Raw genomic sequence first — 51,417 nt, 5'->3', positions numbered from 1 at the left:
GGGGGTGGAGGCGTGGGGGGGACTATGGCGTCGAGGGCCTCGCCCCATGGTTCTGGCTTCATGACCATGCCCGGGCCGCCGCCGTACGGGGTGTCGTCGACGGTGCGGTGCCGGTCGTGGGTCCAGTCGCGCAGGTCGTGGACGTGGACGTCCAGGAGTCCGGTTCGCCGGGCCTTGCCGAGGAGGGAGATGTCGAGGGCGGCGAAGTACTCGGGGAAGATCGTGACGATGTCGATTTTCATGATTCGTCGAGCAGGCCCGGGGGTGGGTCGATGACGAGCCGCCCCCCTGGAACGTCCACCTCGGGGACGAGTGCGGTCACGAACGGGACCAGCGTCTCCCCGCCGGGGCCGTCCACGACGAGAAGGTCCTGGCCGTGGTGCAGGACGTCGGCGACCCGTCCGACGTCGGCGCCGTCCGCGGTGACGACGGCGAGCCCGATCAGTTCCCGGTCGTGGAAGTCGTCCGGGTCCGCGGACGGGGGGATCTCGCCGGGGTCGACGACGAGCCAGGTGCCGCGGAGTCCTTCCGCGGCATCGCGGTCGCCGATCCCGGCGAAACGCACGAGCAGGCGCCCGGAATGCCAGTGAGCGCGCTCGACGACGAGCGGGCCGACGGCCGCGGGGTCGGTGACGATCTCGGTGCCCGCGGCGAACCGGGTGTCCGGTTCGTCCGTGCGGACGTCGATGGTGACCTCACCGCGGACCCCGTGCGGCCGTCCGATCCGTCCCACCACGAGCGGTTCGCTCATCAGGACGCCACTCAGCGGACCTCGTTGACGTCGAGGAGGTCAACGCGCACGTAGCGGCCGCCGGAGAGGGCGCTGATCACCGTGCGGAGGGCCTTGGCGGTGCGTCCACTGCGGCCGATGACCTTCCCGAGGTCCTCGGGGTGCACCCGCACCTCGAGGACCCGGCCGCCCCTGATCCGGCGGGCGCGGACCCGGACGTCGTCCGGATTCTCCACGATCCCGCGGACCAGGTGCTCGAGCGCTTCTTCGAGCACGTCAGCCCTCGCTCTTAGCTTCGGTCGTCTCGGTGGCCTTCGCCTCGGACTTCGCCTCGGACTTCTTCGGCTCGGCCTTCTTCGGCTCGGCCTTCTTCTTGCCCCGGGTCGGCGCGGCACCGGCGGAGGCGGTGTCGTCGCCCAGCGACTCCTTGACGGCCGCCTCGAACGCGGCCTTCTTGTCGGGCTTCGGCTCGGCGACCTTGAGGGTGCCCTCGGCGCCCGGCTCGCCCTTGAACTTCTGCCAGTCACCGGTGATCTTCAGCAGGTTGAGCACGGGCTCGGTCGGCTGCGCGCCCTTGCTGAGCCAGTACTGCGCCCGCTCCGAGTCGATCTTGATGAGCGAAGGCTCCTGCTTGGGCTGGTAGAGCCCGATCTCCTCGATGGCGCGCCCGTCACGCTTGGTGCGGGCGTCGGCAACGACGACCCGGTACTGCGGGTTCCGGATCTTCCCCAGACGCTTGAGCTTGATCTTGACTGCCACGGGTGTGGTGTACTCCAGACTTCATTACAGGGTGGACGGGCCCGCGCCAGGTGGGGAACACCGGCTCACTGGCCGCCCGAGGACTCCGGTCGCGCAGGACGAGAGAGGGCGCCTGGCGACTCCGGGGTTTCCAGCCTGTCATTCTGCCAGACGATCCCCGGAAACGCGCAATCGCGCAATGCCGTGTTGTCGGCCGCGAGTGCTACGGGCAAGCGGGGGCGCACGGGCGCACGTCCCGGCGCGAATCGGTCACGCAGCGAGCCGCGGCGACGCGGCGGGTGCCCTGTGCGGGCGCCGTGCTGCGGCCTGCTGGGCGGGGGCAAGAGCAGCGGTTCCAGGAGCGCGACGTGTCGGGCTACTTCTTCTTGCGGCCCTGGAGCTTGTTCAGGTCGGGCATCTGGAAGCCGGGCGGGAGCTGGCCGCCGAGGCCGGGCGGGAGGCCGGGGGCGGTGCCGGGACCGCCGCCGAGGCCGGGGGGAAGGCTCTGGGGCGCGCCGTCGGCCGCGGGCTGCTGGTCCTGGCGTCCTTTGCCCCCGCCCGCGCGCTTGCGCGGGTCGCCGCTGCGCTGCTTGCCCTTCCTGTTCTTGGACGCCTTCGCGGCCTTGGCCTTCTTGCGTCCGCCGGGCATGCCGGGTAGGCCCATCCCGCCGGCCATCTGGCGCATCATCTTCTGCGCGTCGAAGAACCGGGTGACGAGGCTGTTGACCTCGCCGACGCTGACGCCCGAACCGCCCGCGATGCGCGCCCGCCGCGATCCATTGATGATCTTGGGTTGGGCGCGTTCCTGCGGGGTCATCGAACGGATGATCGCGGCGATCCGGTCCAGGTCCTTGTCGTCGATCTGGTTGACCTGGTCCCTGACCTGGCCCATGCCCGGCATCATGCCGAGCAGGTTGCCGATCGGCCCGAGCTTGCGGATCATCATCATCTGCTCGAGGAAGTCCTCGAGGGTGAAGTCCTCGCCCGAGGCGAACTTGCTGGACATCTTCTCGGCCTGCTCGGCGTCGAACGCCTGCTCGGCCTGCTCGATCAGGGTGAGGACGTCGCCCATGTCGAGGATCCGGCCCGCCATGCGGTCCGGGTGGAAGACGCTGAAGTCCTCGAGCTTCTCGCCCGTCGAGGCGAACATGATCGGACATCCGGTGACGTGCCGGACGGACAGCGCCGCGCCGCCCCGCGCGTCGCCGTCGAGCTTCGTCAGGACGACGCCGTCGAAGCCGACGCCGTCCATGAACGCCTGCGCGGTGTTGACCGCGTCCTGGCCGACCATCGCGTCGACGACGAACAGCACGTCGTCGGGCTTCACGGCGTCGCGGATGTCGATGGCCTGCTGCATCATCTCGGCGTCGACGCCGAGACGTCCCGCGGTGTCGATGACGACGACGTCGTGCTGGGCGTGCTTGGCCTGCTCGATGGACCGGCGCGACACGTCCACCGGGTCGCCGACGCCGCTGCCCGGCTCGGGCGCGAACACCGGCACCCCGGCCCGCTCGCCGACGACCTGGAGCTGCTGGACGGCGTTCGGCCGCTGCAGGTCGGCGGCCACGAGCATCGGCGCGTGGCCCTCCTGCTTCAGCCACCGGGCCAGCTTGCCCGCGAGCGTCGTCTTACCGGCGCCCTGCAGGCCCGCGAGCATGATCACGGTGGGCGGGGTCTTGGCCAGCCTGATCCGGCGCGTCTCGCCGCCGAGGATGTTGATGAGCTCCTCGTTGACGATCTTGACGACCTGCTGCGCCGGGTTCAGCGCCTGCGAGACCTCCGAGCCCCGCGCCCGCTCCTTGACCTGCGCGATGAAGTCCTTGACCACGGGCAGCGCGACGTCGGCCTCGAGCAGCGCGATCCGGATCTCGCGGGCCGTGGCGTTGATGTCGGCCTCGGAGAGCCGGCCCTTGCTGCGCAGCGACGAGAAGACCGTCGTCAACCGGTCGGAGAGCGTCTCGAACACGTGTCTGGACCGTCCTTAAAGCTTCTGGGATCGCCTATCAGCGTATCGGGTCACCGGCCGAGCCTTGCCCCTCCCGCCAGACCGTTCTCGGCGGCCGCTCGTCCGTCCGGTCCCGGGCCGCGTCCCGGCACCCGATCAGACGGTGCCGCACCCCCGCGCCACACCGCATTGAGGCCATGGCGGAGGACGAGGACATGGGCAGTGTCAGCGAAGGGCAGCCAAGACTCGGGAGCGGACGGCCGCGAGAGTCGCGGGATCGTCCAGGGGTCGGCCCTCGGCGTCCACTACGTAGAAGACGTCCACGGCCTCAGCGCCCAGCGTGTCGACCTGGGCGGCGCGAACCTGCAGGCCACATGCGCCCAGCGCCTGTCCGATCCGCCAGAGCAGCCCTGGCCGGTCATGGGCGCGCACCTCGACGACGGTGGCGGTGCGGGACGCGTCCTCCACGATCATCACCCGCGGCGGGGCCACCGCCACACCGGGCCGTACGCGCATGGACCGGGCCCGCCGTTCCAGGCGATCGGCCACATCGAGCCGGTCGGCGAGCATCCGCCGAAGATCGGCCTCCAGACTGGCCGGATCCGGCGGCGTCCCGTACTCGGGCACGGCCGTGAAGTCCAGCACGGCCGTCCCCTGCGACTCCCCCGCCGAACTCACAGAGCGCCCCCGGTCGCCGGACACGTCGTCGCTGGTGGCGGGCGAAGAGCTTGAGGTGGACGAGGAGGTGGTGCGGGCGGTCTTCACGGCCAGGCGGTGCAGGGCGAGCACGCCTGCGGCACGCCAGAGGAGGCCCGGACGGTCCGGAGCGGCGATCGTGATGCGGGAGCCGGTGATGCGGACGGCGGCGCCGTCGTGGCGGGCAAGGGCCACCTGTTCGGGCGGCAGGGCGGGGACGGGGCGCGAGCCGCCGGACAGCGCGGCGGCGGCGCGGCGGGTGAGGTCCGCGACGAGGGCGGCCTTCCAGGCGCCCCACGCGGCGGGGCCGGTCGCGTTGCCGTCGGCGACGGCGAGGGCGGCGAGGAGGTCGAGGAGCTCGCGTTCGCGGCCGGGCACGTCCGAGACGGCGGCGATGACGGTCTGGACGGTCACCGGGTCGTCGATGTCACGGCGGGTGGCGGTCTCGGGGAGCAGCAGATGGTGGCGGACGAGCGCCTCCAGCACGCGGACGTCGTCCTCGGGGAAGCCCAGGCGCGTGCCGATGTCGCGGGCGACGACGGCGCCAGTGACCGAGTGGTCACCGGGCAGGCCCTTGCCGATGTCGTGCAGGAGGGCGCCGACGAGGAGAAGATCGGGCCTGGCGACCTCGCGGGTGAGGGCGGCGGCGCCGGCGGCGGTCTCCACGAGGTGGCGGTCCACGGTGAAGCGGTGGACGGGGTTACGCTGCGGACGGTTCCGGACACGTTCCCAGACGGGCAGCAGCCGGACGATCAGCCCGGCCTGGTCGAGCGCCTCCCAGACGCCGATGGCCGCGGGACCGGCGCCGAGCAGCGACACGAGGGCGTCGCGGGCGGCGGCGGGCCAGGGCGTCCGCGGCAGGGCGGCGTGTTCGGCGAGGCGGGCGACGGTGGCGGGAGCCGGCGGCAGGCCCGCCTGGGCCGCGGCCGCGGCGACACGGAGGACGAGCGCCGGATCGTTCAGGTCGGCGTTCCGCGCGAGGACGACCTCGCCGTCGTGCTCGACGGCGCCGTCCCCGGCGGGGCTCCGCTCGACGCCCCGCCGTGACCTGCCCCGGGACTTGGTGAAGCGGTCGACACGGCGCCATGTGTGCGAGGCCGCGTAGGTGATCGTGCGGGCGGCCTCCGAGATCGAGCGTTGCAGGACGTCCGCGTCGTCCAGGCCGAGGGCGCGGGCGACCGGGTCCTGCTCCTGCAGGACGAGACGGTCGGCGGATCGGCCCGTGACCTCGTGCAACGCGTGCCGGACGTCGAGCAGCAGGTCATGGGCCGCCCGGACCCGTCCGTCGGGGCCGGACGCCACCCAGGACGCGGCGACGGCGTCCATGACGTGGACGTCGCGGAGCCCGCCGCGCGCCTCCTTGAGGTCGGGCTCCAGAAGGAAGGCCAGCTCGCCCTGGGTCTCCCACCGTTCGCGGCACATGTCCGACAACTCGGGCAGTCGGGCAGGGGCGTCGGCGCGCCAGTCGGCGAGGACGGCGGCGCGCAGTTCGTCCGCGAGCGCGCGGTCACCCGCGATGTGGCGAGCCGACAGCAGCCCGAGGGCGGCCTTCAGGTCGCCGCGCGCCACCGTCCGGGCCTCGTGGACGGTGCGGACGGAGTGGTCGAGCCGCAGTCCGGAGTCCCAGACCGGGTACCAGACGCGGTCGGCGACCTCGGCGACGCCTGCACGGCCACGATGCACGAGGACCAGGTCGAGGTCACCGCCGGGCGTCAGCTCGCGCCGGGCGTGGCTGCCGACCGCGATGAGGGCGACGTCCTCCGGAACAGGACTGGCCGCCAGGAGGGATCGCAGCCACCGATCCAGCTCAACGGCCCGCCCCGCCCGCGCCACCACAAGCCCCGCACGCCCCGCGCAAGCCCCGCCCGCGATATGAGCCGCCCCCGCCAAATAAGCCGCGCCCGCGGTGTGAGTCGCGCAGGCCGTGTCGGCCATTTCGGCTTCGCCTACCGCGCTAGCCGCGCCAGCTTCGGCCGCACCAGCCATGTCGCCTGCGTCCGCCGCACGAGCCACGCCAACCGCGCCAACCGTGCTGGCCGTACCAACCGCGTGGGCCGCGCCAACCGTGTCGGCCATGCCGCCCGCGCTGGCCGCCCCGGTCATGCCAGCCTCACCGGCCGTGCTGGCCGCGCCAGGCGTGCTGGCCGTGCTGGCCGCGCCAGGCGTGCTGGCCGTGCTGGCCGTGCTGGCCGTGCTGGCCGTGCTGGCCGTATCGGACATGCTGGCCGCCCCGGCTACGCCGGCCACATCGGCCATGTTGACTGTGTTGGGTTGGGTGGGAGGGGTGAGATCGTTGGTGTGGCTGGGGTTCTTGTGCCGTCCCGAGCTCATAGTCCTCCTTGGCCAATGATCGTCGGGGCTCATTGGGCCTTCTGAGTCCGTCGGCGCAAAGCGGACTGTCTGGGCCCCGTTGCGCCATTGCAGGCCGGGGCCCGTTCCGCAGCTGACAGGGGCATTCAGGTGTTGGGGTCAGAGGGCTTCGGGGCCGGTTTCTCCTGTGCGGACGCGGACGACGGTGTCGACCGGGACGGCCCAGACCTTGCCGTCGCCGATCTTGTCGGTGCGGGCCGCCTGGACGATCACGTCGATGATGTCGTCGGCGTCCGCCGCGTCGACGAGGACTTCGATCCGCAGTTTGGGCACCAGGTCGACCTGGTACTCGGCGCCTCGGTAGACCTCGGTGTGGCCCTTCTGGCGGCCGTAACCGCTGGCCTCGCTGACCGTCAGGCCGCGGACTCCGAAGGCCTCCAGGGCCTTCTTGACGTCGTCCAGCTTGAACGGCTTGATGACCGCCGTGACGAGCTTCATCACTTCGCCTCCACCTTCGTGTGGCCGGAGACCGGGGCCGGCGGGACGGGCGCCGCCGCGGTCGCGCCGGAACCGATACCCGCCCGGATGGTGCCGAAGTCGTACGCCGTCTCGGCGTGCGCCGTGCTGTCGATGCCGGCGGCCTCGTCGTCCTCGCTGATCCGGAAGCCCATGACCAGGTCGATGACCTTGGCGATCGCGTAGGTGACGACGAAGGAGTAGGCGAGCGTTGCCAGGATCGCGACGGCCTGCTTGCCGAGCAGCGCGAAACCGCCGCCGGCGAGCAGCCCGTCGGCGCCGGCGTCGTTGACCGCCGTGGTGGCCAGGACGCCGATGAGGAGGGCGCCGACGATGCCGCCGACCATGTGGACGCCGACGACGTCCAGCGAGTCGTCGTAGCCGAGCCTGTACTTCAGGCTGACCGCGAACGCGCAGACCGCGCCGGCGACGAGGCCGAGGGCGATGGCGCCGAGCGGGGTGACGAACGCGCAGGCCGGGGTGACGGCGACCAGCCCGGCGACGATGCCGGACGCGATCCCGAGCGTGGTGGACGACCCGTCCCGCAGCTTCTCGACGACGATCCACGCGAACGCGGCGGCGCAGGCCGCGGCGAGCGTGTTGACGAACGCGACGGCCGCGGTGGCCCCGGCGCCGAGCGCGGACCCGGCGTTGAACCCGAACCAGCCGAACCACAGCAGTCCGGCGCCGAGCAGGACGAACGGCAGGTTGTGCGGGCGCATCGGTTCCTTCGGCCAGCCCCTGCGCCCGCCGAGCACGAGGACGAGCGCGAGCGCCGCGACGCCCGCGTTGATGTGGACGACCGTCCCGCCCGCGAAGTCGAGGGCGCCGAGGTCGAAGAGCCATCCGGCCTTGCCGCCGTCCTCGCCGTCCGACCACCAGACCCAGTGGGCGATCGGGAAATACACGAGCGTCACCCACACGAGGGTGAACACGACCCAGGCGCCGAACTTGGCGCGATCCGCGACGGCGCCGCTGATCAGCGCGACGGTGATGATGGCGAACGTCGCCTGGAAGGCCACGAACACCAGTTGCGGGATGCCGGTGCCGTCGCCCGCCGTGGCGGCGTTCTCCAGGCCGACGAGGCCCCAGTCGCCGAATCCGCCGATGAACGAGCTGAGCCCGCCGCCGTCGCCGAACGTGAGGGAGTAGCCGTAGACGACCCACGCCATGCCCACGACGGCGATGCTGACGAAGCTCATCATCATCATGTTGAGCACGCTTTTGGCCCGGCTCATGCCGCCGTAGAAGAAGGCAAGTCCGGGCGTCATCAGCAGGACGAGCGCGGTGCTCGTCAGCATCCAGGCGGTACTACCGCTGTCGATCTTCATCTCTGAGAGAGTCCCTCCTCGCCAGGGGAACGTGACTGCTCAGAGACTCGGGCGCGGCGGTTTCGCCTGAGGGGTTCCTACGTTTCGGCGGTGTGAAACCCGGTCCCGGCGTGTTTCACCGCTGTTTCCAAATCCTCACAAACCGCATTTCTGCAATATTGGCCTGTTTTTTCAGTCTCCCAGGATGGCGTCGACGAAGGCCTCGGGCTCGAAGGGGGCGAGATCGTCCGGGCCCTCGCCGAGGCCGACGAGCTTGACCGGGACGCCCAGCTCGCGCTGTACCTGGACGACGATGCCGCCCTTAGCGGTGCCGTCCAGCTTCGTCAGCACGACGCCGGTGATGTTGACGACCTCGGCGAACACGCGGGCCTGCTGCATGCCGTTCTGCCCGGTCGTGGCGTCGAGGACGAGCAGCACCTCGTCGACCGTGGCCTGCTTCTCCACGACCCGCTTGATCTTGCCGAGCTCGTCCATCAGCCCGGTCTTGGTGTGCAGCCGCCCCGCGGTGTCGATGATCACCACGTCGACCTTGGTGTCGATGCCCTGCTTGACGGCGTCGAACGCGACGCTGGCGGGGTCGGCGCCCTCGTCCTTCCGGACGACCTGCGCCCCGACCCGCGTCGCCCACGTCTCCAGCTGGTCGGCGGCGGCGGCGCGGAAGGTGTCGGCGGCGCCGACGATCACGGTCTTCCCGTCGCCGACGAGGACGCGTCCGAGCTTCCCGCACGTCGTGGTCTTGCCGGTGCCGTTGACGCCGACGACCATCATCACGCCGGGCCGTTCGCCGGGCGGCTCGGTGTGCAGCGAGCGGTCCAGGTCCGGGCCGATCTGCTTGACCAGCTCCCCCTTGAGCAGCTCGCGGACGTCCGCCGGGCTGCGCGTGCCGAGGACCTGTACCCGGGTCCGCAGGTCGTCGGTGACCTGGCGGGCCACGGCGGCGCCCATGTCGGCGGTGATCAGGGTCTCCTCGATCTCCTCCCAGGCGTCCTCGTCCAGCGTGTCGCGCGACAGGAGCCCGAGGAGGGTCTTGCCGAAGGTGTTCTGCGAGCGGGCGAGCCGGGCCCGCAGCCTGACCAGGCGTCCCGCGCCCGGCGGCGGCGTCTCGATCTCGACCGTGGGCCGCGGCGGCCGAACCTCCGTCGGCGGCGCCCGCTCCACGGTGGGCGCACCGCCCTCCGCCTCGTCGACGGCGGTCGCGCCCCCCGCCCGCCCGGCAGGACGCTCCGCGGGACGCTCGGCAGGCGGCCGCGCCCGTCCCCGGCCCGGCCGCAACAACAGGACACCGCCGACGATCAGCGCAACGACCACCAGCGCGGCAATGACGATCAGATATTCCATAGCGCCCCCAGTTTTCCAGAACCTGCCTACCCAAGGAGACGCCCCCAAGGAACCCCGGTCTCCAACCCCATACCGCACTACACCGGAAGCACGTCTCGTCTACGGGCACGCGCCACTCGTCCGGCGGCCTCCCAACACGACACCGACCCGCGCTCCGCCAGGCCGCCCCTCCACCAGTTCGGCCCGACCGACCTCACAAGCCATACGGGCGTCAGAAGTGACTAGGCCGAGGCCACAACCACCTTCGAGCTGTCGTCCCACACGTCGGCCGTAGCCGCCTCAAGGCCCCAACGCACCGCAACCGCCCGGACGCACCTACCTCAGCCACCGCCGCAACCACGCGACGACCGAAATCGTCGCGATCGCGACCGAAGGCAGGTTTCGAGCGAAGCAAGAAACCTGATCGCGCAGCGAGCCCCTGGGCGAGCCGGAGCGATGCAGCGATCGCACGCGTTGCACGACGATGGAGGCCCCCCAGGGCCGAAGGAGGAGTGCAACGCAATCAGCGCGGCAGGGAGGCTCGTTCGGAGGTTTCCCATTCGTTGACGTTGCGGAGGAGTGCTTCCAGGTAGGAGCGCAGGTGGGTGCGGTAGACGTCGCTGTAGGTGCGCAGGTAGGCGATCTCGCGTTCCATCGCGCGGCGTTCGTCGTCCGGTAGGCCGTGGGGGCGCGTGGGCGGGCGCGCGTGTTGTTCGGCGGTTCGGACGGCGGCGTCGGCGACGGCGGCGGCCTTGCGGTGGGCGTGTTCCAGCAGTTGTTCCGCGCGTCCTTTGGCGTCCGACAGGATGGCCTCGCGGTGCAGGCGGGCCTCGTGGGCGAGTTCGCGGGTGTAGCGTTCGGCGTCCGCGACGTACAGGTCGGCGGTCTGCTGGGCCTGGGACAGGATCCGGACGGCCTGGAAGTGGGCGTCCTCGGGGGCCATCACGCCGTTGCCGCCCCGGGCGGCCTGGGCGCGGAGCCGGTTGACCTCCTCGCCGAGCGCGGCCTTGTCGTTGAAGATCTGGACGAGTTCGTGCTCGACGTAGGACAGGAAGTTGCGGACCTCCTCCTCGTCGTATCCGCGGCGGCCGAGCGCCGCCCGGGCGAATTCCACGGACCGGAGCTCGCCCGGGGTGAGCCGCGTGCCTTCGGAAACGACGGGAAGGTTCGGGGAGTTCAACGCGCTCACCTCTGTGCGTCTGCGAAGGTTTCCAACCGGATTCGGTCGCGCGGCACGCCGAGCATCGCGAGCTGCTCGACGGTGTGCCCGACCATAGCTGACGGCCCGCACACGTAGGCGTCGTGATCGTTCCAAGGGCCGCGTCTGGCCACGACGTCGGACAGGACGCCGTGCTCGACGTCGGCGTCGCCCGGCGAGTGGCCCGCCTCGAACCACGACGACGGCGCGCCCGACTGGAGGACGGGCGAGAAGCCGTGTCCGCCGGGTTCGTCCGACACGGCGGGGACGACGGTGAGCCAGGGGAACTCGCCGGCGAGCTTCGTCAGGTCTTCCAGGTCGTACAGGCCGTCGCGGGTCCGGGCGCCGAAGAACAGGTGGACGCGCGGCGGGGCGGGACGGCCGATGATCTGCTCCAGGATGGCCTTGAGGGGGGCGAGTCCGGTGCTGCCCGCGATGAGCAGGACGTCCCGTCCGGACGCCTCGTCCAGTGTGAGGGTGCCGATGGGGGCGCCCATCCGGAGCCGGTCGCCGGTCTCGGTGGCGCGCACGAGGACGGGGCTGACCGGGCCCCCGTCGACGAGCCGGACGTGGAAGTCGACCGTGTGGTCGGGGCGCGGCGCGTTCGCCATCGAGTAGTACCGCCAGTGCCGCAGCCGGGACGGCACCTCGACCGCGACGGACTGACCGGGCCGGTACGGGAGCGGCCGGTCGGGCTGGACGCGCAGGACGCCGATGTCGAACCGGCGCCGTTCGACGGCGACGACGTGGCCGTTCCACCAGGCGGGGCTGGTCAGGGAGTCCTCGTCGGCGGCTTCCAGCATGACCTTGGCGACGAGGCCGTAGGCGGCGGTCCAGTCGCTTTCGATCTCGTCGGTCCAGGCGGGGCCGGAGAAGTGCCGGAGGGTGGCGATGAGGCTGGCCCCGACGTGCGGGTAGTGCTCGGCGACGATGCCGAACCTGCGGTGGTCGCGGCCGAGCTGCTGGATGAACGGCACGAGGGTGGCCAGGTCGTCGACCTGGGCGACGATGTGGCCGAGGGCGCGCAGCAGCTTGTCGCGCTGGTGGCTCATCCCGATCGGGAACATGTCGCGCAGGTGCGGGTTGCGTACGAACAGGTCGGAGTAGAAGAAGAGCGCGACGGCGTCGCCCTGCTCGGCGACGTGCGCGAAGTTGTCCTTCAGGCGCTGGGCGTCCACGTGGATCAGGAGACGAGCTCCGCGGCGGCCCCGGTCATGACCTTGGTGACGAGTCCGTAGGCGGCGGCCCAGTCGTGTTCGAGGTCGTCGGTCCAGTCGGGCCCGCTGAAGTAGGCGAGGGTCGCGAGGAGGCTGGCGCCGACGGGCGCGTAGTGGTCGGCGAGGACGCCGAAGCCGTGGTGCTGGCGGCCGAGGTCCCGCAGGAACGGGACGAGCCTGTCGTGGTCGTCGACGGTCGCCACGATCCGGCCGAGGGCGCCGAGGAGCAGGTCGTACTGCCGGCTCATCCCGGCCGGGAACATCGACCTGAGCTGCGGTTCCCGCGCGAAAAGGTCGGCATAGAAATATTCGGCGACGTCCACGCCGTTCGCGGCCACCAGCGCAAAATTGTCTTTGAGTTTCTGCGGGTCCACGGGCATCACCTTTCCAGCGGTTCTCCGCACCGGGCGGGGGTGCCCGGCAAGGGGAGCCGGAGAACCACCGGTGCTTATGCGTAGTGGATGGGTCCGGGGCGCACAAGTCCGTCAGCGTCGCCGCGCCGTCACGGTCGGTGCACGCCGATCCCGCAAATCAACCGGTCACCGGCGCAAATGCACCGACGCCAAACCGTTATAGGACGGCAAAAATCTCCGGGACCAGATCGCGGGGCGCGTCCGAAATACGCAACTGTGAACGATGTCACGTTCCAGGAAAGGTGCCGATATTACAACCATGTGAAATACGTGCAGCTCAGCCGTGACCTGCCGTCCGCCGGCCATGCCCAGCGTCCGATGAAGGCGTTAGTCTTGGGCGGCCGCTTGATCACCGGGCAGGCGGCGCTCGACGGTGTGGACACCTCCGACCCAAACGGGGCCCGCTATGGCTCGTCGGCTCCTCGCCTCCGGCGGCGCCGCCCTCATCGGGACGTCGCTCGCCATCGGCTTCCTCACGGCCTGCGGCGACGAGAGTCCCGGCGAGGCGTCGCCCCCCTCGGCCTCGCTGAGCCCGGCCTCGCCGGCGTCGTCGGCGCCCGCGACGCGGGCTCCCGATCCCGGCGCGCAGCCCGGCATCCAGGGCGCTCGGGCGGCTCTCCAGCAGTTCCTGCGCGGCCAGGCGGCGGGAGATCAGGCGGTCTGCCGCTACGTCGCCGCCGGCGGCGCGTTCGTCCGGGGGCCGGCGCTCAAGGGCGACTGCCCGCGGGGCGTGCGCCTCACGCCCCACCTTCTCCGGCCGCGCGAGCGGAGGGCCATGCGAACCGTGACCGTGACGGGCGGCGATCTGCGGGACGGAATGGCGGTCATCCCGTTCTCCGCGCTGAACTGGACGCGCGGGGCCATGTCGGTGGAGACCCTGCAAAGCGAATTCGCATTGCGTCACAACGGGAAGATCTGGCAGATCGTGGCCTGACCTCGCGGCGGCGCGTCCCGGTCACCGCGGTTGCCGGCCGGACGCGCCGCCCGCTGATACTGGGGTCCCCCGAACGAGCTGTTGGGGCCCTAGGGCCCTAACCGGGGCCGTGCCGCCTCATTAGTTTTCCTCACAAGAGCTGGACGGCGACGGAAAAGCCGTCCGTCAGGAGGAAACAGAATGCGTTCACGAAGGGCGATGCTCACCATCGCCGCGGCCGCGACCGGAATCGCGTTGCCGCTGGCCGTCACCGCTCCCGCCCATGCCGACGCCTCCGGCGTTTCGACCTGGGGCGCCGTGGTCGTCGGCCCGCTGGAGATTCCCGGCGGGGTGCTGGGCCACGACATCAGCGGATCCGGGCTGAAGGTCAACTACGAGACCGCCAAATTCCGTTCGATCGGCTGCCTGAGCGAATGGCGCATTGACTTCTACTACACCAGCGGCGGCAAGCAGTACAAGCGCACCAACGGCGCCACGCACAACTCCTGCGTGCGGACCGGCGTGCGGACGATCGGCAAGGCGACCCTCAAGCGCGGCCTCGCCTGCGCGGTGATGTACTCGCACGGCCGCAAGCTCACCGAGCAGTGCCACCAGATCACCCCGTGACCACCGGCTTCGACAGGGGACCGACATGAGGAATCTGGCGAGATCGATGGTCGTCGGCGCCACGGGGGCCGCCGCGGTGCTGACCTTCGCCACCGCGGCGCACGCCGGCCGGCCCGCCACCTCGGAGATGACCGGCTCACGGGTCTCCTTCAATCCCGACGGCGACAAGTTCACCGTCTGCGACACGTCCTGGGACGGGTGGGACCCGTACGTCAAGTACGAGTACATCCGGGTGAACGGGACGCTCCAGAAGGGCGAGCACTACGTGCACACCGGCGACGGCACCTGCGGCACGTTCGGCCACGGTTTCACGGCCGGACGCCAAGTCCATTTCATCGCCTGCGTGGACATCTGGAGCAACAACGACATCTGCGCCAGCCGGTGGTCCACCGGCGTGGCCTAGCGACCCGGGGACTCGTCCATGAAGACGCACATCAGGACCTTGACCGTCGGCGCCCTGGCCGTCGCGACGGTGCTGGGCTCCGCCACCGCCGCCCACGCCGGGCGGAACGAGAAGTCCACGATCGAGGGCTCCTACACCGAGTTCATCAGCAAGGGAGACAAGTTCTACAACTGCGACACCGACTACGACTTCTTCCAGTCCTACGTGGACTACGCGTACATACGGAAGGACGGGTCGCTCCAGACGGGCAAGCACTACAACCCCGGTGACCGTGGCGACTGCGCGACCTGGTCCCACAACTTCGGCGAAGGGCGTCCCGTGCAGTTCCGCTCCTGCGTGGACGTCCTGATAGGGGAAGACCCGTGCGACCGCTGGCGGGAAGGCATCGCCTGAGCGCTCCCGCCCACGGCCCACCGCGGTGGGGCCCACGCACGGCTCACCGCGGTGGGGCCGCCCGCCGCGGGTGTGCGGCTCAGTCGCCCGGCGGCATCCCGAGCCAGGTGACGATGGCCGTCGCCCGGTTCGGCGCGCCGAGCTTGGCGTAGATGCGGTTGATGTAGTTCTTGACGGTCTTCTCGGTGAGGACCAGCTTGGCCGCGATGTCGTGGTTCGAGTGGCCGCGCACGATCAGTTCCATCACCTGGGCCTCACGGGCGGAGAGGCCGAACCGGGCGCGATCGGCCGGACCGGCGGGGGCCGCGGTCCGGCCGGTCCGCGCGGCGTCGATGAGGGCGGCGCTGGCCGCCTGCGAGAGAGGATGGGCGCGGTGCCGCACGGTGTCCCTGATCGCCTCGGCCAGCTCCCCCACGGTGAACGTGTTGTGGACCAGGTACCCGACGGCGCCGTTCCGCACGGCCGCCAGGACCACGTCCGGCTCCTCCACCTGGGTGAGCATGATGACCCGGCTGACCCGGCTCAGCGCGGCCGCGGCGCGGACCCCGTCGGTGCGCGGCATCCGCACGTCCAGCAGGACGACGTCGGGCGCCAGCCGCCGGGCCAGTTCCTCCGCCTCCCGACCGTCCCCCGCCTCGCCCACCACGTCGATGTCCCCGGCGGCCTCCAGCGCGGAGGCGAGCCCGGCACGGATGAAGGCGTTGTCGTCCACGACCAGGACGCGGTAGCGACATTCCGGGTCCGGGTCCGGTTCGGTGTGCATCATCGGGTCCCTGAGGTCGCCGGACGCGCGGGCTCGGCGGCCGGGGGCGCGGCCGGGATCCGTGCCGTGATCTCGGTGCCGCCCCCTGGAACGGAGGCCACGGCCAGCCGGCCGCCCGCGCGCCGGGCCCGCTCGTGCATCCCGACGAGGCCGTAGTGGCCGCCGCGGGCGAGCGCGTCCAGCCAGCCCGGCTCGCCTGGGCAACCGCGCGGGAGGCCCTCGCCGTCGTCGCGCACGCACACCTCCACCTGGTCCCCGGCGGCCACCGTGATGTCGACGCGGGACGCGTGCGCGTGCCGCCGCACGTTCTCCAGCGCCTCCCGCACGATCGTCACCAGCTCGCGCCGCGCGGCCGGCGGAAGGTCGGCGCCCTGGTCGCCATCCATTCGCACCGGCACGCCGGTGCGGTCCTCCCACTCGGCCGCTAGCTCCCGCAGGGCCTCGTGCAGCGACAGCCGGACGGCGTCGTCCCGTAACTCGGCGATGAGCGACCTGGCCTCCCGGGCGGCGACCCGCGCGGCCGCGGCGATCCGCCGCGCCTCCGCCTCGGCGCGGTCCGGCGACCGCCGCACCCAGGTGGGCAGGCCGTTCGCCGACAGCGCGATCCCGGAGAGCGTCCCGGTCAGCGAGTCGTGCATGTCCCTGGCGAGCCGGGCCCGCTCCTCCGCCGCCATCGCCCGCGCCTCCGTCCGCCAGCGCAGCTCCTCCGCGACGGCGTGCTCGTCGAACAGCCGCCGCACCACCGCGCCGACCAGCGCGCCGACCGCGTAGAAGACGGGGAGGACGAGGAGCAGCGGCATGGTGGCGCCGCCGTCCTCGTCTGGCGCGTTCCGATAGAGCGCCGCGTAGTACAGGACGGTCTGCTGAACGCACAGCAGCACGGTCGCCGGCCACCGGTACAGCAGCCCGGCCAGACCGGCGGTGACCGCCGTCACCAGGAAGTACGGGCCGAAGATCCCGCCCACCTGCAGGACGGCGTAGCCGATCAGGACGTCGAAGGCCAGCAGCGCCGGCTGCCCGAACAGCCGCAGGACGACCTTCTCCCAGCCCACCAGCGCCACTCCCGCGACCAGCGCCGTGACGACGAGCACGGCGAGCGCCCACGGATCTCCCCGCACCTGCCCGTCCACCAGCACGGTCACCCCGATCACCAGCACCCGCAGCTGCATGAGCAGGACGAACGCGGTGCCGATCCGGGTCTCGACGGACCCCTGGAGCGCGGGCGTGAACGGAGCACCGGAGAGCGTCATCGCGGGGACCCTCCATCTGACGAGCGCCGTCTCGCGACGCCATGGATCCGGTCAGAGTGATGCATAGCGAACATTAGCCATGGGGAGGCAGTGGATCGCTACGATGCCCACGAATCCCTCGTCCCCGTCCCCGTTCGCGAGAGGACATCGGTGCCGGCTCCCCATGGGCTTCCACGGCCCGAGCAGGCGCGCGGCGCCGTCGACTTCCTCGACCTCATGCGCCGGCTGGCAGAGCGGTCCGGCCTGCCGCTTTCCGAGCTGGAGGAGCGGACGCGGGCGGCCGGGGGCGGCGCCGGCCCGGCCGGGCTCGGCGAGGTCCTCGACGGGAGCGCGCTGCCGAGCCGGGAGCTGGTGGCCGCGTTCGTGACCACATGCGGCCTCGGGCCCGGCGAGCGGGACCGGTGGCTGCGCGCCCACGCCCGCATCGAGGGGACCGCCAGGCCCTGGCACCGGCTCTCGCTGCTGATCGCGACGCCGACCGTCATCACGATCGCGGTCGTGGTGTGGACGCTCTCCGGCGTCCTGCACGGCGAGCCCGGCCCCGAGCGGACCGCGAGCCCGCCGGACGTGTCCACCGCGGCGTCGGCGCCCGCGCCGGGCTGGTACACGATCATGCCGCTGACCGGCGACGCGCCGTCCAGGACCTGCCTGTCGATCCTGCCCGACGACCGGTTCAGGCCGCGGCTCGCGCAGGACGCATGCGACGCGGACGACGAGCTCCAGCGGATCCGCCTGGCCCCCTTCGCGGACGCCCCCGACACCTTCCGGCTCAAGGCGTGGACGGTCGACGGGGAACTCCTGTGCGCGACGCTCGACGCCCGCACCGAGAACGCCGAGCTGTTCATGAAGGACTGCGGCGACGGCCCGATGCAGCGGTTCCGGCTGACGCGGACCGGAGGGCCCGGGACGTCCCTGCGGCTGTTCGACATCGTCCCGCAGGCGACGCGCGGCGACGGCATGTGCGTGGGCGTCGACGTCCACGCGGAGGGCGGGGACGGGCCGGCCGTCAACGCGCCGTGCCACCGCTCCGGCGTCCGCGGCTACCTCCTCATGCCCGCCGCCGAACCCCCGGCCTCCTGAGGCCGGTGGCGGAGCCAGAGTCAGACGTGCTCGTGGAGCCGCTGGCTGACGACCTGCGTGACGCCGTCGCCGCGCATGCTGACGCCGTAGAGGGCGTCGGCGCCCTCCATGGTCCGCTTCTGGTGGGTGATCAGGATGATCTGCGACGACTCGCGCAGCTCCTCGAAGACGGTGATGAGCCGCTGAGTGTTGGTGTCGTCCAGCGCGGCCTCGACCTCGTCCAAAACGTAGAACGGCGACGGGCGGGCCTTGAAGACGGCGACGAGGAACGCGATCGCGACCAGTGACCGCTCACCGCCCGAAAGCAGCGACAGCCGCTTGACCTTCTTGCCGGGCGGGCGCGCGGCGACCTCGACGCCGGTGGTGAGCATGTCGTCCGGTTCGGTCAGCGAGAGGCTGCCTTCGCCGCCGGGGAACAGCCGGGCGAAAATGCGCTCGAATTCGCGGGCGGTGTCGTCATACGCGGCGGCGAACACCTGCTGGACGCGGTCGTCCACCTCTTTGACGAGGCCGAGAAGCTCCCGCTGGGTCTTCTTCAGGTCTTCCAGCTGCGAGGTCAGGAACGCGTGCCGCTCCTCCAGCGCCGCGAACTCCTCCAGCGCGAGCGGATTGACCTTGCCGAGCTGGTTGAGCTGCCGCTCCGCCGCTTTGGCGCGCTTTTCCTGGACGGCCCGGTCATACGGAACGGGCTGCGCGGCGCCCTTCTCACCGTCCGGGCCTGTCTCCGTCTCGGGGTCGGGCGGAATGGGCTGGTCGGGCCCGTACTCCGAGACGAGCGCCTCGACTTCAAGGCCGAACTCCTCCAGTGCGCGCTGTTCGTACTGCTCCAGCCGGAGCCGCTGCTCGGCGCGCGCGACCTCGTTGCCGTGGACGACGTTGACGAGGCGTTCGAGGGTGCCGGACAGTTCCCGCACCTGCGTCCGGACGACCTTCAGCTCGGCCCCGCGAGCGGCCTTGGCCTGCTCCGCGGCCTCCCGGCGCCGGACGGCGGCGTCCAGGGAGTGGTCGATGCGTTCGAGCGCGGTCCGCGCGCCCTTGAGGACGGCCTTGGCGACCTTGGCCTGCTGTTCGCGGCGGGCGCGGCGCTGCTCGGCGCGGGCGCGTTCCTCGCGTTCGCGGCGGGCGCCGCGTTCGAGCGCGTCGGCGCGGCCCGCGATGGCCTGGACGCGCTCCTCCGCCGTGCGGACCGTCAGCCGCGCCTCCATCTCGGCGGCGCGCAGCTCCTGGCAGCGGGCGTTCAGCTCGTCGCGGGCGTCGGTGTCGTGCCCGGCCTCTGCGGCGACCTCGGCGGCCTCCTCCGACTCGGCGAGCCGCATCGCGAGCTCCTCGGCCGCCTCGGTGTCGCGCTCCAGGGACTCGTTGGCCGCGTCGAGCGCCTTGGTCAGCCGTTCCGCCTCGCCCCGGGCGGCGCGGACGTCGGCCTCCAAGCGGGCGGCGCGTTTGGCCTCCTGGGCGGCCTGCGCGTCGAACTCGCGCAAGCGCGCGCGGACGCGGTCAAGCTCCGCCTGGGCGTGGTTCATGGTCGACTGGGCCTCGCTTGCGGCTGCTTCCGCGCCCTCCACCGCCGTCTGTGCGGCCTGTTCGCGCTCTATCGACGCGTCGAGATCCTCAGCCGCAGCGCTGGCCGCCGTCTCTGCCGCAGCCAAGTCCTCAGCGGCCTCGTCGAGCGTGGCGCGCATTTGCAGGAGAGTCTGGCCGCCACCTGCCCCGCCTCCCTGCGCCCAATGCGCACCGACCAATTCGCCGTCACGGGTGACCGCACGCAGAGACGGTTCCCTACGGACGAGCGCAGCCGCAGCTGGGACGTCGTCCACCACGGCCACTTCACGCAGAAGATGCTCAACCGCAGGACGCACAGCATCCGGCACGTTCACCGCATCGACCGCGTAGTCGACGCCCGAAACCCGATTCCACTGCGCTGCCGCTCCCCCGCCGACGAGCAGCCCCGCCCGTCCGGCGTCACGCGACCGCAGCAGCGTCAACGCGGCCTCCGCGGTGTCGAGCGAACCGACGGCGATGGCCTCCGCTGCGTTCCCGAGCGCCGCCGCGACCGCCGTCTCGTACCCGGGACGGACGTTCAGCAGCGACGCCACCGTCCCCAGCACACCGTCGAGCGACCCGTCGGATCCCGCCGACAGCAGGGCCTCCCCGCCGTCGGCGGCGCTGGCCAGCGTCAGGTTCAGGGCCTCGATCCGGGCCTGCAACGCGGTGACCCTCTTCTGCGCCGCCTGATCGGCCGACCGGGCCGAACCCACCGCCGACCGGGCCTCCTTCAGCGCGCGGCGCGGGCCGTCGACCGCGGCCCGCGCCGACTCGGCGGCGTCCTTGGCCGTGGCGAGCGCCTCCTGAACGGCCTCGTGCTCCGCCGCCAGCGCCGGATCCTCGACGACCTCCGCCTCGAACGCCTCGAACTCGGTCCGCGCCGACTCGGCGCGCTGCTCCGCCTCCTCCCGCGCGTCGGCGAGCCGCCCGATCTCCGACCGCCCGGCCTGCGCCTTGCTGCGCAGCGCCTCGACGCGTCCGCGCAGCCTGGCCAGCTCCTCGCGGCGGTCGGCGGCGGCACGGGCGGCGGCCTGCAGCCTGCGCTCCTCCACCGCGAGGGCGTCCTCGGCGCCCGACCGCTCCTCCACCGCGCGGGACAGGCCGTCCTGCGCCTCCTCCAGCGCGGCCCGCAGCATCTCCTCCTGCTCGCGGACCTCGGCCGCCTCACGCTCCATGTCCTCGGGATCGCGCCCGCGCCGCTCCTCCTGGCGCTCCTCGGCCGCGTTCCGGTGCCGCTCGGCGGCCAGATCGGCGACGCCGCGCAGCCGCTCCTTCAGCGCCGACAGCTGGAACCACGTGTCCTGCACCTGCGCGAGCCTCGGCGCCTGCTCGGCCTCCTCCGCCTCCAGCACGCCCTCGCGCTCCTGCGCCTCCGCCAGCGCCCGCTCCGTCTCCGCGCGGCGCTCCCGGATCGCGGCCTCGTCCGCGGCCTCCTGGTCCAGCCTCGTCCGCAGCGTGACCAGGTCGTCGGCCAGCAGCCTGAGCCGCGCGTCCCGCAGGTCGGCCTGGATGACGGCGGCCTTGCGCGCGATCTCCGCCTGCCTGCCCAGCGGCTTCAGCTGCCGCCGCAGCTCACCGGTCAGGTCCTGGACGCGGGTCAGGTTGCCCTGCATCGCGTCCAGCTTGCGGAGCGCCTTCTCCTTCCGCTTGCGATGCTTCAGGACGCCCGCCGCCTCCTCGATCACCGCCCGGCGCCCCTCGTTCCCCGCATGCAGGACGCGGTCCAGCTGCCCCTGCCCGATGATCACGTGCATCTCGCGGCCGATGCCCGAGTCGGACAGCAGCTCCTGGATGTCCAGCAACCGGCACGAATCGCCGTTGATCGCGTACTCGCTCGACCCCGACCGGAACATCAGCCGGCTGATCGTGACCTCGGTGTAGTCGATCGGCAGCGCGCCGTCGGAGTTGTCGATCGTCAGCACGACCTCGGCGCGGCCGAGCGGCGCCCGGTTCGCGGTCCCGGCGAAGATGACGTCCTCCATCTTGCCGCCGCGCAGCGACTTCGCGCCCTGCTCCCCCATCACCCAGGCCAGCGCGTCCACGACGTTCGACTTGCCCGACCCGTTCGGCCCGACCACGGCCGTGATGCCCGGCTCGAACTTCAACGTGGTGGACGACGCGAAGGACTTGAAGCCGCGCAACGTAAGGTTCTTCAGGTACACGCGCTCCCCGTCCTCCTCCACACACGGGCCGACAACATCCGTCGAACGATACTGTGTTTACTGCGCTGCGCTCCTCCTTCGGGCCTTGGCGGCCCTCCATCGTCGAGCAACGCGGTGCGATCGCTGCATCGCATCCGACTCGCCTAGCGGCTCGCTGCGCGATCAGGTTCTCGCAAGCTCGAACCTGCCTTCGTTCGCGATCGCGACGATTGAGGTCGTCGCGGGATTGCGGAGATGGCTGAGGTCGGCGCACCTGTCGGTCAGGGGCCTGCTCGCGGGTTCGGGGGCCTCGCGGATGCGGGTCGTAGACGGTCGTCGCGGACGGGCCGATACCCGGATCCCAGCAATTGCCACAAAACCGTCAGACGCGGACGTACCGAAAAAGGGTCGGGATTGACCGAATCTTGACTGGCTTCCGATGTGGCGAGCCGGGTCTGCACGAAAATGGCGGACGTCCCCGCTTCGCGGAAAAGCATGAACGGCGACGACGCCCATCCCCGGACGAGTCAGGTCCGCGTACGTGGAGTGGACCTAAGCCGGGGTCACGGGTCGTGCGGCCGGAGGCGCCCCGCGCCGGAGGTCGCACGACCCGACGAGCCGGGCGACCGCAGCGACACGTCACAAACCCGCACGGTCACAACGAACCCGCACCGTGGCGTGAGGATCGACCGGCTCGCAACGGGGGGTTCCAGGGGGGTCGCCCCCCCTGGGCCAACACAGCATAATTAAGGGACGCCAAGTGGCGGCGTCCCTGTTCACTCTGAGAATCAGGCGCCGATCAGGTCAGCGCCGGTTCACGGTCCTTCACCGGAAGCGACATCACATCGTCGTCCGTCGCCGTCGCGAGCGCGTCGTTCTCCGCCTGGAGCCGTACGAGTTCGGCTTCCAGATCACGTACGCGCTGCTGAAGGCGCCGCATCTCCGCGACCATCCGGGGGTCGGGACCGCCGACGTGGCCGAGTAGAGCCTTCGCCATGACTAAGGGTCCTCCACGCTGAGTAACCAGCAGGGATCGCGCACGAGAATCAGCTGAAGTCGGTGCGCGTATCGTCTAGAGTCGCACCGGCCGGTGTCCTGGTCAAGACGCACATCACAGGCCGGTAACAACCTTCGACTACTAGTTTAGCAGGTAAAAGCGACCGTTCCCCACCCGGTCACCGCTCGTGGAAACCGGCGGCCTCGCCACGTGGCTCGGTCCAACGTTCGGTGACGCCCGTGACCTTCCCCGGACGCGCCGGTTCGGCGGCGTCGCCGTCCAGCAGGTCCAGGAGCCGGCGGCACTTGGCCCGGGGGCCTTCGGCGACGACCTCCACACGCCCGTCGGGCAGGTTCGTGGCGCTGCCGGCGAGGCCGAGTTCGAGGGCCCGCGCCCGTACCCACCAGCGGAAACCGACCCCCTGGACCCGTCCGCGCACCCACGCCGTCAGCCGCACCGCCTCGTCGTCGGCGTCCATCGCGTCCCCCGTTCCGGTCATCGGTCCACGCCCTAGTACCGTGCCCGGCGCGGGCGCGGCTGGCACACGGGGCAGCTGTAGGACGAACGGTTCATGAACTCGTCCCGCCGGATGGGGGTGCCGCAGCGGCGGCACGGCTCGTCCCGCCTGCCGTAGGCGTCCAGCGAGCGCTCGAAGTAGCCGCTCTCGCCGTTGACGTTGACGTAGAGCCGGTCGAACGAGGTCCCGCCGACCTCCAGGGCGGCGCCCATGACGTCCTGAGCCGCCGCCAGGACGCGGGACGCCTCCGCCCGCGTCATCGTCTCGGTCGGCCGGGCCCAGTGCAGCCTCGCCCGCCACAGCGCCTCGTCGGCGTAGATGTTGCCGACGCCGCTGATCAGCGACTGGTCGAGGAGCGCCCGCTTGATCCCGGTCCTGCGGCGGCGGAGGGCGCGGTAGAACGCCTCCGCGTCGAAGGCGTCCTCCAGCGGGTCGGCGGCGATGTGCACGATCGGCTCAGGGACAAGCCCCTGCCCGCCGACCGCGTCGGGCACCAGGTCGGCGACCATGAGGTGCCCGAACGTCCGCTGGTCGACGAAGCGCAGGTCGAGGCCGCCGTCGTCGAAGACGATCCGGACCCGCAGGTGCTTCTCGCGCTCCCGGTCGGGCTCGCCGACGAGCAGCTGGCCGCTCATCCCGAGGTGGGCGAGGAGCGCCTCGTCGGGCGTCCCGTCGCCGTCGGCGCGGAGCGGCATCCACAGGTACTTGCCGCGGCGGCGGGGCGGGAGGACGGTGCGTCCGGCGAGGCGTCCGGCGAAGTCGGCGGGACCTGCGTCGTGGCGGCGCACCGACCGCGGGTGCAGGACCTCGGCGGACGCGATGGTGCGCCCGGTCGTGAAGCGGTCCATGCCCCGCCGGACGACCTCGACCTCGGGAAGCTCAGGCACCGGCCTGGGCCGCCTGTCCGGCCTGCTCCTGCCCTGCCTGCTCCTGCCCGCTCTGGCCCTGCCCGGCCTGCTCCTGCGCGGCCTGGCCCCGGCCCGCGGGCGGGTGCGCGTGCTCGGCGGCTTCCCGCTCGACGACGAGCGCGCGGATCTCGTTCCACGCGGCCTCGGCGGCGTGCTGCTCGGCCTCCTTCTTGCTGCGGCCCTCGCCCGACCCGTACGTCCGCCCGCCGACCCGCACCGAGGCGCGGAACGTCTTCTGGTGGTCGGGGCCGCTCTCGGCGACGTGGTACTCGGGAACGCCGAGCTCCTCCACCGCGGTGAGCTCCTGCAGCGAGGTCTTCCAGTCCAGGCCGGCGCCGAGGCCCGCCGAACGGGTGATCAGCGCGTCGAACAGCCGGTGCACCAGGGCGGACGCCTCGTCCAGTCCGCGGTCCAGGTACACGGCGCCGATCAGCGCCTCCAGTGTGTCGGCGAGGATCGAGGCCTTGTCGCGGCCTCCCGTGCCCTCCTCGCCGCGGCCGAGCCGGATGTGCGCGCCGACGCCGAGTCCGCGCGCGACGCCCGCGAGGGCGCGCATGTTGACGACCGCGGCGCGCAGCTTGGCGAGCTGCCCCTCCGGCAGGTCGGGGTGGCCGCGGAACAGGGTGTCGGTGACGACGAGGCCCAGCACCGAGTCGCCGAGGAACTCCAGGCGCTCGTTGGTGGGCAGGCCGCCGTTCTCGTAGGCGTACGAACGGTGCGTCAGCGCGCGTTCGAGCAGGTCGCCGCTCACCTCGACACCGAGGGCGCCGGTCAGTTCGGTCCGATCCGGCGCCGGATCGCTCTTCTTGCCGCTCACAGGCCCTCCTCGCAGGCCGTCTACCGCGCAGGGCGCGGTCGCGTGTGAGGCGCGCGGCCTGGACGGCCTGGGCGGCCGAACCGGCGAGGACGGGCGGGAGGGTCCGCGAAGACGAGGTGCGCGCCGGTCGGCTGATCCCGGCGTGCACCACGGCTCCGGGCGCATTCTCCGCGCCGGTCACCACGCCGGCGTCGCGCGCCGGGTGGTCGGGTGCCTGTCCTGCCGCATCGGGGGGCGGTGCGCGCGGTCCGCGCGGATCCGCCCCCCAGGATGCGAGAAGACTCAGGCCGACGGGGCGATGACCTCGCGCCGGTTGTAGGTGCCGCAGGTCGCGCACGCGATGTGCGGCAGCTTCTGGTCGCGGCACGTCGGGCACTCGACCAGGTTCGGCGCCGCGGTCTTCCACTGCGAGCGCCGGTGCCGCGTGTTGCTGCGCGACTTCTTCCGCTTCGGGACGGCCACGTCAGCCCTCCTGCTTTCTTTCTCGTCGGTCGTATGTTGCACGGGAGCCGTTGCTCCCGTCCCCCCGGTCGGGGGACGCCGGCGCCATGTCGCCGGCGAGGTCCTGCAGCGCCGCCCACCGGGGGTCGGCGACGTCGTGGCGGTGGCCCGGCTCGACGTCCGCGAGCCGCGCACCGCATTCCGGGCAGAGGCCCGGGCAGTCGTCCCGGCACAGCGGGGACAGCGGCAGCGCGAGCACCACCGCGTCCCGCAGGACGGGTTCGAGGTCGATCAGGTCGCCCTCAAGGCGGAGCTCGTCGTCGGCGGCGTTCCCGCCGGAGCGGGTGTCGTCGTAGACGAAGAGCTCCTGGAAGTCCGCCTCGAAGGTCGAGGCGATCGGGTCGAGGCAGCGGGCGCACTCCCCCCGGAGGGGGACCGTCGCCATGCCCGTGACGAGCACCCCTTCCAGGACCGCTTCGAGCCGGATGTCCAGCTCGATCGCGGCGCCCTCGGGGACGCCCACCATCTCGACGCCGAAATTCTCCGGTGCCGGCACGGACAGGTGCTCCTCCCGCGACGACCCGGGTTGCCTGCCCAGAGCTCGGGTGTCGAGCACGAGAGGGGCGTTGGGGCCGAGACGTGTCAGTGGATTCCTGCTTTCGTGAGGCATGAGAATGACGGCCACCGGTGATGGCCGATGTCCCAGCGTACCGAAGACCCGGCCGTTGCCCCAACTCGCGGGCCCGCTCACCAGGCATGGCCGCCGGTGCGTGTTTTCGTCCTCGCTGGGCGTCAGCGGACCTCTTCGTCCCGGCGGCGGGCGGCCCCGGGGCCCTGCCGGCCCCGGCCCGGAGAACGGGTTCAGCCCTCCTTGAGGCGGTCGACGAGCCGCTGGTGGACGATGTCCGGGACGAGTCCCGAGATGTCGCCGCCGAACCGCACGACCTCTTTCATCAGGCTGGACGACAGGAACGCGTACTCGGGGTTCGTCGCCATGAACAGCGTCTCCACGCCGGCGATGCGGTGGTTCATCTGGGCCATCTGCAACTCGTACTCGTAGTCGCTGACGGCCCGGAGCCCGCGGACGATCACCGGGATGTTCTGCTCCCTGCAGTAGTCGACGGTGAGCCCGTAGAACGTGTCGACCGAGATGTTGCCGTACTCCTTGGTGACCTCCGAGATCATGTCGGCGCGCTCGTCGACGGTGAACAGGCTCTTCTTGCTCTTGTTGATCAGCACGGCGACGACCACCTCGTCGTAGAGGCGGGAGGCGCGGCTGATGATGTCGAGATGCCCGTTGGTGACGGGGTCGAACGACCCCGGACAGACGACACGGCGCACGGCGCGAACCCCTTCGCTCCCGGTTTCTGACCTGCGGCGCGAACGTACCAAATCGCATTCGGCCCGGTTTCACCCGGGCTCGCCGATCACCCTCCTCCGTGAACGTTCTTCATCCTCGGCCGGCCCGCGCGGCCTTGCCCCCGCGAACGGCCGGACGAAGAACGCTCAGTCCAGCGCATCGATGATCCTGGCGGCGATCGGGCCGGACTCGATGCCGTATCCGGGCGCCTCGGTCAGCACCGCGACCGCGTACTCGGGGTCGTCGCGCGGGCCGAAGCCGATGAACCAGCGGTCGTTGTAGGAGGCGCCCTCGACGTCGGCGGTCCCGGTCTTGCCGCCGAGGACGGACGTGCCCCGCAGCGATTTCCCGGTGCCCCGGTCGACGACGGCCTTCATCATGTCCTGCAGCTGCTTCGCCTGGTCACCGGTGAGGGCGGTGGACATCCGGGCGGGCGATATCTCGTCCACGGTGGAGCCGTTCGGGGCGCGTAGCCTGTCGACGAGGCGCGGCTCCATGACGACCCCGTCGTTGAGGATCCCGGCGGCGACCATGGCCATCTGCAGCGGCGAGGCGACCGTGCTGCCCTGGCCGATGGAGCCGAGCGCGCTCAGCGACGGCTCGCCGGTCTTCGGGAAGGAGCTCGGGGCGCCGCGCAGGCCGTCGGCGTACTCGATCCGCTCGCCGAACCCGAACCGCCCTGCCTCCGCGTGGACGGCGTCGTTGCCCGGCTCCTCCGCGCCCATGAAGGCGAACGTGGTGTTGCACGACTGGGCGTACGCCTCGATGAGCGGGATCCGGCCCAGGTCGCACGAGCCGCCGATGTCGCCGGCGTCGTTGTTGATCGCCTGCCCGGCGCGCGGCGGCCGGTAGCTGCGGCCGGCCCTGACGCGGGTGCTCCCGCTCGCCCCGGCCTCCAGCGCGGACGCGGCCACCACGGTCTTGAACGTGGACCCGGGCGGGAACAGCTCGTTCGCCGCCTTGTCGAGCAGCGGCTTGAGCGGCTGGTCGCCGAGCCGCTCGAACGCGGCCGTCGCCTTCTCGCGGTCGAGGGTCGACACTTCGGCGGGGTCGTAGGACGGCGTCGACGCCATCACCAGGACCGCGCCCGTGCCGGCGTCGAGCACGACGGCCGCGGCACGTCGCGCGCCCGCGCCCTGGAGCGCGTCGTAGGCGACGCGCTGCGCCTTGACGCTGACGGTCGACTCGACGGTGCCGCCGGGGACGTGCTTGCCGATCAGCTTGTCGATGAAGTTGGACGTGGCGAGGCGGTCGTCCGTCCCGTCCAGGAAGTGGTTCTCGGCGTCCTCAAGGCCGGTCTGGGAGAACACGGAGAAGTAGCCGGTGATCGGCGCGAACACCGGGCCGTCCTTGTAGCGGCGCCGGTAGCGGTCGTCGTCGAGCTTCTCCGACCAGGCGAGGCGCTCGCCGTCCGCGACGATGGGGCCTCGGTCGATCTTGAAGCGGTCCTCGAACTGGCGGGCGTTGAGCGAGTCGTCGCGCAGGTTCTGGGCCTCGAACCCCTGGACATAGGTGATGTTCGCCATGAGCGCGATGACCATCACCAGGGTGAGGATCCAGGTACGCCCAACGGCACGGTCGACGCCGGGCCTCATGCGCCTGCCCATACCCGGAAGCGGCCCGTCTCAACGGGTGACGGCGCGACTCAACGGGCGACGGCGCGACTCAACGGGCGACGGCGCGACTCAACGGGCGACGGCGCGTCCGTACCAGAACACTGCTTCGCCGTAACGGCGGTCTCGTTCGGGCTCGTAGCCGTCCGGCCAGCGCAGTGCCGGGCCGCGGGCGGCGCGTTCGACGACGACCAGCGCGTCGGGGGCCGTCCAGCCGTGGTCGCGGAGGTCGTCCAGCAGGACGGTGACGGACGCGTCCGCCAGCGCGTACGGCGGGTCGGCGAAGATCAGGTCGTACGGCTCGCCAGGCGGGGGCTTGCGGACGACCCGTTCCACCTTGTCCGCGCACGGGACGGCACCGGGCAGCCCCAGCGTCTCGGCGTTCCTCCGGATCGCCTTCATCGCGCGCGGATGCGACTCGACGAGCAGCGCGTGCGCGGCCCCCCGCGACAGCGCCTCCAAGCCGACCGCGCCGGAGCCCGCGTACAGGTCGGCGACGCGGAGCCCGTCCAGCGGGCCGAGCAGGGCCAGCACCGTGCCGAACAGGCCCTCCCGGGCGCGGTCGCTGGTCGGCCTGGTGTCCCGTCCGGGCGGGACGGTGAGCCGCCGTCCTCCCGCGGTGCCCGCGATCACCCTGGTCATCTCCCCAGTATCGCGGCAGCGCGTCCCGTTCCGGCCGGACGCCGGCGGCACGCCCCGATCCGGCCCGACGGACGACACGCCCAAGAATGCACAACTTGGACGCCGGCCGGTTGTGAAACTACACCTAAATGACCCGATCACTGTTCACAGCCACTACTGGACGTGTAAACGTGCTCGCAGGTTGTGCAACCACTTTTCCCCCAGGAGTATCAGTGCATCACGGTAGGAGACTGGCGGTGACGGCCGGCGCGACGGTTCTCGGCATCGCCGCCATGAGCGGCGTTTCGCATGCTGAGACCTCCCAGCCCTCCGCCAAGCAGGCCGCGCTCCCGTTCAAGAGCGTGGCCCCGAAGAAGGAGCCGCCAAAGAAGGCATCGAAGCCGTTGCTCAGCCTCGATCTCGCCCCCGCGCTGGCGTCGAGCAAGCCGACCGATTCCGGAGGCTCGGGCCTCAAGCTCGACCTCGGGGTCGGCGTCGGTGTCGGCGTCGGCTCGTCGGGCGGCGGCAAGAACGGCGGAATCCGGGTGAACGCGGGCGTCAACGCGTCGCTGGGCGGCGGCTCGGCCACGCGCCAGGGCAACCGGACCACGGCCGCCGCCGAAGAACCCGGCCTGTCGGTCGGCGCGAACGCCGGGCTCTCGGCCGGCGGAACGTCGCTGTCGGCGAACGTGTCGGCGAAGGCCTGCGTCGGCGGCTGCCAGGCGCCGACGCCGCCCACCCCGCCGACGCCCCCGACCCCGCCGACGCCGCCCACCCCGCCGGTGCCGCCGGGCCCGACGCCGCCGGGCCCGCCCTCGGGGCCGCTCCTGCCCGACCTTCCGGCCTCGCCCATGAACCCCGGCGCGGCGGGCGTCGGCGACTTCACGCCGCCGAAGAAGCTGCCCGTCACCGGAACCGACTCGCTGCCGCTGGCGCTGCTCGGCATCACCGCCATCGTGGCGGGCAGCGCCGCGGTGGCGGCGACCCGCAGGCGCACGGCCCGCGAGTCCTGACCATCCCGACAGAGGGGCGTCTCCCAGCCGGGGGGACGCCCCTTCGGCATGCGGAGCCGCTCTCGGCGCCGTCCGGCCGCTCCCGCCGCCCGCGGAACCCCTCAGAGGGGTTCGCTGCCCACGACCTTCCAGGCGCCGCCCGAAAGCTGGAGCTGCAGCCGGTGGACGCTCACCTGATCCCGGTTGGTGCAGCCGCTCTTGCACGCACCGAGCGTCACCAGGGCGACCAGCCGGTCCGCCTGCCCAGCCGAGCGCAGGCCGACCTCCACGGCCGTCCCCGCCGCGACGGACGGGGCGCCCGCGACGGCGTCGAGCGCCCCGCGCGCCTGCGCGCCCGGCCAGGTCGCGCCCGCCGTGTTGGCGCGCGGCGCGCTCGCGTCCAGCGAGAACAGGTTGTCGAGAAGCCAGCCGCCGCCCTGCCTGACCATGATCGCCCGCATCGGGTGCTGGAGCCGGCTCGGATTGGCGTTCTCCGCGCGCGCCGTCCGCTTGACGTACGACAGCACCGTCACCGTGCCGGCCCCGGCCGCCACCACGGCGGAGTCGACGATCTCCGTGGTGACCGAACCTCCCTTGTCCCTGAGCTCGGCAAGGTAGTCGCGGGTCTTGAGCTGCTTGTCGTACTCGGCGCCGTACCGGGGCGTCGACACCCGGTGCGCCGCCGCCACGTTCTGGTCGAGCCGCGCGTGGTCGAAGCTCAGCACCGTCTTGATCGCCTGCGCGGCCGGATCGACCGCGGCCGCGGCCTCGGCGGGCGGCGCGGCCGCCGCGGCCGTGTCCGCCTTCGCGGGCTTGTTCCCCGAGCCGTCGGACAGCAGCGCCCACGCCGCCCCGCCCACGCCCACCGCGAGCAGCACCGCCACCGCGGCCGCGGCGATGCCGAGCCCGCGCCGCCTCCGCCGCGGCGGGACGGTCGGCGGCGGCTGCGCGTAGCCCATCCCGCCCCCCATTCCAGGGCCGGTCCCTGGGCCGGTCCCGCCCGAGTCCGTGCCGACCAGGTGATCGGCGCGGCCCACGGTCGGCGGCGCAGACTGCGGCGTCCTCGGGTCCCCGGCGAAATGGGCGCCGGTGCTGAGCGTCCCCATGTCGCCCTCGTCGATCGTGGCGACGCCGCCGAGCAGGTCCAGCAGCACCTGCTGCGCCTCCGGACGCCGAGCCGGGTCCTTGGCCAGGCAGGACGCGACGACGCCGCGCAGCGACTCCGGCAGCGCCGACAGGTCGGGCTCGTAGTTCAGGATCCGGTGGAACACCGCGGAGATCGTGTCGTTCCCGAACGGGTGCCGGCCCGTCGCCGCGAACAGCATCGTCGCCGCCCACGTGAACAGGTCCACGCCCGTGCCGAGATCGGTGTCGGTGACCTGCTCGGGCGCCATGTACGACGGCGTCCCCACCACCCCGCTGCCCTTGGTCGCCGACGCCCCGGCGATCCGCGCGATGCCGAAGTCGATGACGCGCGGCCCGTCCGGCCCCATCAGCACGTTGGACGGCTTGAAGTCGCGGTGCAGGATGCCCGCCCGGTGGATCGCCGCCAGCGCCGTGACGGTCCCGATCGCCAGGCGGTCGAGATCGGTCCCCGTCCGCGGGCCCTTCTCGGTGACCAGCCCGCTCAGCGAGGGACCCGGCACGTACTCGCTGACGACGTACGGCAGGTCGCCGGAGATGTCGGCGTCCAGGACCTGGGCGGTGCAGAACCCGGCGACCCGCCCGATCATCCGCATCTCCCGCTCGAACCGCGCCCGCCACTCCGGGTCGCGGCTGAAGCGGTCGCGCAGCAGCTTCACCGCCGCCTGCTGACCGTCCTCACGGCGCCCCAGGTAGACGACGCTCTGCCCGCCTTCACCGATCCGTCCGGCCAGCTCGTACGGGCCGAGCCGGACCGGGTCGCTGGGCAGCAATGGGCCAACGGCCGCCATGGGAGCTCCTCCGTCGCATGCGAAACCCGCCACGGGACCTGTACCCGCGCGAGCACCGCATCGCCACTTACGATCGGCTATACGTTAGACGTCTGTGATCGACCGTGTGTTCTCAGTTGTCTATTGGGAGGCGACCCCCGAGCCCCCGGCTGCGCGGCACGGGTCTCTTTGTCCATCTGGGGGCGACCCCCAGACCCCGGCTGCGCGGCATGGGTCTCCTCGCTCTGGTCGCTGGCGCTCCCGCCGCTGCGGGGACGCGGCGCGCCGGGCATGCCCGCTGCGCTCGCTGGCGCTCGCTCCGCGTGCCTGCCCGTAACCGGTGGCTGAGGTTCGACCTGCCGGGGGTTGGGTCGAGCGGGTCTCCCGGTGCGGTCAGGTCTTTTCCAGGAAGTCGGCTCGGTCTTCGTCCAGGAGTGTGGACAGGACGGTCGCGAGGCCCGGGTGGTCGGAGAGGTCTGGGTCCTTTTCGGCCAAGGTCGTTGCTTCTTCACGGGCGTCTCGGATCACGTCCTCGTCCTTCTGGAGGGTGAGGAGGCGGAGGCTGGACGTGCGGCCCGCCTGGGCGGCGCCGAGGACGTCGCCTTCGCGGCGTTGTTCCAGGTCGAGGCGGGAGAGTTGGAAGCCGTCGGTGGTGGAGGCGACGGCGCCGAGGCGCTCGCGGGCCTTGCCGCCGGGCTCGGCGTCCGTGACGAGGAGGCACAGGCCCTGGAGGGAGCCGCGTCCGACGCGTCCGCGGAGCTGGTGGAGCTGGGAGACGCCGAACCGGTCCGCGTCCATGATCACCATGACGGTGGCGTTGGGCACGTCCACGCCGACCTCGATGACGGTGGTGGCGAGCAGGACGTCCAGGTCGCCGTCGGTGAAGCGGCGCATCACCGCTTCCTTCTCGTCCGGGTACAGCTTGCCGTGCAGGACGCCGATGCGCACGCCGGCGAGCAGCTCCTCCAGCTTCGGCAGCACCTCCATGATGCCGAGGGGCGAGCGGCGGCCTTCGTCCTCCGGCTCGATGGCGTCGCCCTCGTCGCCCTCCTGCTCGCCGATGCGCGGGCAGACGATGTAGATCTGGCGGCCCTTGGCGGCCTCCTCCTTGATGCGCTCCCAGGTGCGGGCGAGGAACGCGGGCTTCTCCGGCGGCACGACATGGGTCTGGATCTCCGAGCGGCCCGCCGGGAGCTGCCCGAGGACGGACGTCTCCAGGTCGCCGAACACCGTCATCGCCACCGTCCGCGGGATCGGCGTCGCCGTCATGACCAGGACGTGCGGGCGCCCGCCGCCGGTCTTCTCGCGCAGCGCGTCCCGCTGCTCGACGCCGAAGCGGTGCTGCTCGTCCACGACGACGAGGCCCAGGTCGGCGAACTGGACGCTCTCCTGCAGCAGCGCGTGGGTGCCGACGACGATGCCCGCGGCGCCGGACGCGGCGTCCAGCAGGGCCTCCTTGCGCGCCTTCGCGCCCTGCGACCCGGTGAGGAGCGCGACGCGGGTGGCGTTGTCGGCGCCGCCGAGCTGCCCGGCCTGCGCGAGGTCGCCGAGCATGCCGGTGATCGACCGGTAGTGCTGCTGGGCGAGGACCTCGGTCGGCGCGAGCAGGGCCGCCTGGCCGCCGCCGTCCACGACCTGGAGCATAGCCCGCAGCGCGACGACCGTCTTGCCGGAGCCGACGTCGCCCTGGAGGAGTCGGTGCATGGGGTGTTCGAGGGCCAGGTCGGCGGCGATCTCGTCGCCCACCTCCCGCTGGCCCTTGGTCAGCTCGAACGGCAGGCGCGCGTCGAACTCCGCCTGGAGGCCGCCGAACGACGGCGGGCGCGGCTTCGCCGGGAGGGCGGCTGCGGCGAGGCGGCGCTGCGCCAGGGCGACCTGGACGACGAACGCCTCGTCCCATTTGAGGCGCTTGCGGGCGCGGCCCAGCTCGTCCCAGCTCCGCGGCCGGTGGATGCCCTCGTACGCCTCGCGCAGCCCGATCAGGTCGCGGCGGCGCAGGAGCGTCGCCGGCATCGGGTCGGCGGGCAGGTCGAGCTGGTCGAGGACGGTCCCGACGGACGTGCCGATCGTCTCGATGGGCAGCGACTTCGTCGACGGGTAGATCGGGATGATCTCGTCGGCCCACTCCTGCGCGGCCTGCTCGGCGCTCTTCTCCTGGACGACCTTGTACTGCGGATGCGTCAGCTGCCTGACCTCCCTGCCGCTGCGCGGCCGGTACGTGCTGATCTTCCCGGCGAACAGGCCGCGCGTCCCGGGCGAGAGCTCCTTCTCCGCCCGGTAGGAGCCCTTGCGGCCGAAGAAGCTCAGCTTCAGCTGCCCGGTGCCGTCCGTGACGGTGATCTCCAGGACGTAGCCGGGGCTGCGGGTGAGGGTGCGGCCCTGCACCTTCACGACCTCCGCCATGACGGTGACGTGCTCGCCGTCCTGCAGGCCGCTGAGCTGCGTGAGCTCGCCGCGGTGCGCGTAGCGGCGCGGGTAGTGGTGCAGGAGGTCGCCGGCGGTGTGCAGGTCGAGGCCCTTCTCCAGCACCTTGGCCGTCTTGTCGCCGAGGACCTTGCGCAACGGCTCGTCGAGGTTCGCCACGCAGTCTTTTCTAGCCGATGGGAGCGACGGGAATCAGCCGATGCCCCGCCCGGATCAGGCTTGGCCCCGCCTGGACCGGGCGGGGCGCTCGCTCACTCGACCCCGATGAGCAGGGGATAGCGTTCCTGGCCGCCGTCGTAGACGCCGACCTCCACGTCCGGATGGGCGTCGCGCAGATGCTCTTCGAGCGCCGCGGCGAGACCGCGCGGCGCGTACAGGCCGATGATCAGCGTGGCCAGCTCGCCGCCGCCGGACAGCATCCGGTCCAGAACCCGCCGCGCGACGTCCGCGACGTCCGCGCCGATCGTCGCGACCTCGCCCTCGATCAGGCCGAGGACGTCGCCGGGACGGCACGGCCCGGCGCCCGTGACCGCCTCCCGCTCGGCGACGTCCAGGTGTCCGAACCGGGTGGCGCCTGCGGCGCGGGTCATCTCGGCGACGTCCTCGCCGAACCGGCGCAGCGGGTCGTGCACCGCGAGCGCCGCCATCCCCTGGACGGACGCCTTCGTCGGGACGACCGCGATGCGCGCCCCCACCTCCCGGGCGCGTTCGGCGGCCGCCTCCGCGAGGGACAGGACCTCGGGCTCGTTCGGCAGGACGGTCACCTCGTCGCCCGCCGCGAGAATCACCTCCGCCAGCACCGCCAGCGGCGGCGCCGCGCCCGGGTCGCGGCGGACCACCCGCGCGCCGCACTCCTCGAACAGCGCGGCCAGGCCGTCCGCGGCGGTGACCGCGATCACCGCGCGGCCGGTGTGCCGCGCGTGCGGCTCCCCGGTCCCGGCGTGCAGGTACGTGACGCGGATCCGGTGCGGACGCCCGGCCGCGAGGCCCGCCTCGACGGCCGCTCCGGCGTCGTCCACGTGGACGTGAACGTTCCACAGCCCGTCGCCGCCGACCACGACGAGCGAGTCCCCGAGCCGGTCGAGCTTCTCGCGGAGGGCGTGGACGGCGTCGTCCGGCGCGTACAGCAGGTACATCACCTCGTATCCGGGACCGTTCCGAGGCTCAGGACGCTCCTGCGCCGGGGCGGGCGAGCCGACGGCGCGGGCGGGCACCTCGTAGCGCTCCGGGTACTCCTCGGTGATCACGGCGACGAGCGCGTCGAGCACGACGCAGAGGCCGGCCGCGCCCGCGTCCACGACGCCGTTGCGGGCGAGCACGTCCAGCTGCGCGGTGGTGCGGAGCAGCGCCTGCCGCGCGCCTCCGGCGGCGGCCCGCGTCGCTTCGGCGAGCCCGTTTTCGACCGCTCCGGCCCCGGGCATCGCCGTGGCCGAGGTGCATGCCGCTGCGGCGGCGGCCAGGACGCTCAGGATCGTCCCCTCGACGGGATGCTCCACGGCGCCGCGGGCCAGGCCCGACGCGTGCTCCAGCGCGCCCGCGAACGCGGTCCCGTCGGGCGGTGCGTCGAGCGGACCGAGGACGTCCGCGAGGCCCCGGATCACCTGGCTGAGGATCACGCCGGAGTTGCCCCGCGCGCCCAGCAGCGCGCCCCGCGCCAGCGCCCGCCAGGTGTCCGGGGCGGCCGCGCCGTCCGGGAGCTCGTCCAGCGCGTCCGCCGCCGCGGTCACGGTCAGGTGGAGATTGGTGCCGGTGTCGCCGTCCGGGACGGGGAACACGTTCAGCGCGTCGATCTCCGCCCGGGTGCGGCCGAGCGCCTCCGCGGCGCCCCTGCACCACCGGCGGATCGCCGCCACGTCGAGGACTTCACCCAACGCCCCGCCCCCTCTCACCGGCTCCCGACTCTTCTGTACCGTGCCAAGGCCCTCCTGGGAACCCCGTAAAGCCGTACGTTCGCAGGTCGATTCGCCTACGCGACGGGCTGTCGGCTACTCTGATCCGTGCGCCTCGTCCGAGGCGCTCATCGGTGAGCGCTCATGATGTCCGGCCCGCTTGCGGCGGCGACGGGCGGCGCTCCGGTCAGAGCATCGACACCACTTGGAGTTTCCCGTGGCTTCCGTCTGCGACGTCTGCGGCAAGGGACCCGGTTTCGGCATGCGCGTCTCCCACTCGCACCGCCGCACCCCGCGCCGCTGGAACCCCAACATCCAGCGCGTGCGCGCCGTCGTGAACGGCAGCACCAAGCGGATCAACGCCTGCACCTCCTGCATCAAGGCCGGGAAGGTCGTCAAGCCGACCGTCTGAGCGGCGCGCAGGGCTTCGGCCGGCTCATCGGAACGACCCGATGAGCCGGTTTTTTGTGCGTCCGGGCGTCTGGGCGTCCCGGGACAGCGGCGGGTCAGGCGCGGTGGCGCCAGCCGTGGTCGACGGGGCCGATGCCGGCGCCGAGCGGGAAGCCCGCCGCGATCGCGCCCGTCACGTACTCCTTCGCCTTCGCGACCGCCGCGGGGACGTCCTCGCCGAGCGCCAGGTGCGACGCGATCGCGGACGCGAGCGTGCAGCCGGTGCCGTGGGTGTGCCGGTTGTCGTGCCGGGGCGCGGTGAAGCGGTGCTCGCGCTCCCCGTCGAACAGCAGGTCGGCGGGCTCTCCCGGCAGGTGCCCGCCCTTGATCAGGACCCACTCCGGGCCGAGCGCCTTGACGGCCTCGGCCGCCTCGCGCAGCCCCGCCTCGTCCACCACCTTGACGCCGGTGAGCTGCTCCACCTCGTAGAGGTTCGGCGTGACGACGGTCGCGGCCGGCAGCAGCGCCGAGCGGACGGCCTGCACGGCGTCGGCCGCGAGCAGCGGGTCGCCGTGCTTGGACACGCCGACGGGGTCGACCACGGCGGGCGCGTCCGAGGCGGCCAGGGCCTCCGCGACCGTCTCGACCAAGACCGTGGACGCGAGCATCCCCGTCTTGATCGCGTGGACGCCGATGTCGGACAGGACGGAGTCGAGCTGCGCCCGCACCGCCTCGGCCGGCAGCTCCCAGTAGCCCTGCACGCCGAGCGAGTTCTGCGCGGTGACGGCGGCGATGACGCTCATCCCGTGGACGCCGAGCGCGAGCATGGTCTTCAGGTCAGCCTGGATGCCGGCGCCGCCGCCGGAGTCCGAGCCCGCGACGGTGAGCACGAGCGGCGGGGCCTGCGGCGCGGCGGGCACGGCGGACGGGGAGTGCGTCATACCGTCCACTTTATGACTTGACGCGCCCCGAACGATCTCGGCGAGCCTCTGGGCGAGCCCCAGCGATCTCAGACGGTCTCGGGCGGTCTCAGACGATGGCGCAGGGCTGGCTGTTCAGGATGCACGCGGACGGCTTCGCGGCGGTGCCCCGCGCGGCGAACACGATCAGCACCTTGGCGCCGGGGGCGATGCCGGTCCGGCCGCGGACGTAGGCGACCTTGCCCGTCCTGACGACGGTGGCGCCCTTGACGGCGGTGACGGACGCGCTGGAGATCTTGAACGCGAGCGCCCACTTGGTGACGGGCCGCGCGCCCTTGTTGGCGATCGTCGCGGTCGCCTTGAAGCCGTCCGGGCCCTTGGACGCGACCCGGAACGCGATGACGAGGCCGTCGGTGCGGCCCGCGCCCCGGCTGGCGCGCTCGTTCTGCTCGCGCTGGGAGACCTGGTTGTCCCTGGGGTTGGTCTGCGTGCTGTCGTGCGGGGCGCCGCCCGCGAAGTTGAGGGATATCTGCTGCGTGCTCAGCGCGTAGGCGACGATCCCGACCGCGATCACGAGCGCGACGATCGGCAGCAGCGGGACGGGGAGCACCGAGAGGAACTTGAACGAGCCGCCGGGCCGGGAGGTCTCGGAGCGGGCTCGCGAATCGGGCGGCTCGGCCGCGTCCGGCGGCTCGTACGGCTCATGGGAGTCGGGCTGATATTCGGGAGCGGCGGCGGGATCGAGGCTGGGAGCGCCTGGATAGTCACCCGGATAGTCCCCGGGGAGCGGCTCGAACCGGTGCCGGCTCGGAGGGCCGTGCGTGCGGTCCGCGTCAGGAGGCGGACCGGTCGAGATGCGCTCGTGCGGCGACACGTACACGCGGTCGTCGGTCGGCCCGGAGAAGAGGTCGTAGGACGTCCCCGGCGGCGCGCCGTAGAACGGACCCTGGGACGCGCCGGCGTCCGGTACGGGTTCGTCGTCCGGTGGTTCGCGCCTGGTGTGTCGTCCCATCCCATCCCTCTTCGATCAGAGGATGTATACCAAACCCGCACCAACCGTGCCTACAGGATGCGTCAACGCGCACGGGTGGACGCGCTCCGTGCATGCCGTCCTACGTTGGGAAATGGTCCCAGGCGCCGGTCGGGGGCTCGCGTCCGTCCACGCGCGTTCCCGACCCTTCGGCGACGGTCCCGATCACCGTCCAGGACGGGGGGAGGTCGGCGTCTGGAGGGAAGGTTCCGGCGAAGGCGTGGTCCTCGCCGCCGGTGAGCGCGTGGCGCAGCCCGTCCGGTCCGAGGAGCTCCGGGACGGGGACGGCGGACGAGTCGACCTCGATCCGCACGCCGCTCGCGGACGCGATGTGCCCGAGGTCCTGGACGAGCCCGTCGCTCACGTCCAGCAGCGCGGTGACGCCGTGGGCGCGGGCCTCCTCCCCCGCCGCGTAAGGGGGCTCCGGACGGCGGTGCGCCGCGATCAGCTCGGCGGGCCCGTCGCGTCCCTCGGCGAGCAGCGCCAGCCCGGCGGCGGCGTGGCCGAGCCGTCCCCGGACGGCCACGACGTCGCCCGGACGCGCCCCGGACCGGGTGAGCGGCGCCGCGCCGCCCAGATCGCCGAGCGCGGTGATCGCGAGCATGACGCCGGGCGCGCCGACGACGTCGCCTCCCGCGACGGACGCGCCCGCCGCGCGGCATTCGTCGGCGAGCCCGTCGTAGAGCCGTTCGGCCCAGCCCGCGTCGGTGGCGGGCGGGGCCGCGAACCCGACGAGCAGCGCCGTGGGCCGGGCGCCCATCGCGACGACGTCGGCGAGGTTCTGCGCGGCGGCCTTGCGCCCGATGTCGTAGGGCCCGGACCAGTCGCGGCGGAAGTGCCGTCCCTCCACGAGCAGGTCGGTGGTGGCGACGACGCGCCCGTCCGGCGCGGCGATCACGGCGGCGTCGTCGCCCGGGCCGAGCCGCACGTCAGGCCCCTGCGGGAGCCGCCGCGTCAGCCGGGCGATCAGCCCGAACTCGCCCACGTCCCCGATCGTGCCCATCCGCCCCGTCCGCGCCGTTTTCGGTGTTCCGACCGTCCCGTACGCGTCCGTTCGGGGCACCCGCGCCCCCGGCGACGCGCGGCGCCGCGTAACACGATACGGTGAACCGTCCGACGGTTGATTCTCCGCCCGGGGAGGACGTGATGGTGCAGGCCTACATCCTCATCCAGACCGAAGTCGGCAAGGCGGCCGAGGTGGCAAGCCACATCTCCGGCATAACGGGCGTCACTCTGGCGGAGGACGTCACGGGTCCTTACGACGTGATCGTCCGAGCGGAGGCGCGCAATGTCGACGAGCTCGGCAAGCTCGTCGTCGCCCAGATCCAGGCGGTCGAAGGCATCACGCGTACGCTCACCTGCCCGATCGTTCACATCTGAATTGCCGTTGCCGGGGGGCCTGGGGGGTCGTCCCCCCAGCAGGAAAGCGCCTTCGCCGGAGGGACCACGTTCTCCCGGGAAGAGCCGGGCTTGGCCGTTCTTGATCGTGGGATTGGCGCTGGCGGCCGGCGCATGCGGTGACGGAGCCGTGCAGGTGCCCGTGCCGCAGCCGGACGCGGCCACGCAGCGGCTCTGCGAGGGCCTGCGGCTCCCCGAGAAGGTGCGCGGGCAGAAGCGCCGCGACACTTCGCCGAGCTCGCCGCTCACCGCCGCCTGGGGGTCCCCGCCGATCGCGCTGCGCTGCGGCGTGCCGCGGCCCGGGACGCTCCATCCCACGTCCCGGCTGGTGACGATCAACGGGATCGACTGGTTCGGGCAGCCGGCGGACCGTCCGGTCACGTTCACCGCGGTCGCGCGGCAGGCGTACGTCGAGGTGACCGTCCCGCCCAAGTACAACCCGGCCGGGGACGTGCTCATCGAGCTCGGCCCGCTGATCGAGGCGACGATCCCGAAGAAGCCCGAAGGCCAGATCTGACCACTCCCCGGACGGTCGGCGCCGAGCGGCGCGGTGGCGAGCGGCGCGGTGGCGAGCGGCGCGGTGGCGAGCGGCGCGGTGGCGAGCGGCGCGGTCGCGGGCATCAGGACGCCGAGCGTGGTCAGGGGGCCAGGTCCACCCGGACGTCCTTCGTGGAGTCGGGGAGCAGGATGACCGTCGCGCCGTTGTGGCGCGTCCAGCCGGCCGGGAGCAGGAACCAGCGGCCGCCCTGATGCGCGAGCGTGCGCAGGCCGTTGTAGCGGTAGCCGTACGCCGCGTCCTTCTTGTCGCCGAGCTGCGCCACGCCGACTCCCGGTCCGGTGATGTGCAGGCGCTCCCGGGAGTACACGACGGCCTGCGGGCTGGTGGGCAGCGACAGCTCGACGGCGCGGGCCGCGTCGAGGCCGTGCTGCTGCGCCGTGTTGGCCGTGGCCCAGAAGGCCGCGATCAGGGCGAGCGCGATGAGCAGCAGGCGCCGGACGGCGCGGGTCGACGCGAGCATCTCCGACCACCCTCCCCGCGCCACCCCGTACCGGGTCGCCGCCTCCGCGACGTACTCCAGCAGCAGGGTCCCGGCGCCGAGCGCCGCGGGCGACAGGTAGGGCCCGCTGACGGCGTCGTCGGCGTGCCTGTGCAGGCTGACGGCGCCGATCGTGAGCAGGGTGACGGCCAGCGCCGTGAGGAGCAGGCAGACGAGCAGCCGCCGGCGGTGCGACGCGCCGCCCATCAGATGGACGAGCAGATGATGGGCGACGAGCGCGCCGACGCCGAAGACCATCACCGACGCCAGCGGGGAGAACACCGGGCCCGCGCTCAGCACGAGGTAGTCCGTCGTCGTGAACCCGACCGTGCCGAGGTCGACCCCGAAGTAGGCGAAGAGGGACCGCTCGCGGACGTAGCCGAAGTAGTACAGGATCGCCGTCAGCACGCCGGTGGACGCCAGCACCCGTCCGGCGATCTCGACGATCCGGCCGATCGCCCGGTCACCGCCGGACGATTCGCCAGACGATTCACCGAACGCTTCGGCAGGCGTCTCGGCGGGCTCTTCGGCGGGTTCCGCGGGCATCGGTCAGGTCCCGCCGGGGCCCGGGCCGTCCGGCTCGGGCGGGGCGTCTCCCGGGCTGTCGGGCTGGGGCCGCGGGACGTCCTCGGTCCCGCCGCTCGGCCCGTCGGGCGACGGCGACTCGCCGCCGGGCGAGGCCGGGCCCCCGGGCGACGAGTCGTCGTCCGGCGACCCCTCGTCGGGCGACGCCTCGGGCGGGGTCGTCGCGGCGACGTCGAAGAAGTCCGTCCTGGCCTTCACCCCCACCCGCAGGCACACGTTCCCCTGCCCGCCCGCGCACTGGGAGGCGTCCTTGATCTCGACGAGTCCGGCCGGGTTCGAGCTCGTCTCCTGCGCGATCATGCAGGGCGCGTCCGGGCGGCACGGCCGCTTGTTCTTGAACTGCTCCTGGATGGACCTGGCGCACGGATCGCCGCCCGCATCGGTGATCTCGACCGCCTCGCGGCACGCCGCCGCGATGTCGCGCAGCTGCGCCTCGGAGATGCGGGTCTGCGCGACGTCCGTCGCCTGCGGCTGGACGTCGCCTCCGACGGCCAGACCGCTCGGCTGCATCGGCAGCGGCGTGGTCGCGAGCGACGCCTCCTCCTTCTTCTTCCCGCAGGCCACGACGCAAAGCAGCAGCACACAGAGCAGCAGGACGCAGAGCGGCAGGACCGCTCCACCGGCCGCACGAACTCGCCAAACCCCCATGCTCGCCCCCCGTCGTCACACGGTGACCCCACGCATGCGGGGCTATGGGTTCCCCCAGGTCAGACCGCGAAACCGGACGAACTCGAGCGGGCGCCGGACGCGACCTCGCGCGGCGGTGCCGGACGGGTGAGGCGGGTGGGATTCGAACCCACTCAGCGCAAAGGCAACCGGGTTACAGCCGGACCCGACTCTCCGAACGTCGGCGCCGCCCCAAGCACGGGCCGCGAGCGGCCCGCGTCACGCGGCCGACCCCCCGGCCGTGCAGTACCTCCGGAGGGATTCGGTGCTAGCCCTGGCCAACCAGATCCAGCGCACAGCACCTCATGCTGCCGTCTCTGCCGTAGGACTACGGAGGCATGCGTACGGCTCCCGGGACTCGAACCCGGAACATCCACTTCCTGAAAGTGGCCTCTCTGCCATTGGAGTAGAGCCGCAAGAAAAGAAGATTCGCGAGGTGGCGTCACTCGCGGCGGCTCGACCGGGGAGTCGTCAGGAGACGGGATACCGGCCGGGGCGGGCGTGCGACGCCGACGGCAGTCGTAGGCGGTACTGCTCCAGAGCCATGGCCGGTCCTCCTCTCAAAGCCTCGTGCCTCGTCCCTTGTGTCCCGGACGGGCTGACGTCGTCAACGGTGCCAGGATCCCGGAACCGCCGCAACGCGTTTTCCGGCACGGGCCGGAGCCCGGCGGGCCGAGGCTGCCCGGCGGGTCGGGCCCTGACCTGGCCCTGGGGTCAGGTGTCGTCCGGGAGGGCGGCGCCGAAGGCGACGAGCGCCCAGAACGCGACCATGATCCAGCCGAGCGCGATCCCCGTCACCGCGAGACCCAGCCCGCGCTCGCCGGACCGCCGCAGCCGCGCCCACGCCATGTGCCCCGCGATGATCGCCGGAATGGACGGGAGCCCGCACGTGATCAGCCCGACCGCCCCCATGGACACCGCGTAGATCGCGAGGCTGTTCATGGGCGGCTTGGCGCGCGGATCGCGCGCGGCGGCCGCCTGGTACTGGTGGCCGGGCGCCGGGTGCGGCGACTGCGCCGGGTAGCCGGTGTAGCCCCCGGGCTGCTGGTAGGCGGCGCCGCGGACGGCGATCGCGTCGGCGTACCGGTTCCACGTCTCCGCCTCGGCGGTGCGGCCCTGCCCGTTCAGCAGCATGGCGAGGCTGCGCATCGCGGCCGGGTCGCCGGCCTGGGCGGCCTGCCGGTACTGCCGCTCGACCAGCGCCTCCGCCTCCCCGGCGGCGAGCGCCGGGGAAGGGGTCTCGGAGATCCCGGCCCCTTGCGTCCGTGGCTGCGCCGGAGCCTGGGTCTTGGGCTGGGTGGGAGCCTGCGTCCGAGGGTGAGACGGGGTCTGTGACCGGAGGTGAGACGGGGTCTGTGACCGGGGATGGGCCGGGCCCTGTGTCTGGGGGTGGGCCGGGGCCTGCGTCTGGAGGTGGGCGGGGGTCTGCGTCTGGGGGTGGGCGGGGGTCCGCGCGGGTTGCCGGGCGCCGCTGGAGATGAGCCCGTCCAGCAGGGACTGGGCGGACGGACGCCGCGCCGGGTCCTTCGCGAGCGCCGAGCGGACGGTGGCGAGGAGCGTGCCGTCCAGCCCGCTGAGGTCCGGGTCCCCGCTGATGATCTGGTGGATGATCGCCGGGAGCGAGTTGCCGTCGAAGCACGGCCCGCCGCGCGCGGCGAACGCCACGGTCGCGCCCCAGGCGAACACGTCGGACGCGGGGGTCGCGCCGCGTCCGTCCAGCTGCTCGGGGGCCATGAACGCGGGCGTGCCGACGATGCCGCCCGTCGCGGTGAGGCGCGTCCCGTCCAGGGAGCGGGCGATGCCGAAGTCGATGACGCGCGGGCCGAACGTGGAGAGCACCACGTTGGCGGGCTTCAGGTCGCGGTGGACGACGCCCGCGTCGTGGATGGCGGTCAGCGCGGTCGCGATCCCGACCGCGACGGCCTCCAGGTCGGCGCCGCGCAGCGCGCCGTCCTTGCCGACGGCCGCGTCGAGGCTCGGCCCGTTGACGAACTCGGTGACCAGGTAGGGCGGGTCGGCGGCGGGGTCGGCGTCCAGGACGGGCGCCGTGCAGAACGGCCGGACCCGCTGCGCCGCGGCGACCTCCGCCTCGAACCGCGCGCGGTACTGCCGGTCGGCGGCGAACTCACGCCTGATGACCTTGATGGCGACCTTGCGTCCCGAGTCGTCCAGTCCGGCGTAGACCGTGCCCATCCCGCCTTCGCCGAGCCGGTCCACGACCCGGTACGGGCCGATGCGTTCCGGCAGGTCGCCATGCGGCACGGGACGTTCTCCTCAGGGTGGGTTACGGCCCCCAAGCCTGGCACATCCGGACGCCCCACGGAGCCGAAGGCAGCGCGCCGCGCCGGACGACACATCTCGGTGCATAACGGAACCTAGTGGGCGGAGCGAGCGTCCAAAGTCCATGCGTGGACGTACTCTGGCATCGGCCGCGACGACGCTTCTGCTGGCCGGAACCGCTGGTTGCAGCGGATCGTCCGGCACCGACGAGCCGCCTGTTCCGGCGCCGCCGATGCGGCTCGTCGCCTACGACGGCTGCGACGCCCTTCTGGACGGTCTGCGCCGCGCGACCGCCGACAAGGTCGGCCCGTACGGGCTCAGCGACGGCCCTCCGATGATGGCGATGCCCGAGGGCGACACCGCTCTCCGCAAGGGACCGTTCGCCGCCCAGGCGCCCGGCGCCGCGCCGGACGGCGCACAGGGCGGCGCACAGGGCGCGCCCCAGCAGCATTCCACGACCAACTCGCACGAGGCCGCCGCGGACGAGCCCGACCTCGTCAAGACCGACGGCCGCCGGATCGTGACGCTCACGGACGGCCGCCTCCACGTCATCGACCCCGCGACCCGCAAGGTCGCGCACACGCTGGACATGCCGGGGCCCCGCGGGTTCGACCGGTACGGCGACGGGCAGCTGCTGCTGAGCGGCGACCGCGTGCTCGTGATGACGCGGCGGGCGATGATGGTCCCCTACGAGCGTCCGGCGGTCCCGGGGCGGGAGCCGTCCGCCAAGCCCGCGCGGCCGGAGCCGATGACGCGGCTCACGCTGGTCGACGTCTCCGCCGCGCCGAAGGTCGTCGGCACCATGACGACCGAGGCCGACTACATGGACGCGCGGCAGACCGGCGCCACGGTGCGGGTCGTCATGCGGTCCCGGCCGCGGATCGACTTCCCGGGCCATGGCGGACGGCCAGGCCCCGACACCCCGACGAGCAGCGACGCCCCGACGAGCGGCGACGCCCCCACGGGCACCGGCGGCCCGCCGGACGAGAAGAAGGCCACCGAGGCGAACCGGGCGGCCGCGATGAAGGCGCCGCTCGACGCCTGGCTCCCCGCCTTCCAGGTGGACGGCGCGGACGGCGGCCCCGCCAAGGAGTACCGGACGCCCTGCGACCAGGTCAGCCGCCCGGCCTCGTACGCGGGCTCGTCGATGCTGAGCGTGCTGACGTTCGACCTGTCGCAGGGCCTCGGCGACCCGCAGGCCATCGCCGTCACCGCCGAAGGGTCGACCGTCTACGGCAACGGGAAGAGCCTCTACGTCACCGGCACTCCCCCGCAGCCGTTCACGCCGGGGCCGAGGAGGTCGTCGGCGAGGCCGCCCGAGCCGCGCACCGACGTGTACAAGTTCGACGTCGGCGGGAAGGGGCGTCCCCGTTATGTGGCGTCCGGCTCGGTGAAGGGCGACCTGCTCAACCAGTACTCGATGTCGGAGCACGACGGGAACCTGCGCCTGGCCACGACGACCAGCCGGTTCGACCGCGACCCGGACGGCAGGTCGTCGGAGAGCTCGGTGTACGTCCTCGCGCAGCGCGGCGCCCGCCTCGACGAGATCGGACGCGTCGACGGCCTCGGCAAGGGCGAGCGGATCTACTCCGTCCGGTTCATCGGCGCGTCCGCGTACGTCGTGACGTTCCGGCAGGTCGACCCGCTGTACATGCTCGACCTGACCGACCCGCGCCGCCCGCGCAGCACCGGCGAGCTGAAGATCACCGGCTATTCCGCCTACCTGCACCCCATGAAGGACGGCAGGCTCCTCGGCGTCGGACGGGACGCCGACACGTCGGGCCGCACGCGCGGCCTCCAGGTCTCGCTGTTCGACGTCTCCGGCGAGAAGCCGCGCAAGGTCGCGTCCTACCGGCTGCCGGACGCGTCGTCCCAGGCGGAGTTCGAGCCGCACGCGTTCCTGTACTGGCCGCCGACCGGCCTCACCGTGATCCCGGCGATGCGTCCCGGCGGCGGGGCGGACGAGGCGCTGGTCCTGAAGGTGTCCGGCACGTCCATCGACAAGGCGGGGACCGTCCGGCATCCCGGCGAGGGCTACGGCAACGGCGTCCGCCGCTCGCTCATCGTCGGCGACGCCCTCTGGACGTTCTCCGACGACGGCGCCCGCGCCACCGACGCCGCCACGCTGAAGAACGCCGCCTGGCTCCCCTTCAAGTGACGGTCAGCGCAGAGCGGCGGGTCAGCGGAGGCCGGTCGGGCGGTGCAGGGCCGTCTGGATGAGGCGGTCGACCAGCGCGGGGTAGTCGAGCCCGGTCGCCGCCCACATCTGCGGGAACGCGGACGCGGGCGTGAAGCCGGGCATGGTGTTGATCTCGTTGAGGATCCACCGGCCGTCCGGCGTGCGGAAGAAGTCGACGCGGGCGAGGCCCTCGCAGTCGAGCGCGTCGAACGCGCGCACGGCGAGGCGGCGGACCTCGTCGATCGCGGCGGGCGGGAGGTCCGGCGGGATCGCCATGCGGGTGGCGCCGTCGAGGTACTTGGTCTCGAAGTCGTAGAAGTCGTGGCCGCCCGCCATCAGCACCTCGGCGGGCAGGCTCGCCTCGGCGGGGCCGTCGTCGAGGCCCTGCAGGACGCCGCACTCGATCTCGCGGCCGTCGACCGCGGCCTCCACGATGACCTTCGGGTCGTGCTCGCGGGCCGCGTCCACGGCGGCCTCCAGGTCGGCCTCGTCGGTGACGCGGCTGATGCCCATGCTGGACCCGGCGCGGGACGGCTTGACGAACACCGGCCGCCCGTCCGCGAGCCCCAGCTCCTTGATCTCGTCGATCTTGCGCTTGCGCTCGCGCCGCCACTCCCGGTCGCCGACCAGGACGTAACGGCCGACGGGCAGCCCGCGCGCCTGCCAGACGAGCTTCATGAACCCCTTGTCCATGCCGACCGCGCTGGCCAGCACCCCGGCGCCGACGTACCGGACCCCGGCCAGGTCGAGCATGCCCTGGATGGTGCCGTCCTCGCCGTAGGGGCCGTGCAGCAGCGGCAGCACCACGTCGACGTCGCCGAGCCGCTCGGGGACCTTGCCCTGCCCGACGACCATCAGGCCGCGGTCTTCGGGGTCGAACGGCAGCGCGAGGACGCCGCCGGACCCGGTCACCTCCGGCAGCCGGCCGTCCTCGATCGCGAGCCGCAGGTCGCCGGGCGGCAGCACCCAGCGGCCGTCGCGGGCGATGCCGATCGGCACCACCTCGTACCGGTCCCGGTCGATGGCGGCCATGACGGCCCCCGCGGTGACGCAGGAGATCGCGTGCTCCGAGCTGCGTCCGCCGAAGACGACGGCCACGCGGATCCTTGAAGCCTGGGACATGAGGCCCGACCCTACCGCCGATCAGCCGGGGCCGGCCACGAGCGGTCAGGCGCGCCGATCACGTCGAACCGGCGCCGATCACGTCGGACCCGCGGCATGGCCCCGTCACACCCCGTAGCGCTCCGGCTTCGGGGAGCGGGAGATCAGCGAGATGGCCGCCTCCTTGATCGGCATGCCGTGGTGCAGGACGGCGGTGACCGCCTCGGTGATCGGCATCTCCACGTTGTGCTTGCGGGCCAGCCCCAGCACCGCCTCGGACGACTTGACGCCCTCCGCGGTCTGCTTGGTGACGGCGACGACCTCGTCCAGCGTCATGCCGCGGCCCAGGTTCTCGCCGAACGTCCGGTTGCGCGACAGCGGTGACATGCACGTCCCGACGAGGTCGCCCATCCCGGCGAGCCCGGCGAAGGTGTGCTCGTCGGCGCCGAGCGCGGCGCCGAGCCTGGCGATCTCGGCGAGCCCGCGGGTCATCAGCATCGCCTGCGTCGTGGCGCCGAACCCGAGCCCGGCCGCCATGCCGACGCACAGCGCGACGATGTTCTTCACCGCGCCGCCAAGCTCGCAGCCGACGACGTCGGTGGTCGTGTAGACGCGGAAGTACGGCGTCATCGTCGCGGTCTGGAGGCGCTGCGCGGCGTCGTCGTCCACGCAGGCGGCGACGGCCGCGCCCGGCTCCCCGCCGGCGACCTCGCGGGCCAGGTTCGGCCCGCAGAACACCCCGACGCGCTCCCCGGGGACGTTCGCGACCTCGCCGATGACCTCCGACATCCGCCGGGACGTGCCGAGCTCGACGCCCTTCATCAGGCTGACGAGCACCGTGTCCGGCGGCAGCAGCGGCACCCACGCGGCGAGGTTCCGCCGCAGGGTCTGCGCCGGGACGGCCAGCGCGACGAAGTCGGCGCCGCGGAGCGCCTCGGCCGGGTCGGTGGTCGCGCGGACGGTCTCGGGCAGCATGACGCCGGGCAGGTAGTCGGGGTTCTCGTGCCGCTCGTTGACGGCCTCGACGACCTCGCCGCGGCGGCCCCACAGCACGACGTCGCCGCCCGCGTCGGTGAGCAGCTTGGTGAACGTCGTCCCCCAGGACCCGGCCCCCATCACCGCGGTGCGGTACGTCACGAGCCGTCCGCCTTCGGCTCGGCGGACCCCGCCGGACGCGCCGCCGGACGCGTGGCGGCGGCGCGGCGGCGCTCCTCCAGGACGCGGTGGTGGTCGTAGCGCTCCTTCGGCGGCTCCTGGCCGCGCAGCTCGGCGAGCAGGCCGACGATCGCGGCCATGACGGCGTCGGTGGCGGCACGCAGCGTCTCCCGGCTGAGCGGCCGGCCCGCGTACTCCGACAGGTCGACGGGCGGCCCGGCGACCACCTTCATCGTCTTGCGCGGGAACGGGTGGAACCCCTTCTTCAGGCTGCCCGCGAGGCCCGTCTGCTCGGCCTTCTTGTACGGCATCAGCTCGTGCGCGCCCCAGTTCGCCACCGGGACGACCTTCGCGCCGGTCTTCAGCGCCATCCGCGCCACGCCGGTCTGCCCGGTCATGGGCCACAGCTCGGGGTCGCGGGTGCAGCTGCCCTCGGGATAGAACACGAGGCACTCGCCGTCCAGCAGGGCCTTCTCGGCGTCCTCCAGCGCGCGGGCGGCGTCCTCATGGTCGCGGTGGACGGGGATCTGGCCGGTGCCGCGCAGGACGTTCCCGACGAACCGCACGTCGAAGAGCGTCGACTTGGCCAGGAAGACCGGAAAGCGGCCGGACGCGCTGACGAAGTGCGCGAGCGCGAGCGGGTCGGCCTCGGAGAGGTGGTTGGCGGCGATGATGACGCCGCCTTCGCCCGGCACGTTGCGCCGGCCCCGCCAGTCGCGTTTCAGCAGGCCGAACAGCAGCGGCCGCAGGATGACGATCGTGAGCTTCCGCCAGCCCGGCGAATACGCGTGGCCCATCCCCGTCTCCCTCCCCTCCCGTCCCCCACGTGAACGCGGGGTGTCCTCAAGTGTCGCGGTTGCGTGCGCATAGTGTCGAGTTGCCATGTCTACCGCAGAGCACTCCCAGTGGTCGCTCGTCGTGCCGGTCAAGGTGCTGGCTCGGGCGAAGACGCGCCTTTCGCCGGCCGCGGGCCCGCACCGCGAGTCGCTGGCGCTCGCCGTGGCGGCCGACACGGTCGCGGCTGCGCTGCGCTGTGACCGGGTCCGCACCGTGATCGTCGTCACAGACGACCCCCTTCCCGCCGCCGAGCTGGCCGCGCTCGGCGCCCGCGTCGTGCCCGACGTCCCGGACGCCGGGCTGAACCCGGCGCTCGTCCACGGCGCCCACCGGGGCCGCGAGCTCGCCGCGGAGGCGGGCGTGGCGGCCGGTGTCGGTGCGCTCTCCGCCGACCTGCCCGCTTTGCGTCCCCTTGAACTCGCCCGCGTCCTCGACGCGGCCGCCGCGGCGCCCGAGGCGTTCGTGCCGGACGCGGCGGGCACCGGCACCACCCTGTACACGGCGGGTCCCGGCGTCCCGTTCGCGCCCGCGTTCGGCGGCGACTCCCGCGCCGCGCACCGCGCCCGCGGCGCCCGCGAGCTCCTGCTGGACGGCACCGACACCGTCCGGCGCGACGTCGACACCCTCGACGACCTCCGCGCCGCGCTGACGCTCGGCGCCGGGCCCAGGACCACCGCCGTCGCCGCCAGGCTCCCCGCGCTCGCCTAGAGGTCCGGGTATGCCTAGGGGCTTGGGTATGCCTAGGGTCTTGAGTATGCAGGGCACGGTGAAGGAGTTCGACGCGGAGTCCCGTTCGGGCAGCGTGCTGCTCGACGACGGGACGGAGCTGCCGTTCGACGCGGACGCGTTCGCGGCGGGCGGCCTGCGGCTGCTGCGCTTCGGCCAGCGCGTGAACCTCGCGATGGCCGGCGAGAGGGTCTCGGTGGTGACGCTCTCGACGTTCCCGCTCCCGTCCCCGTAAGGCGGGGGCGCGACATGCGACAGCGCCCGGATCCGTGCGGGCACGGTCCCGGGCGCTGTCGCGGTGAGGCTACTTGTTGCCGGCCACCAGGTTCTTGAAGTCCGCGCCGGGCTTGAACTTCGGCACGGACGTCGCGGGAACCTGGATGGGCTTGCCCGTTGCCGGGTTGCGGGCCGTACGGGCAGGCCGGTCGGCCTTCTCGAACGAACCGAACCCGGTGATCGCGACCTTGTCGCCCTTCGCGACGGCGTTCTGGATCGCCTCCAGGATGGCGTCGAGAGCCTCGGCTGCGGCCTTCTTGCTGCCCAGCCGGTCTGAGATGGTGTCGACCAGCTCACGCTTGTTCATGGGTTACTCCTCTAGTTCCCCCCTTGCCCGAACGAAACTAAGGGACCCTCAGCATGGACACAATCACCTGCACGCACGAGTTGGCGTGTCGCTGGCGTTTTTGTCGGCCTCGCCCCCGTCTCGCCGGGTGACCGGACCGGATCCGGCCACTGCGCACGCTAACCGACGTCGGGGGTCTCGTGGAAATCGGCGAGGAACGTCTCCAGCCTGCGGGCGGCCAGTCCGGGGTCCCTTTTGGCCAGATCGGTGATCGCCAGCAGGTGCCGGATCAGCCGCCGCCTGGCCGGCGCCGGCAGCGGCGCGACGGCCCGGTGAGCGTCACGCAACTGACGCGCGAGCTGGGTCAACGCAGGGTCGTCCCACTCGGGACCGGCCCACGGGACCGACGTCAATACGTCCTCCGAACGGTCGAACGGGTCTTCGCACTAAGGGAATTGTCCCTGCTCGCGGTTCCCGTCCGTCCATCCGGGGGCGTAGAAGCCGTGAACGGCCTTTGCCGTGGCTCTAGACCGTCG

General features: G+C 72.5%; 51 protein-coding genes, 2 tRNA genes and 1 pseudogene (1 of these 54 only partly in view). 13 read left to right on the top strand and 41 right to left on the bottom strand.

All coding sequences use genetic code 11. The features are described 5' to 3' along the window. The 6 genes and pseudogenes from ACH34T_RS32235 to ACH34T_RS32210 all read right to left on the bottom strand — a co-directional run. Window positions 1-242: pseudogene (locus ACH34T_RS32235) on the bottom strand (tRNA (guanosine(37)-N1)-methyltransferase TrmD); the annotation flags it as partial. Further along, a complete protein-coding gene (gene rimM / locus ACH34T_RS32230; protein ID WP_396024706.1) occupies window positions 239-751 on the bottom strand; it encodes a ribosome maturation factor RimM in 513 nt (170 codons plus the stop codon). The gene rimM and the pseudogene ACH34T_RS32235, both read right to left, overlap by 4 nt. A gap of 11 nt (window positions 752-762) precedes the next feature. Further along, the gene (locus ACH34T_RS32225) at window positions 763-1,005 is read right to left on the bottom strand and encodes an RNA-binding protein (protein ID WP_021598307.1); all 243 of its coding nucleotides are present in this window, start codon (window positions 1,003-1,005) and stop codon (window positions 763-765) included. Between the two features lies 1 nt (window position 1,006). After that, window positions 1,007-1,489: a 30S ribosomal protein S16 gene (gene rpsP / locus ACH34T_RS32220; RefSeq protein ID WP_396024705.1), complete on the bottom strand. Its 483-nt coding sequence runs from the start codon at window positions 1,487-1,489 to the stop codon at window positions 1,007-1,009. A gap of 355 nt (window positions 1,490-1,844) precedes the next feature. Beyond that, window positions 1,845-3,434 carry a signal recognition particle protein gene (gene ffh, locus ACH34T_RS32215; protein ID WP_396024704.1) on the bottom strand — a complete coding sequence of 530 codons (1,590 nt, stop codon included), beginning with the start codon at window positions 3,432-3,434 and terminating at the stop codon, window positions 1,845-1,847. Between the two features lie 204 nt (window positions 3,435-3,638). After that, window positions 3,639-6,044 (bottom strand): [protein-PII] uridylyltransferase, encoded by a 2,406-nt coding sequence (locus ACH34T_RS32210; protein WP_396024703.1) that lies wholly within the window; start codon window positions 6,042-6,044, stop codon window positions 3,639-3,641. Window positions 6,045-6,183: 139 nt separating this feature from the next. Here ACH34T_RS32210 and ACH34T_RS32205 point away from each other — a divergent pair, with 139 nt between their 5' ends. Continuing rightward, window positions 6,184-6,459, top strand: a complete 276-nt coding sequence (locus ACH34T_RS32205) for a hypothetical protein (protein WP_396024702.1) — start codon at window positions 6,184-6,186, stop codon at window positions 6,457-6,459. A gap of 119 nt (window positions 6,460-6,578) precedes the next feature. Here ACH34T_RS32205 and ACH34T_RS32200 read toward each other — a convergent pair whose 3' ends face one another. From ACH34T_RS32200 to ACH34T_RS32175, 6 genes are all read right to left on the bottom strand, one after another. Further along, window positions 6,579-6,917 (bottom strand): P-II family nitrogen regulator, encoded by a 339-nt coding sequence (locus ACH34T_RS32200; protein WP_396024701.1) that lies wholly within the window; start codon window positions 6,915-6,917, stop codon window positions 6,579-6,581. Further along, window positions 6,917-8,266: an ammonium transporter gene (locus tag ACH34T_RS32195; RefSeq protein WP_396024700.1), complete on the bottom strand. Its 1,350-nt coding sequence runs from the start codon at window positions 8,264-8,266 to the stop codon at window positions 6,917-6,919. Before ACH34T_RS32195 ends, ACH34T_RS32200 begins: the two co-directional genes overlap by 1 nt. Before the next feature lie 171 nt (window positions 8,267-8,437). Further along, window positions 8,438-9,604, bottom strand: a complete 1,167-nt coding sequence (gene ftsY / locus ACH34T_RS32190; RefSeq protein ID WP_396024699.1) for a signal recognition particle-docking protein FtsY — start codon at window positions 9,602-9,604, stop codon at window positions 8,438-8,440. 502 nt (window positions 9,605-10,106) lie between these two features. After that, entirely contained in the window at window positions 10,107-10,763 is a 657-nt protein-coding gene (locus tag ACH34T_RS32185) for a DivIVA domain-containing protein (protein ID WP_396024698.1), read from the bottom strand. Between the two features lie 5 nt (window positions 10,764-10,768). Next, the gene (locus ACH34T_RS32180; RefSeq protein WP_396024697.1) at window positions 10,769-11,959 is read right to left on the bottom strand and encodes a globin domain-containing protein; all 1,191 of its coding nucleotides are present in this window, start codon (window positions 11,957-11,959) and stop codon (window positions 10,769-10,771) included. Between the two features lie 5 nt (window positions 11,960-11,964). Continuing rightward, window positions 11,965-12,372 (bottom strand): globin domain-containing protein, encoded by a 408-nt coding sequence (locus tag ACH34T_RS32175; protein ID WP_396024696.1) that lies wholly within the window; start codon window positions 12,370-12,372, stop codon window positions 11,965-11,967. A gap of 445 nt (window positions 12,373-12,817) precedes the next feature. Here ACH34T_RS32175 and ACH34T_RS32170 point away from each other — a divergent pair, with 445 nt between their 5' ends. From ACH34T_RS32170 to ACH34T_RS32155, 4 genes are all read left to right on the top strand, one after another. Continuing rightward, complete coding sequence (locus tag ACH34T_RS32170) at window positions 12,818-13,345, top strand: hypothetical protein (RefSeq protein ID WP_396024695.1); 528 nt, start codon at window positions 12,818-12,820, stop codon at window positions 13,343-13,345. Between the two features lie 180 nt (window positions 13,346-13,525). Beyond that, on the top strand, window positions 13,526-13,951 hold the full coding sequence (locus tag ACH34T_RS32165; RefSeq protein ID WP_396024694.1) for a hypothetical protein: 426 nt from the start codon (window positions 13,526-13,528) through the stop codon (window positions 13,949-13,951). Window positions 13,952-13,976: 25 nt separating this feature from the next. Beyond that, on the top strand, window positions 13,977-14,354 hold the full coding sequence (locus ACH34T_RS32160) for a hypothetical protein (protein WP_396024693.1): 378 nt from the start codon (window positions 13,977-13,979) through the stop codon (window positions 14,352-14,354). Window positions 14,355-14,372: 18 nt separating this feature from the next. After that, a complete protein-coding gene (locus ACH34T_RS32155; RefSeq protein WP_396024692.1) occupies window positions 14,373-14,747 on the top strand; it encodes a hypothetical protein in 375 nt (124 codons plus the stop codon). Window positions 14,748-14,826: 79 nt separating this feature from the next. Here ACH34T_RS32155 and ACH34T_RS32150 read toward each other — a convergent pair whose 3' ends face one another. Beyond that, window positions 14,827-15,510, bottom strand: coding sequence for a response regulator transcription factor (locus ACH34T_RS32150; protein ID WP_396024691.1), 684 nt, complete (start codon window positions 15,508-15,510; stop codon window positions 14,827-14,829). Continuing rightward, window positions 15,510-16,760, bottom strand: a complete 1,251-nt coding sequence (locus ACH34T_RS32145; protein WP_396024690.1) for a sensor histidine kinase — start codon at window positions 16,758-16,760, stop codon at window positions 15,510-15,512. The genes ACH34T_RS32150 and ACH34T_RS32145 overlap by 1 nt, the downstream gene beginning before the upstream one ends. A gap of 150 nt (window positions 16,761-16,910) precedes the next feature. On the opposite strand from ACH34T_RS32145, the gene ACH34T_RS32140 reads away from it, so the two are divergent. After that, the gene (locus tag ACH34T_RS32140; protein WP_396024689.1) at window positions 16,911-17,840 is read left to right on the top strand and encodes a hypothetical protein; all 930 of its coding nucleotides are present in this window, start codon (window positions 16,911-16,913) and stop codon (window positions 17,838-17,840) included. A 20-nt stretch (window positions 17,841-17,860) separates the two neighbouring features. On the opposite strand, the gene smc is transcribed toward ACH34T_RS32140, so the two are convergent. The 10 genes from smc to rsmD all read right to left on the bottom strand — a co-directional run bounded on the left by smc (window position 17,861) and on the right by rsmD (window position 28,818). Continuing rightward, the gene (smc, locus tag ACH34T_RS32135) at window positions 17,861-21,544 is read right to left on the bottom strand and encodes a chromosome segregation protein SMC (protein WP_396024688.1); all 3,684 of its coding nucleotides are present in this window, start codon (window positions 21,542-21,544) and stop codon (window positions 17,861-17,863) included. 778 nt (window positions 21,545-22,322) lie between these two features. After that, on the bottom strand, window positions 22,323-22,520 hold the full coding sequence (locus ACH34T_RS32130) for a hypothetical protein (RefSeq protein ID WP_131967557.1): 198 nt from the start codon (window positions 22,518-22,520) through the stop codon (window positions 22,323-22,325). 178 nt (window positions 22,521-22,698) lie between these two features. Beyond that, window positions 22,699-22,998, bottom strand: a complete 300-nt coding sequence (locus ACH34T_RS32125) for an acylphosphatase (protein WP_396024713.1) — start codon at window positions 22,996-22,998, stop codon at window positions 22,699-22,701. A gap of 32 nt (window positions 22,999-23,030) precedes the next feature. After that, window positions 23,031-23,924: a bifunctional DNA-formamidopyrimidine glycosylase/DNA-(apurinic or apyrimidinic site) lyase gene (mutM, locus tag ACH34T_RS32120; RefSeq protein WP_396024687.1), complete on the bottom strand. Its 894-nt coding sequence runs from the start codon at window positions 23,922-23,924 to the stop codon at window positions 23,031-23,033. Beyond that, complete coding sequence (rnc, locus tag ACH34T_RS32115) at window positions 23,917-24,762, bottom strand: ribonuclease III (protein WP_396024686.1); 846 nt, start codon at window positions 24,760-24,762, stop codon at window positions 23,917-23,919. Before rnc ends, mutM begins: the two co-directional genes overlap by 8 nt. Before the next feature lie 282 nt (window positions 24,763-25,044). Further along, the gene (gene rpmF, locus ACH34T_RS32110; RefSeq protein ID WP_396024685.1) at window positions 25,045-25,224 is read right to left on the bottom strand and encodes a 50S ribosomal protein L32; all 180 of its coding nucleotides are present in this window, start codon (window positions 25,222-25,224) and stop codon (window positions 25,045-25,047) included. Between the two features lies 1 nt (window position 25,225). Beyond that, window positions 25,226-25,873 carry a YceD family protein gene (locus ACH34T_RS32105; protein WP_396024684.1) on the bottom strand — a complete coding sequence of 216 codons (648 nt, stop codon included), beginning with the start codon at window positions 25,871-25,873 and terminating at the stop codon, window positions 25,226-25,228. Between the two features lie 191 nt (window positions 25,874-26,064). Continuing rightward, on the bottom strand, window positions 26,065-26,544 hold the full coding sequence (gene coaD, locus ACH34T_RS32100) for a pantetheine-phosphate adenylyltransferase (RefSeq protein WP_396024683.1): 480 nt from the start codon (window positions 26,542-26,544) through the stop codon (window positions 26,065-26,067). Between the two features lie 165 nt (window positions 26,545-26,709). Then, window positions 26,710-28,170, bottom strand: a complete 1,461-nt coding sequence (locus ACH34T_RS32095; RefSeq protein ID WP_396024682.1) for a penicillin-binding transpeptidase domain-containing protein — start codon at window positions 28,168-28,170, stop codon at window positions 26,710-26,712. A gap of 78 nt (window positions 28,171-28,248) precedes the next feature. Then, complete coding sequence (gene rsmD / locus ACH34T_RS32090) at window positions 28,249-28,818, bottom strand: 16S rRNA (guanine(966)-N(2))-methyltransferase RsmD (protein WP_396024681.1); 570 nt, start codon at window positions 28,816-28,818, stop codon at window positions 28,249-28,251. Between the two features lie 236 nt (window positions 28,819-29,054). Between rsmD and ACH34T_RS32085 the strand changes: the two genes are divergently transcribed. Continuing rightward, window positions 29,055-29,810, top strand: coding sequence for an LPXTG cell wall anchor domain-containing protein (locus ACH34T_RS32085; protein ID WP_396024680.1), 756 nt, complete (start codon window positions 29,055-29,057; stop codon window positions 29,808-29,810). A 101-nt stretch (window positions 29,811-29,911) separates the two neighbouring features. On the opposite strand, the gene ACH34T_RS32080 is transcribed toward ACH34T_RS32085, so the two are convergent. The 3 genes from ACH34T_RS32080 to ACH34T_RS32070 form a co-directional block, all read right to left on the bottom strand. Then, complete coding sequence (locus ACH34T_RS32080; protein WP_396024679.1) at window positions 29,912-31,723, bottom strand: serine/threonine-protein kinase; 1,812 nt, start codon at window positions 31,721-31,723, stop codon at window positions 29,912-29,914. A 372-nt stretch (window positions 31,724-32,095) separates the two neighbouring features. Then, the gene (recG, locus tag ACH34T_RS32075; protein ID WP_396024678.1) at window positions 32,096-34,285 is read right to left on the bottom strand and encodes an ATP-dependent DNA helicase RecG; all 2,190 of its coding nucleotides are present in this window, start codon (window positions 34,283-34,285) and stop codon (window positions 32,096-32,098) included. A gap of 92 nt (window positions 34,286-34,377) precedes the next feature. Beyond that, entirely contained in the window at window positions 34,378-35,997 is a 1,620-nt protein-coding gene (locus tag ACH34T_RS32070; RefSeq protein WP_396024677.1) for a DAK2 domain-containing protein, read from the bottom strand. Window positions 35,998-36,232: 235 nt separating this feature from the next. On the opposite strand from ACH34T_RS32070, the gene rpmB reads away from it, so the two are divergent. Continuing rightward, window positions 36,233-36,427: a 50S ribosomal protein L28 gene (rpmB, locus tag ACH34T_RS32065; protein WP_030164391.1), complete on the top strand. Its 195-nt coding sequence runs from the start codon at window positions 36,233-36,235 to the stop codon at window positions 36,425-36,427. A 94-nt stretch (window positions 36,428-36,521) separates the two neighbouring features. On the opposite strand, the gene thiD is transcribed toward rpmB, so the two are convergent. The 3 genes from thiD to ACH34T_RS32050 all read right to left on the bottom strand — a co-directional run bounded on the left by thiD (window position 36,522) and on the right by ACH34T_RS32050 (window position 39,358). Continuing rightward, a complete protein-coding gene (thiD, locus tag ACH34T_RS32060) occupies window positions 36,522-37,346 on the bottom strand; it encodes a bifunctional hydroxymethylpyrimidine kinase/phosphomethylpyrimidine kinase (protein ID WP_396024676.1) in 825 nt (274 codons plus the stop codon). 88 nt (window positions 37,347-37,434) lie between these two features. Then, window positions 37,435-38,337 (bottom strand): cellulose binding domain-containing protein, encoded by a 903-nt coding sequence (locus ACH34T_RS32055; protein WP_396024675.1) that lies wholly within the window; start codon window positions 38,335-38,337, stop codon window positions 37,435-37,437. 100 nt (window positions 38,338-38,437) lie between these two features. Further along, window positions 38,438-39,358 carry a thiamine-phosphate kinase gene (locus ACH34T_RS32050; protein WP_396024674.1) on the bottom strand — a complete coding sequence of 307 codons (921 nt, stop codon included), beginning with the start codon at window positions 39,356-39,358 and terminating at the stop codon, window positions 38,438-38,440. 143 nt (window positions 39,359-39,501) lie between these two features. Here ACH34T_RS32050 and ACH34T_RS32045 point away from each other — a divergent pair, with 143 nt between their 5' ends. Further along, the gene (locus tag ACH34T_RS32045) at window positions 39,502-39,735 is read left to right on the top strand and encodes an Lrp/AsnC family transcriptional regulator (RefSeq protein ID WP_131967567.1); all 234 of its coding nucleotides are present in this window, start codon (window positions 39,502-39,504) and stop codon (window positions 39,733-39,735) included. Between the two features lie 106 nt (window positions 39,736-39,841). Then, the gene (locus ACH34T_RS32040) at window positions 39,842-40,270 is read left to right on the top strand and encodes a DUF3515 domain-containing protein (protein ID WP_396024673.1); all 429 of its coding nucleotides are present in this window, start codon (window positions 39,842-39,844) and stop codon (window positions 40,268-40,270) included. A 121-nt stretch (window positions 40,271-40,391) separates the two neighbouring features. On the opposite strand, the gene ACH34T_RS32035 is transcribed toward ACH34T_RS32040, so the two are convergent. From ACH34T_RS32035 to ACH34T_RS32015, 5 genes are all read right to left on the bottom strand, one after another. Further along, window positions 40,392-41,336, bottom strand: a complete 945-nt coding sequence (locus tag ACH34T_RS32035; RefSeq protein WP_396024672.1) for a hypothetical protein — start codon at window positions 41,334-41,336, stop codon at window positions 40,392-40,394. Window positions 41,337-41,339: 3 nt separating this feature from the next. Continuing rightward, window positions 41,340-42,023: a hypothetical protein gene (locus ACH34T_RS32030; RefSeq protein WP_396024671.1), complete on the bottom strand. Its 684-nt coding sequence runs from the start codon at window positions 42,021-42,023 to the stop codon at window positions 41,340-41,342. Window positions 42,024-42,150: 127 nt separating this feature from the next. Beyond that, a tRNA-Tyr gene (locus ACH34T_RS32025) sits at window positions 42,151-42,235 on the bottom strand. 149 nt (window positions 42,236-42,384) lie between these two features. Beyond that, a tRNA-Leu gene (locus ACH34T_RS32020) sits at window positions 42,385-42,457 on the bottom strand. Between the two features lie 298 nt (window positions 42,458-42,755). Beyond that, on the bottom strand, window positions 42,756-44,303 hold the full coding sequence (locus ACH34T_RS32015) for a protein kinase (protein ID WP_396024670.1): 1,548 nt from the start codon (window positions 44,301-44,303) through the stop codon (window positions 42,756-42,758). A 142-nt stretch (window positions 44,304-44,445) separates the two neighbouring features. Here ACH34T_RS32015 and ACH34T_RS32010 point away from each other — a divergent pair, with 142 nt between their 5' ends. Beyond that, window positions 44,446-46,479, top strand: coding sequence for a beta-propeller domain-containing protein (locus ACH34T_RS32010; protein WP_396024669.1), 2,034 nt, complete (start codon window positions 44,446-44,448; stop codon window positions 46,477-46,479). A 21-nt stretch (window positions 46,480-46,500) separates the two neighbouring features. Here the strand turns inward: ACH34T_RS32010 and ACH34T_RS32005 are convergent, their stop codons facing one another. The 3 genes from ACH34T_RS32005 to ACH34T_RS31995 all read right to left on the bottom strand — a co-directional run bounded on the left by ACH34T_RS32005 (window position 46,501) and on the right by ACH34T_RS31995 (window position 49,553). Then, complete coding sequence (locus tag ACH34T_RS32005) at window positions 46,501-47,622, bottom strand: D-alanine--D-alanine ligase family protein (RefSeq protein ID WP_396024668.1); 1,122 nt, start codon at window positions 47,620-47,622, stop codon at window positions 46,501-46,503. Between the two features lie 105 nt (window positions 47,623-47,727). Then, a complete protein-coding gene (locus ACH34T_RS32000) occupies window positions 47,728-48,717 on the bottom strand; it encodes an NAD(P)H-dependent glycerol-3-phosphate dehydrogenase (RefSeq protein ID WP_396024712.1) in 990 nt (329 codons plus the stop codon). A gap of 17 nt (window positions 48,718-48,734) precedes the next feature. After that, window positions 48,735-49,553 carry a lysophospholipid acyltransferase family protein gene (locus ACH34T_RS31995; RefSeq protein ID WP_396024667.1) on the bottom strand — a complete coding sequence of 273 codons (819 nt, stop codon included), beginning with the start codon at window positions 49,551-49,553 and terminating at the stop codon, window positions 48,735-48,737. Window positions 49,554-49,638: 85 nt separating this feature from the next. On the opposite strand from ACH34T_RS31995, the gene cofC reads away from it, so the two are divergent. Both cofC and ACH34T_RS31985 read left to right on the top strand, forming a co-directional pair. Further along, the gene (cofC, locus tag ACH34T_RS31990) at window positions 49,639-50,301 is read left to right on the top strand and encodes a 2-phospho-L-lactate guanylyltransferase (RefSeq protein ID WP_396024666.1); all 663 of its coding nucleotides are present in this window, start codon (window positions 49,639-49,641) and stop codon (window positions 50,299-50,301) included. A 46-nt stretch (window positions 50,302-50,347) separates the two neighbouring features. Beyond that, a complete protein-coding gene (locus ACH34T_RS31985) occupies window positions 50,348-50,554 on the top strand; it encodes a cold-shock protein (protein ID WP_396024665.1) in 207 nt (68 codons plus the stop codon). A 69-nt stretch (window positions 50,555-50,623) separates the two neighbouring features. Here the strand turns inward: ACH34T_RS31985 and ACH34T_RS31980 are convergent, their stop codons facing one another. From ACH34T_RS31980 to leuD, 3 genes are all read right to left on the bottom strand, one after another. Next, window positions 50,624-50,902, bottom strand: coding sequence for an HU family DNA-binding protein (locus tag ACH34T_RS31980; RefSeq protein ID WP_396024664.1), 279 nt, complete (start codon window positions 50,900-50,902; stop codon window positions 50,624-50,626). Window positions 50,903-51,060: 158 nt separating this feature from the next. Continuing rightward, window positions 51,061-51,294 (bottom strand): hypothetical protein, encoded by a 234-nt coding sequence (locus ACH34T_RS31975; protein WP_131964336.1) that lies wholly within the window; start codon window positions 51,292-51,294, stop codon window positions 51,061-51,063. A gap of 112 nt (window positions 51,295-51,406) precedes the next feature. Further along, window positions 51,407-51,417, bottom strand: the 3' portion of a protein-coding gene (gene leuD, locus ACH34T_RS31970; RefSeq protein ID WP_396024663.1) for a 3-isopropylmalate dehydratase small subunit. It continues 577 nt past the right edge of the window; 11 of the gene's 588 nt are visible here — the last part of the coding sequence; the start codon falls outside the window, past its right edge; its stop codon occupies window positions 51,407-51,409.

It is taken from the genome of Actinomadura sp. 9N215, assembly GCF_044326345.1.
Lineage (GTDB): Bacteria > Actinomycetota > Actinomycetes > Streptosporangiales > Streptosporangiaceae > Spirillospora.
The sequence above is the reverse complement of the archived record's forward strand: the minus strand, read 5'-3'. Positions and strand labels throughout refer to the sequence as shown.

What these genes read in the sequence shown, in the direction of transcription:
- ACH34T_RS32010 (WP_396024669.1), top strand. Translation starts at nt 44,446, where the DNA reads ATGCGTGGACGTACTCTGGCATCGGCCGCGACGACGCTTCTGCTGGCC.
- rsmD (WP_396024681.1), bottom strand. Translation starts at nt 28,818, where the DNA reads ATGACCAGGGTGATCGCGGGCACCGCGGGAGGACGGCGGCTCACCGTC.
- ACH34T_RS32080 (WP_396024679.1), bottom strand. Translation starts at nt 31,723, where the DNA reads ATGGCGGCCGTTGGCCCATTGCTGCCCAGCGACCCGGTCCGGCTCGGC.
- rimM (WP_396024706.1), bottom strand. Translation starts at nt 751, where the DNA reads ATGAGCGAACCGCTCGTGGTGGGACGGATCGGACGGCCGCACGGGGTC.
- ACH34T_RS32150 (WP_396024691.1), bottom strand. Translation starts at nt 15,510, where the DNA reads ATGCACACCGAACCGGACCCGGACCCGGAATGTCGCTACCGCGTCCTG.
- ACH34T_RS31985 (WP_396024665.1), top strand. Translation starts at nt 50,348, where the DNA reads ATGCAGGGCACGGTGAAGGAGTTCGACGCGGAGTCCCGTTCGGGCAGC.
- ACH34T_RS31980 (WP_396024664.1), bottom strand. Translation starts at nt 50,902, where the DNA reads ATGAACAAGCGTGAGCTGGTCGACACCATCTCAGACCGGCTGGGCAGC.
- ACH34T_RS32030 (WP_396024671.1), bottom strand. Translation starts at nt 42,023, where the DNA reads ATGGGGGTTTGGCGAGTTCGTGCGGCCGGTGGAGCGGTCCTGCCGCTC.
- ACH34T_RS32205 (WP_396024702.1), top strand. Translation starts at nt 6,184, where the DNA reads ATGCCGCCCGCGCTGGCCGCCCCGGTCATGCCAGCCTCACCGGCCGTG.
- ACH34T_RS32005 (WP_396024668.1), bottom strand. Translation starts at nt 47,622, where the DNA reads ATGTCCCAGGCTTCAAGGATCCGCGTGGCCGTCGTCTTCGGCGGACGC.
- ACH34T_RS32105 (WP_396024684.1), bottom strand. Translation starts at nt 25,873, where the DNA reads ATGCCTCACGAAAGCAGGAATCCACTGACACGTCTCGGCCCCAACGCC.
- ACH34T_RS32035 (WP_396024672.1), bottom strand. Translation starts at nt 41,336, where the DNA reads ATGCCCGCGGAACCCGCCGAAGAGCCCGCCGAGACGCCTGCCGAAGCG.
- cofC (WP_396024666.1), top strand. Translation starts at nt 49,639, where the DNA reads ATGTCTACCGCAGAGCACTCCCAGTGGTCGCTCGTCGTGCCGGTCAAG.
- ACH34T_RS32000 (WP_396024712.1), bottom strand. Translation starts at nt 48,717, where the DNA reads ATGGGGGCCGGGTCCTGGGGGACGACGTTCACCAAGCTGCTCACCGAC.
- ACH34T_RS32170 (WP_396024695.1), top strand. Translation starts at nt 12,818, where the DNA reads ATGGCTCGTCGGCTCCTCGCCTCCGGCGGCGCCGCCCTCATCGGGACG.
- ACH34T_RS32145 (WP_396024690.1), bottom strand. Translation starts at nt 16,760, where the DNA reads ATGACGCTCTCCGGTGCTCCGTTCACGCCCGCGCTCCAGGGGTCCGTC.
- ACH34T_RS32130 (WP_131967557.1), bottom strand. Translation starts at nt 22,520, where the DNA reads ATGGCGAAGGCTCTACTCGGCCACGTCGGCGGTCCCGACCCCCGGATG.
- ACH34T_RS32210 (WP_396024703.1), bottom strand. Translation starts at nt 6,044, where the DNA reads ATGGCCGACACGGCCTGCGCGACTCACACCGCGGGCGCGGCTTATTTG.
- ACH34T_RS32045 (WP_131967567.1), top strand. Translation starts at nt 39,502, where the DNA reads ATGGTGCAGGCCTACATCCTCATCCAGACCGAAGTCGGCAAGGCGGCC.
- ACH34T_RS32165 (WP_396024694.1), top strand. Translation starts at nt 13,526, where the DNA reads ATGCGTTCACGAAGGGCGATGCTCACCATCGCCGCGGCCGCGACCGGA.
- ACH34T_RS32195 (WP_396024700.1), bottom strand. Translation starts at nt 8,266, where the DNA reads ATGAAGATCGACAGCGGTAGTACCGCCTGGATGCTGACGAGCACCGCG.
- ACH34T_RS32200 (WP_396024701.1), bottom strand. Translation starts at nt 6,917, where the DNA reads ATGAAGCTCGTCACGGCGGTCATCAAGCCGTTCAAGCTGGACGACGTC.
- thiD (WP_396024676.1), bottom strand. Translation starts at nt 37,346, where the DNA reads ATGACGCACTCCCCGTCCGCCGTGCCCGCCGCGCCGCAGGCCCCGCCG.
- ACH34T_RS32095 (WP_396024682.1), bottom strand. Translation starts at nt 28,170, where the DNA reads ATGGGCAGGCGCATGAGGCCCGGCGTCGACCGTGCCGTTGGGCGTACC.
- ACH34T_RS32125 (WP_396024713.1), bottom strand. Translation starts at nt 22,998, where the DNA reads ATGGACGCCGACGACGAGGCGGTGCGGCTGACGGCGTGGGTGCGCGGA.
- ACH34T_RS32160 (WP_396024693.1), top strand. Translation starts at nt 13,977, where the DNA reads ATGAGGAATCTGGCGAGATCGATGGTCGTCGGCGCCACGGGGGCCGCC.
- ACH34T_RS32050 (WP_396024674.1), bottom strand. Translation starts at nt 39,358, where the DNA reads ATGGGCACGATCGGGGACGTGGGCGAGTTCGGGCTGATCGCCCGGCTG.
- ACH34T_RS32055 (WP_396024675.1), bottom strand. Translation starts at nt 38,337, where the DNA reads ATGGGACGACACACCAGGCGCGAACCACCGGACGACGAACCCGTACCG.
- ACH34T_RS32155 (WP_396024692.1), top strand. Translation starts at nt 14,373, where the DNA reads ATGAAGACGCACATCAGGACCTTGACCGTCGGCGCCCTGGCCGTCGCG.
- ftsY (WP_396024699.1), bottom strand. Translation starts at nt 9,604, where the DNA reads ATGGAATATCTGATCGTCATTGCCGCGCTGGTGGTCGTTGCGCTGATC.
- ACH34T_RS31995 (WP_396024667.1), bottom strand. Translation starts at nt 49,553, where the DNA reads ATGGGCCACGCGTATTCGCCGGGCTGGCGGAAGCTCACGATCGTCATC.